This is a genomic window from Streptomyces gobitricini (assembly GCF_039532985.1).
Classification (GTDB): domain Bacteria; phylum Actinomycetota; class Actinomycetes; order Streptomycetales; family Streptomycetaceae; genus Streptomyces; species Streptomyces gobitricini.
This window is the reverse complement of record NZ_BAAASR010000027.1, coordinates 41353-97786: the sequence shown is the minus strand read 5'-3', so window position 1 is coordinate 97786 and position 56434 is coordinate 41353. Positions and strand designations below refer to the sequence as shown.

50 protein-coding genes, 1 pseudogene and 1 riboswitch (1 of these 52 cut by a window edge) are annotated in these 56434 nt (G+C 73.7%); of the genes and pseudogenes, 19 read left to right on the top strand and 32 right to left on the bottom strand.

Annotated features, from left to right (window positions below):
* The 7 genes from ABD347_RS23640 to ABD347_RS23610 all read right to left on the bottom strand — a co-directional run.
* A protein-coding gene (locus ABD347_RS23640; RefSeq protein WP_344365025.1) for a hypothetical protein crosses the window boundary here: on the bottom strand, positions 1-369 show its 5' portion. 21 nt of this gene lie to the left of the window's left edge; only the first 369 of its 390 coding nucleotides appear in the window; its start codon is at positions 367-369; the stop codon falls past the left edge of the window.
* 121 nt (positions 370-490) lie between these two features.
* On the bottom strand, positions 491-1939 hold the full coding sequence (locus ABD347_RS23635) for a peptidoglycan D,D-transpeptidase FtsI family protein (RefSeq protein ID WP_344364707.1): 1449 nt from the start codon (positions 1937-1939) through the stop codon (positions 491-493).
* Between the two features lie 65 nt (positions 1940-2004).
* A complete protein-coding gene (locus tag ABD347_RS23630; RefSeq protein WP_425575748.1) occupies positions 2005-2712 on the bottom strand; it encodes a response regulator transcription factor in 708 nt (235 codons plus the stop codon).
* Entirely contained in the window at positions 2667-3914 is a 1248-nt protein-coding gene (locus tag ABD347_RS23625) for a sensor histidine kinase (RefSeq protein WP_344364703.1), read from the bottom strand. The genes ABD347_RS23630 and ABD347_RS23625 overlap by 46 nt, the downstream gene beginning before the upstream one ends.
* Positions 3911-4867 carry a hypothetical protein gene (locus ABD347_RS23620; protein ID WP_344364701.1) on the bottom strand — a complete coding sequence of 319 codons (957 nt, stop codon included), beginning with the start codon at positions 4865-4867 and terminating at the stop codon, positions 3911-3913. Before ABD347_RS23620 ends, ABD347_RS23625 begins: the two co-directional genes overlap by 4 nt.
* A gap of 79 nt (positions 4868-4946) precedes the next feature.
* A complete protein-coding gene (locus ABD347_RS23615) occupies positions 4947-5417 on the bottom strand; it encodes a GNAT family N-acetyltransferase (RefSeq protein WP_344364699.1) in 471 nt (156 codons plus the stop codon).
* Positions 5417-6187: an IclR family transcriptional regulator gene (locus ABD347_RS23610; RefSeq protein WP_344364697.1), complete on the bottom strand. Its 771-nt coding sequence runs from the start codon at positions 6185-6187 to the stop codon at positions 5417-5419. Before ABD347_RS23610 ends, ABD347_RS23615 begins: the two co-directional genes overlap by 1 nt.
* A gap of 110 nt (positions 6188-6297) precedes the next feature.
* On the opposite strand from ABD347_RS23610, the gene ABD347_RS23605 reads away from it, so the two are divergent.
* On the top strand, positions 6298-7839 hold the full coding sequence (locus tag ABD347_RS23605; protein WP_344364695.1) for an aldehyde dehydrogenase (NADP(+)): 1542 nt from the start codon (positions 6298-6300) through the stop codon (positions 7837-7839).
* A gap of 354 nt (positions 7840-8193) precedes the next feature.
* Here ABD347_RS23605 and ABD347_RS23600 read toward each other — a convergent pair whose 3' ends face one another.
* Positions 8194-9822, bottom strand: coding sequence for an AbfB domain-containing protein (locus tag ABD347_RS23600; protein WP_344364692.1), 1629 nt, complete (start codon positions 9820-9822; stop codon positions 8194-8196).
* A gap of 1118 nt (positions 9823-10940) precedes the next feature.
* The gene (locus ABD347_RS23595; RefSeq protein ID WP_344364690.1) at positions 10941-11486 is read right to left on the bottom strand and encodes a hypothetical protein; all 546 of its coding nucleotides are present in this window, start codon (positions 11484-11486) and stop codon (positions 10941-10943) included.
* 567 nt (positions 11487-12053) lie between these two features.
* Here ABD347_RS23595 and ABD347_RS23590 point away from each other — a divergent pair.
* Positions 12054-13097: an aminotransferase class V-fold PLP-dependent enzyme gene (locus tag ABD347_RS23590; RefSeq protein WP_344364689.1), complete on the top strand. Its 1044-nt coding sequence runs from the start codon at positions 12054-12056 to the stop codon at positions 13095-13097.
* Here ABD347_RS23590 and ABD347_RS23585 read toward each other — a convergent pair.
* The gene (locus ABD347_RS23585; protein ID WP_344365023.1) at positions 13049-13663 is read right to left on the bottom strand and encodes a MarR family winged helix-turn-helix transcriptional regulator; all 615 of its coding nucleotides are present in this window, start codon (positions 13661-13663) and stop codon (positions 13049-13051) included. The genes ABD347_RS23590 and ABD347_RS23585 overlap by 49 nt on opposite strands.
* Before the next feature lie 123 nt (positions 13664-13786).
* On the opposite strand from ABD347_RS23585, the gene ABD347_RS23580 reads away from it, so the two are divergent.
* On the top strand, positions 13787-14866 hold the full coding sequence (locus ABD347_RS23580) for an alkene reductase (RefSeq protein ID WP_344364687.1): 1080 nt from the start codon (positions 13787-13789) through the stop codon (positions 14864-14866).
* Positions 14867-14876: 10 nt separating this feature from the next.
* Here the strand turns inward: ABD347_RS23580 and ABD347_RS23575 are convergent, their stop codons facing one another.
* From ABD347_RS23575 to ABD347_RS23560, 4 genes are read right to left on the bottom strand one after another with little or no spacing between them, the layout of a single operon-like run.
* Entirely contained in the window at positions 14877-15920 is a 1044-nt protein-coding gene (locus tag ABD347_RS23575; RefSeq protein ID WP_344364684.1) for a LacI family DNA-binding transcriptional regulator, read from the bottom strand.
* A gap of 23 nt (positions 15921-15943) precedes the next feature.
* Complete coding sequence (locus tag ABD347_RS23570; protein ID WP_344364682.1) at positions 15944-16873, bottom strand: carbohydrate ABC transporter permease; 930 nt, start codon at positions 16871-16873, stop codon at positions 15944-15946.
* Positions 16870-17844 carry a carbohydrate ABC transporter permease gene (locus tag ABD347_RS23565; RefSeq protein ID WP_344365021.1) on the bottom strand — a complete coding sequence of 325 codons (975 nt, stop codon included), beginning with the start codon at positions 17842-17844 and terminating at the stop codon, positions 16870-16872. Before ABD347_RS23565 ends, ABD347_RS23570 begins: the two co-directional genes overlap by 4 nt.
* Positions 17845-17870: 26 nt before the next feature.
* Positions 17871-19181, bottom strand: a complete 1311-nt coding sequence (locus ABD347_RS23560; RefSeq protein ID WP_344364680.1) for an ABC transporter substrate-binding protein — start codon at positions 19179-19181, stop codon at positions 17871-17873.
* 212 nt (positions 19182-19393) lie between these two features.
* On the opposite strand from ABD347_RS23560, the gene ABD347_RS23555 reads away from it, so the two are divergent.
* Positions 19394-21415 carry a beta-galactosidase gene (locus ABD347_RS23555; RefSeq protein WP_344364678.1) on the top strand — a complete coding sequence of 674 codons (2022 nt, stop codon included), beginning with the start codon at positions 19394-19396 and terminating at the stop codon, positions 21413-21415.
* A gap of 74 nt (positions 21416-21489) precedes the next feature.
* A complete protein-coding gene (locus ABD347_RS23550) occupies positions 21490-23040 on the top strand; it encodes a glycoside hydrolase family 53 protein (protein ID WP_344364676.1) in 1551 nt (516 codons plus the stop codon).
* Between the two features lie 115 nt (positions 23041-23155).
* On the opposite strand, the gene thpD is transcribed toward ABD347_RS23550, so the two are convergent.
* From thpD to ectA, 4 genes are all read right to left on the bottom strand, one after another.
* Positions 23156-24031, bottom strand: coding sequence for an ectoine hydroxylase (thpD, locus tag ABD347_RS23545; protein ID WP_344364673.1), 876 nt, complete (start codon positions 24029-24031; stop codon positions 23156-23158).
* 3 nt (positions 24032-24034) lie between these two features.
* The gene (locus tag ABD347_RS23540; protein WP_344364670.1) at positions 24035-24433 is read right to left on the bottom strand and encodes an ectoine synthase; all 399 of its coding nucleotides are present in this window, start codon (positions 24431-24433) and stop codon (positions 24035-24037) included.
* Positions 24434-24465: 32 nt separating this feature from the next.
* Entirely contained in the window at positions 24466-25734 is a 1269-nt protein-coding gene (ectB, locus tag ABD347_RS23535; protein WP_344364668.1) for a diaminobutyrate--2-oxoglutarate transaminase, read from the bottom strand.
* Positions 25735-25939: 205 nt separating this feature from the next.
* The gene (gene ectA / locus ABD347_RS23530; RefSeq protein ID WP_344364665.1) at positions 25940-26485 is read right to left on the bottom strand and encodes a diaminobutyrate acetyltransferase; all 546 of its coding nucleotides are present in this window, start codon (positions 26483-26485) and stop codon (positions 25940-25942) included.
* A gap of 624 nt (positions 26486-27109) precedes the next feature.
* Between ectA and ABD347_RS23525 the strand changes: the two genes are divergently transcribed.
* Entirely contained in the window at positions 27110-28081 is a 972-nt protein-coding gene (locus tag ABD347_RS23525; protein ID WP_344364663.1) for a LysR family transcriptional regulator, read from the top strand.
* Positions 28082-28085: 4 nt separating this feature from the next.
* Here ABD347_RS23525 and ABD347_RS23520 read toward each other — a convergent pair whose 3' ends face one another.
* Positions 28086-29189, bottom strand: coding sequence for a pyridoxal-phosphate-dependent aminotransferase family protein (locus ABD347_RS23520; RefSeq protein WP_344364660.1), 1104 nt, complete (start codon positions 29187-29189; stop codon positions 28086-28088).
* A 91-nt stretch (positions 29190-29280) separates the two neighbouring features.
* On the opposite strand from ABD347_RS23520, the gene ABD347_RS23515 reads away from it, so the two are divergent.
* Positions 29281-30366: an amidohydrolase family protein gene (locus ABD347_RS23515; RefSeq protein ID WP_344364658.1), complete on the top strand. Its 1086-nt coding sequence runs from the start codon at positions 29281-29283 to the stop codon at positions 30364-30366.
* Here the strand turns inward: ABD347_RS23515 and ABD347_RS23510 are convergent.
* Both ABD347_RS23510 and ABD347_RS23505 read right to left on the bottom strand, forming a co-directional pair.
* A complete protein-coding gene (locus ABD347_RS23510; RefSeq protein ID WP_344364655.1) occupies positions 30356-30922 on the bottom strand; it encodes a GNAT family N-acetyltransferase in 567 nt (188 codons plus the stop codon). The genes ABD347_RS23515 and ABD347_RS23510 overlap by 11 nt on opposite strands.
* Entirely contained in the window at positions 30909-32972 is a 2064-nt protein-coding gene (locus ABD347_RS23505; protein ID WP_344364653.1) for a penicillin acylase family protein, read from the bottom strand. Before ABD347_RS23505 ends, ABD347_RS23510 begins: the two co-directional genes overlap by 14 nt.
* 334 nt (positions 32973-33306) lie before the next feature.
* Between ABD347_RS23505 and ABD347_RS23500 the strand changes: the two genes are divergently transcribed.
* On the top strand, positions 33307-34269 hold the full coding sequence (locus tag ABD347_RS23500; RefSeq protein WP_344364651.1) for an SCO1860 family LAETG-anchored protein: 963 nt from the start codon (positions 33307-33309) through the stop codon (positions 34267-34269).
* Between the two features lie 154 nt (positions 34270-34423).
* On the opposite strand, the gene cobC is transcribed toward ABD347_RS23500, so the two are convergent.
* The 9 genes and pseudogenes from cobC to ABD347_RS23455 all read right to left on the bottom strand — a co-directional run bounded on the left by cobC (position 34424) and on the right by ABD347_RS23455 (position 44425).
* A complete protein-coding gene (cobC, locus tag ABD347_RS23495) occupies positions 34424-35491 on the bottom strand; it encodes an Rv2231c family histidinol phosphate aminotransferase CobC (protein ID WP_344364648.1) in 1068 nt (355 codons plus the stop codon).
* Positions 35492-35599: 108 nt separating this feature from the next.
* Positions 35600-35980: pseudogene (locus ABD347_RS23490) on the bottom strand (cobalamin biosynthesis protein); the annotation flags it as partial.
* A 5-nt stretch (positions 35981-35985) separates the two neighbouring features.
* Positions 35986-37404, bottom strand: a complete 1419-nt coding sequence (locus tag ABD347_RS23485; protein ID WP_344364646.1) for a cobyrinic acid a,c-diamide synthase CobB — start codon at positions 37402-37404, stop codon at positions 35986-35988.
* Positions 37398-38006 (bottom strand): cob(I)yrinic acid a,c-diamide adenosyltransferase, encoded by a 609-nt coding sequence (gene cobO, locus ABD347_RS23480; RefSeq protein ID WP_344364643.1) that lies wholly within the window; start codon positions 38004-38006, stop codon positions 37398-37400. The genes ABD347_RS23485 and cobO overlap by 7 nt, the downstream gene beginning before the upstream one ends.
* Positions 38006-40048 carry a putative cobaltochelatase gene (locus ABD347_RS23475; RefSeq protein WP_344364641.1) on the bottom strand — a complete coding sequence of 681 codons (2043 nt, stop codon included), beginning with the start codon at positions 40046-40048 and terminating at the stop codon, positions 38006-38008. Before ABD347_RS23475 ends, cobO begins: the two co-directional genes overlap by 1 nt.
* Complete coding sequence (locus tag ABD347_RS23470) at positions 40045-41556, bottom strand: cobyric acid synthase (RefSeq protein ID WP_344365019.1); 1512 nt, start codon at positions 41554-41556, stop codon at positions 40045-40047. Before ABD347_RS23470 ends, ABD347_RS23475 begins: the two co-directional genes overlap by 4 nt.
* 25 nt (positions 41557-41581) lie before the next feature.
* Complete coding sequence (locus tag ABD347_RS23465; RefSeq protein ID WP_344364638.1) at positions 41582-42532, bottom strand: cobalamin biosynthesis protein; 951 nt, start codon at positions 42530-42532, stop codon at positions 41582-41584.
* Positions 42533-42661: 129 nt separating this feature from the next.
* Positions 42662-42736, bottom strand: a riboswitch (cobalamin riboswitch).
* A gap of 195 nt (positions 42737-42931) precedes the next feature.
* Positions 42932-43153 carry a hypothetical protein gene (locus ABD347_RS23460; RefSeq protein WP_344364635.1) on the bottom strand — a complete coding sequence of 74 codons (222 nt, stop codon included), beginning with the start codon at positions 43151-43153 and terminating at the stop codon, positions 42932-42934.
* Between the two features lie 9 nt (positions 43154-43162).
* On the bottom strand, positions 43163-44425 hold the full coding sequence (locus ABD347_RS23455) for an inorganic phosphate transporter (protein WP_344364632.1): 1263 nt from the start codon (positions 44423-44425) through the stop codon (positions 43163-43165).
* Between the two features lie 923 nt (positions 44426-45348).
* Here ABD347_RS23455 and ABD347_RS23450 point away from each other — a divergent pair.
* The 3 genes from ABD347_RS23450 to ABD347_RS23440 all read left to right on the top strand — a co-directional run bounded on the left by ABD347_RS23450 (position 45349) and on the right by ABD347_RS23440 (position 48781).
* Entirely contained in the window at positions 45349-45999 is a 651-nt protein-coding gene (locus ABD347_RS23450; protein WP_344364630.1) for a class II aldolase/adducin family protein, read from the top strand.
* Positions 46000-46098: 99 nt separating this feature from the next.
* Positions 46099-47226 (top strand): alpha/beta hydrolase, encoded by a 1128-nt coding sequence (locus ABD347_RS23445; protein ID WP_344364628.1) that lies wholly within the window; start codon positions 46099-46101, stop codon positions 47224-47226.
* Between the two features lie 145 nt (positions 47227-47371).
* Complete coding sequence (locus ABD347_RS23440; protein WP_425575747.1) at positions 47372-48781, top strand: hypothetical protein; 1410 nt, start codon at positions 47372-47374, stop codon at positions 48779-48781.
* Positions 48782-48789: 8 nt separating this feature from the next.
* On the opposite strand, the gene ABD347_RS23435 is transcribed toward ABD347_RS23440, so the two are convergent.
* Complete coding sequence (locus ABD347_RS23435; protein WP_344364626.1) at positions 48790-49191, bottom strand: VOC family protein; 402 nt, start codon at positions 49189-49191, stop codon at positions 48790-48792.
* A 799-nt stretch (positions 49192-49990) separates the two neighbouring features.
* Here ABD347_RS23435 and ABD347_RS23430 point away from each other — a divergent pair.
* The 3 genes from ABD347_RS23430 to ABD347_RS23420 all read left to right on the top strand — a co-directional run bounded on the left by ABD347_RS23430 (position 49991) and on the right by ABD347_RS23420 (position 53180).
* Positions 49991-51589 carry an ABC-F family ATP-binding cassette domain-containing protein gene (locus ABD347_RS23430; RefSeq protein WP_344364623.1) on the top strand — a complete coding sequence of 533 codons (1599 nt, stop codon included), beginning with the start codon at positions 49991-49993 and terminating at the stop codon, positions 51587-51589.
* Between the two features lie 424 nt (positions 51590-52013).
* Positions 52014-52235: a helix-turn-helix domain-containing protein gene (locus ABD347_RS23425; protein ID WP_006123601.1), complete on the top strand. Its 222-nt coding sequence runs from the start codon at positions 52014-52016 to the stop codon at positions 52233-52235.
* Between the two features lie 144 nt (positions 52236-52379).
* Positions 52380-53180, top strand: coding sequence for an enoyl-CoA hydratase/isomerase family protein (locus tag ABD347_RS23420; protein WP_344364620.1), 801 nt, complete (start codon positions 52380-52382; stop codon positions 53178-53180).
* On the opposite strand, the gene ABD347_RS23415 is transcribed toward ABD347_RS23420, so the two are convergent.
* Positions 53177-53854, bottom strand: coding sequence for an Asp23/Gls24 family envelope stress response protein (locus ABD347_RS23415; protein ID WP_344364618.1), 678 nt, complete (start codon positions 53852-53854; stop codon positions 53177-53179). The genes ABD347_RS23420 and ABD347_RS23415 overlap by 4 nt on opposite strands.
* Before the next feature lie 187 nt (positions 53855-54041).
* Here ABD347_RS23415 and ABD347_RS23410 point away from each other — a divergent pair, with 187 nt between their 5' ends.
* From ABD347_RS23410 to amaP, 5 genes are read left to right on the top strand one after another with little or no spacing between them, the layout of a single operon-like run.
* Positions 54042-54458 (top strand): Asp23/Gls24 family envelope stress response protein, encoded by a 417-nt coding sequence (locus tag ABD347_RS23410; RefSeq protein WP_344365014.1) that lies wholly within the window; start codon positions 54042-54044, stop codon positions 54456-54458.
* A 22-nt stretch (positions 54459-54480) separates the two neighbouring features.
* The gene (locus tag ABD347_RS23405; RefSeq protein ID WP_344364615.1) at positions 54481-54672 is read left to right on the top strand and encodes a hypothetical protein; all 192 of its coding nucleotides are present in this window, start codon (positions 54481-54483) and stop codon (positions 54670-54672) included.
* The gene (locus tag ABD347_RS23400; protein WP_344364613.1) at positions 54647-55120 is read left to right on the top strand and encodes a hypothetical protein; all 474 of its coding nucleotides are present in this window, start codon (positions 54647-54649) and stop codon (positions 55118-55120) included. Before ABD347_RS23405 ends, ABD347_RS23400 begins: the two co-directional genes overlap by 26 nt.
* Entirely contained in the window at positions 55117-55731 is a 615-nt protein-coding gene (locus tag ABD347_RS23395; RefSeq protein ID WP_344364611.1) for a DUF6286 domain-containing protein, read from the top strand. Before ABD347_RS23400 ends, ABD347_RS23395 begins: the two co-directional genes overlap by 4 nt.
* A 6-nt stretch (positions 55732-55737) precedes the next feature.
* On the top strand, positions 55738-56301 hold the full coding sequence (gene amaP, locus ABD347_RS23390; RefSeq protein ID WP_344364608.1) for an alkaline shock response membrane anchor protein AmaP: 564 nt from the start codon (positions 55738-55740) through the stop codon (positions 56299-56301).
* The last annotated feature ends 133 nt before the right edge of the window (positions 56302-56434 follow it).

The window sequence follows — 56434 nt, the reverse complement described above, 5'->3', positions numbered from 1 at the left end:
CGACCGGTGCTCGTACCGCAGCGCCACCCCCGTCACCACCGCGCCCATCCCCTCCCACAGGGCCACGCCCAGGAAGCCCGCCGGGGCGCGGCCGGAGGCGACCGCGAGGAGGAACACCGCGCAGGTGAGGAGGCGGAAGGGCACCGTCCAGCGGAAGAAGGCCTTCCAGTCGGCCAGCGCCGCCAGCATGTAGTAGACGCCCATGTTGACCGCCGCCATCGACGAGGCGGTCAGGAACACCAGCGTGTGGTCCCCGTCCGCGCGCCGGGCGTCCGGCACGGGCGTGAAGCCCATGACCGTCAGCAGCGTGTCCGGGGCGATCAGGCCCATCGCGCCCAGTGCGGTGGCGAGCAGCCCGAAGCCCGCCATCGTCCAGCCGGACGGGGAACGGGGGCGGAAACGGAGCGGCGGCCGCACGGCAGGTCCTCCTACGCACAGGGGTACGAAGGTCCTGCATACCGTGCGGCCGTGAACGGCGCTCCACCGGGGGCTACTCCAGCGCCGCCGCCATCATCTTCCGCGCCACCGGCGCCGCCAGCCCGTTGCCGCTGACCTCCGCGCGCTCGGCGTGGGAGTCCTCGACCAGCACCGCGACCGCGACCTCCTCCCCGGTCTCCGCGTCCTTGGCGTACGAGGTGAACCAGGCGTACGGCTTCTCGCTGTTGTCCACACCGCGCTGAGCCGTACCCGTCTTGCCGCCCACCTCCGCGCCGTCGACCTTGGCGTTGGAGCCCGTGCCCTCCTCGACGACCGTGACCATCGCGCTGCGCAACTGCTCGGCGGTGGACGACGACACGACCCGCCGGGCCTTCCCGTCCTCGTACGACTCCAGGGTGTCGCCGTCCGCGTCCACGACCTTGGACACCATGTGCGGCGCCGCGAGCATCCCGTCGTTGGCGAGGGCGGCCGACACCATGGCGATCTGCAGCGGCGTGGCGGTCACGTCGAACTGTCCGATGCCCGACAGCGCCGTCTGCGCGTCGTCCATCTTCGAGGGGTAGACGCTGGCGTACGCACGCACCGGCACGTCCTGCTCCTGGTCGTTGAAGCCGAACTTCTCCGCCATCGCCCGGACCTCGTCCCGGCCCAGGTCGACGGCCATCTTGCCGAAGACGTTGTTGCAGGAGTACTGGAGCGCGACCCGGATCGAGGCGTTCTCGCAGGGCGCGGACGGGTTCTCGTTCGTCAGGTCCGTCACGGTGCCCTTCATCCGGTACGGGTTCGGGCTCCTCGTCGGCTCGTCGACCGAGCCGTACAGCCCGTTCTCCAGCGCCGCCGCCGCGACGACCAGCTTGAACGTGGAGCCCGGGGCCACCGGCTGCCGGATCGCCCGGTTCACCAGCGGCTTGTCCTCGTCCTCGGTCAGCTTCTTCCAGGCGGCGCCGTCCGTCATGCCGGCGATCGTCGAGGGGTCGAACGACGGGGTGCTGACCATGCCCAGGACGCGCCCGGTCCTCGGGTCGAGGGCGACGGCCGCTCCCTTGGTGTCGCCCAGCGCCTCGAAACCGGCCTTCTGCACGGCCGGGTCGATCGTCGTCAGCACGTCACCCGGCTCGGCGCGCTTGCCGGTGAGCGCGTCGAGCGGGTTCTTCAGCCGGGGGTCCGTGCCGTCCAGGACGTCGGAGTAGATGCCCTCCAACTGGTTCGACCCGTAGGCCTGCGAGCCGTAGCCGGTGACGGCCGCGTACAGCTCGCCGTCCGTGTAGGTGCGCTGGTAACGGAGGTCGCCTCTCTTCGTCTCCTTCGAGCCCGTGACCGGTGAACCGGCCACCACGATGTCTCCGAGCGGCTGGGCGTACCGCTCCATGGTGTTCCGCCGGTTGTGCTTGTCGTCGGCGAGCGCCTTCGCTTCGTACGCCTGCACCCAGGTCGCCCGAAGCAACAGGGCGAACACCAGCAGCAGGGAGAAGACGGCGGCTCTTCTGATTGTCTTGTTCATCCCATGAACAAGGACGAACGGGAGGAACGGGCGGGTTCCGGGCCGCGCGGTTTCTCAGGAAACGTTCATCCGCGGTGACCGGCCGGGGCGATGAAGCCCGACTCGTACGCCGCGATCACCGCCTGCGTACGGTCCCGCGTCCCCGTCTTGGCCAGCACCGCCGCGACGTGGGTCTTGGCCGTCGCCGGGCCGACGCCCATCCGCCGGGCGATCTCGGCGTTCGTCAGCCCGGTCGCCATCAGCCGCAGCACCTCCGCCTCCCGCTCGGTCAGCCGCGCCACCCAGGGCGGGGCGGCCGCCGGGCGCCGGCGCGCGTGCTCGGCCGCCAGCCCCCTCAGCGCCGCCGGGTACAGCAGCGAGTCGCTGCGGGCGACCAGCCGGACCGCGGCCACCAGGTCCTCCGCCGCCGCCCGCTTCAGCAGGAACCCGGCCGCCCCGGCGCGCAGCGCGTCGTACACGTAACTGTCGTTCTCGAACGTCGTCACCACCACGATCCGGGGCTCCGGCTCCGCCGCCGAGGCCAGGATCCGCTCGGTGGCGCGGATGCCGTCGACCCCGGGCATCCGCACGTCCATCAGGACGACGTCCGGGCGCAGCTCCCGCACCACGGACACCGCCTCGGCGCCGGTCGAGGCCTCACCGGCCACCTCCAGGTCCGGCTCGGCGTCCAGGATGACCCGCAGTGCGGTACGCACCATCCGCTCGTCGTCCGCGAGCACGATCCGGATCATCGGTCTCCTCCCCCCAGCGGCAGGCGGGCCGCCAGCCGCCATGTGCCGTCCACCGGGCGCGCCTCGGCGGTGCCGCCCAGCAGGCGTGCCCGTTCGCCGATGCCCCGCAGGCCGCGGCCGCCGCCGGGGCGGGTCACGGGGGGCCGGGCGGGCAGGGGGTTCTCCATGGTGATCTCCAATGCGTCCTCGCCCCGTACGACGGTCACCGACACCGGCTCGCCGCTCGCGTGCCGGGCCGCGTTCGCCAGGCCCTCCTGGACGATCCGGTAGGCCTCGCGGGACACCGCATCCGGCACGCCCGCCACGTCACCGCCCCGCACGACCGGCGACACATGCCGCCCGGTCGTGGCGAACAGCGCGTCCAGCGCCTCCAGGCCGGGCCCCGGCAGTTCCCCGTCGTCCTCGCCCTGCCGCAGCAGACCGAGCACGGCGTCCAGTTCGCCCACCGTGCGGCGCGTGGTCTCCTCGATGGCGGCCAGCGCCTCCCGGACGAAGTCCGGGTCCTTGTCCAGCACCTTGCGCGCCGCGCCCGCCTGGAGCGTGACGGCGCTCAGCGCGTGGCCCACCGAGTCGTGCAGCTCGCGGGCGAGCCGGTTGCGCACGGCCAGTTCGGCGGCGCGCCGCTCCGCCGCCGCCAGCCGGTCCGCGGGTGTCGGCCCCAGCAGCAGCGGCGCCTGCCGGGCCAGCAGCGCCCCCGCCCCGGCCGCCGCCACCGCGAGGGCGGCCAGCATCGCGAGCCCCGCCGGCATCCCGCCGTACACCAGCCACCGCTGGTCCAGCGACCAGAACCGCCCGATCTCCGACTCCCGCAGCGCGGCCGAGAAGGGCAGCGCCATCACCGACACCGCGAACGGCGGCAGCGCCAGCGACGCCCCGCTGACGAGCCCGCCCAGCCCCACGTGCAGGGCGACCCACCCGGCCGTGCGCGCCCTGGCCGCCCGCGACTTGGCCGGCCCGTCCGCGAACCGCTCCGGCGGGACCCCGCACAGCGTCCGCGCCACCGCCACCGACATGGGGCGGGCCGGCGGGAACAGCGCGGTCACGGCGGCGAGCGGCAGGGCGACCCCGTACGCCCCGAACTGCACCGCCAGGGAGCCGGTGAACATCCCCGGCCGGCCCACGAGGGGCGCGACGACCAGCGTGCCCAGCAACCAGTACGGCATCAACAGCGCGCCGCCCAGGATCAGATGGACCCACCGCAGCCGTGCGCGCCGCCCGAGCACCGCCGTGAACGGTGCCCTCACGCGGCGCGCCGCGTGAGGAGGACGGCCACGCAGACGCCCATCCCCACTCCCGAGATCATCTCGCCAGCGTAGGCCAGCTCCATCGCCACCGTGGGCTCGTTCGCGGGATCGCTCTGCGGCACCAGGGCGGCCAGCAGCAGCCAGCCGCCCCAGCAGCCCACCCCGGCCGAGCCCACCCAGGCGGCCGCCAGCGGCGCCTTCACGGGCAGCGAACGCCCCACACGGAACACCAGCACCAGTACGCCGACCACCGCGGCGGCCACGAAGAGCAGGCGGACCGCCTCCAGGACGTAGAAGTCGCTGCCGCGTTCCGCGATCCGCCCCGCCGACAGCCCCCACTCGGAGCCGGAGAGCCACAGCACGTGCAGCGCGGACGGCACCAGCAGCAGTACCGAGGCCGCCACGGCGGTCATCCGGACCACGGGCCGGAACAGCGCCGGGGACAGCTCACCGACCCTGCCGCGCCACGCCCGGCCCCAGCGGTCCCGCGCGTAGAGGGCGAACAGCGTGCCGAGCGCGAGCCCCTGGACGATGAAGCCGCCGTAGACGACGGTGAAGACCCACTCTTCGAGGAACGGCTCCGACGGGGCCGAGTGCCCGGCCGCCATCTGGGCCGGGTAGCCCACCATGATCGGCGCCAGCAGGCCGGTCGCCACCCACATGGGGAACGCCGGCAGCCAGGCCTTCACCGCCGTCCCCCAGCGCTGTGTGAAGAGCAGGGCCAGGACGATGACGGCCGCGTCCATCAGCACGGTCACCAGGTTGACGGCGGCCATCAGGTCCGGGTTGTCGAGCAGCGCGCTGCCGTCGGGGATGCCCACGCGACTGCCTGCCACCCAGGCGATCTTGAAGGTGAGGTAGGGGACGCAGGAGGCGATGGCGAGGGCGCGCAGCACCCGGCGCGCGGGGCCGGGCCGGGCCGTCCGGGTGAGGGCGGGCGAGGTCGTTGTCATGCCCCTACGCTCGCCGTCCGCGCGGGGCCCGCGCGTCCTGCCCGACGGTGAACCGCCTCCGCCGTGCGGCGGAGGACACTCAGCCGCCGAGGAGGAGGACCACCTCGTCGGTCTCCTCGCCCCGCGCGTGCGCGAATCCCCGGTCGTGGCCGACGACGGTGAAGCCGCACTTCTCCAGCACCCGGATCGAGCCCTTGTTGTCGGCCGCCACGCGGGCGTGCAGCGGCCGCGCGGTCACCAGGGCGAGCAGCGCGCGGAGGGCCGCGGTGGCGATGCCGCGACCCCAGTGGGTGCGGCCGATGACATACGTCACCTCCCGCCCGTCCGGCGGCCCGTACACGGCGGTGTGCCCGACGACCTCCCCGTCGGCGAGCACCGTGCGGACGACGGCGTCGGAGGCGAGGATCCGGGCCCAGTGCGCTTCGAACCAGGCCCGGTCCGTGGGGTCTTCGCAGGTGAAGGCGGCGACCCGGTTGGACTCGGGGTCGCTCATGTGCGAGAAGAAGACCGGCAGGTCACTCTCGCGCACCTCCCGGAGGGTGACGTCCATCAGAGCCTCCGGGTCGCCAGGGTCAGCCGGTCCCGGGCGTCGAACAGCGTGTCCCTGATCATCTGCTCGTGCGCCGGGGTGAGCCGCGCGACCGGTACCGAGCAGCTGATGGCGTCCCGCGCCGGTGTGCGGTACGGGATCGCGATGCCGAAGCAGCGCAGGCCCAGGGTGTTCTCCTCGCGGTCCACGGCATACCCCTGCTCGCGGACGGCGTGGAGCTCCTCGATGAGCTTCTCGCGGTCGGTGATGGTGTGTTCGGTGAGCGCCGGGAGGGTCTCCGGGAGCAGCTTGCGGACCTGTTCGTCGCTGTGCGTGGCGAGCAGCGCCTTGCCGAGCGAGGTGGAGTGGGCCGGCAGCCGGCGACCGACGCGGGTGAACGGCCGCAGGTAGTGCTGCGACTGGCGGGTGGCGAGGTAGACGACATTGGTGCCGTCCAGCCGGGCCAGGTGGATGGTCTCGGTGGTGTCGTCGGAGAGCCGGTCCAGGGTGGGGCGGGCGGCCGCGACGACCTCGTCGCCGTCGATGTACGACGTGCCCACCAGCAGGGCGCGTACGCCGATGCCGTACCGCGTGCCCGTCGCGTCGGTCTCCACCCAGCCGAGCTCCACCAGGGTGCGGAGCAGCATGTACAGGCTGGACTTGGGGTACCCGACGGCTTCCTGGACGGCGGCCAGGGAGTGCATGCCGGGGCTGCCCGCGAAGTACTCGAGCAGTTCCACCGTGCGGACGGCGGATTTGACCTGCGCTCCGCCGGAATCGGTAGCTGACATTCGACTGGCCCCTCTTGTGGTCACGCCGCGCCCGTTAATAGAGTCCCATTCATCATCTGGAACGCTGTTCAGAATACCGAACAACCATGGTGGGCTGGAAGGACGTAGTGGTGTCAGCAGTACAAGTCTGGAGTGTGGACCCCCGAACCGGGAAGCGGCGTGAACAGGTCGCCGTCGAAGCCACGGCGGAGGACATCGACCGAGCCGTACGCGCGGCGCACTCCGCCCGCGGTGCCCTCGCCGACCGGACGGTGCGCGCCGCGGTCCTGCGCACCGCCGCCGATCTGCTCGAAGAGGCCGAGGACCGGCTGGTGGCGGTGGCCGACGCCGAGACCGCCCTCGGCTCCGCCCGCCTGACCGGTGAACTGGCCCGCACCTGCTTCCAGCTGCGCGCCTTCGCCGGCATCGTCGACGAGGGCGACTTCCTCGGCGTGATCATCGACCACCCCGACGACACCGCCACCCCGCCCATCCCGGACCTGCGCCGCTACAAGGTGCCGCTCGGTGTCGTCGCCGTCTACTCGGCCTCCAACTTCCCCTTCGCCTTCTCCGTGCCCGGCGGCGACACCGCGAGCGCGCTCGCCGCCGGCTGCCCCGTCGTCGTCAAGGCGCACCCCGACCACCCGGCCACCTCCGAGCTGGTCGCCGCCCTCCTCGGCCAGGCCGCCGCCCAGCACGGCGTTCCGCAGGCCGTGGTCGGTCTGGTCCACGGCTTCGACGCGGGCGTCGAGCTGGTCCGGCACCCGCTGATCGCGGCCGCCGGGTTCACCGGCTCGGTACGCGGCGGGCGGGCGCTCTTCGACGCGGCGGCCGCCCGCCCCGTACCCATTCCCTTCCACGGTGAACTCGGCTCCCTCAACCCGGTGGTGGTCACCGAGGCGGCCGCCGCCGAGCGCGCCGAGCAGATCGGGACCGGCCTCGCCGGGTCCATGACGCTCGGAGTGGGCCAGTTCTGCGTCAAGCCCGGACTGGTGCTGGCGCCGGCCGGCGCGGGCGGCGACGAACTGATCGCCTCCCTCGCCGGCGCGGTCAAGGGCGCCGGCGAGGGGGTGCTCCTCGACCACCGGATGCGGGACAACTTCGTCGCGGGCGTCACCGACCGCGCCGCGCTCCCGGACGTCGAGGCCCCCGTCGCCCCCGGCGCCGGTGACGAGCACACCGTCAGCCCCGGCTTCCTGACCGTGCCGGCCGCCAAGCTGGCCGAGGAGGGCGCGCACGACGTGCTGCTGGAGGAGTGCTTCGGCCCCGTGACCGTGGTCGCCCGGTACGACAGCGAGGACGAGGTCACCGCCGTCCTGTCCCGGCTGCCGGGCAACCTCACGGCGACCGTCCACCTCTCCTCGGAGGAGGCGTCCGGCGGGGGCCGCGGCGCCGACATCCTCGCCGAACTCACCCCGCTCGCCGGGCGTGTCCTCGTCAACGGCTGGCCCACCGGTGTCGCCGTCGCCCCCGCCCAGCACCACGGCGGCCCCTACCCGGCCACCACCTCCACCTCCACCTCCGTCGGCGGCACCGCGGTGGAACGCTGGCTCCGCCCCGTCACCTACCAGTCGACCCCCGAGGCGCTGCTCCCGCCGGAGCTGCGCGACGACAACCCGCTGGGCCTCCCGCGCCGCGTCGACGGGCGGATGGAGCACCCGTCCAGCACCTGATCACCCCCGGGCCGCCGGCGGGCCAGCCCCCGCCGGCGGCCCGGACCGGTGAGCCCTCCGCCCCCGTCGGCGGCCCGCTCCACGCCCGGCGCGGTCGCCGCCGCGGGCGCCCCGGCGTGCCGACAGGGGTGGATCCCGAAGCCATGGCGGTGGGGTCCCGCCCCCGTACGGGCCGCACCGGGTTCCCGCCTCCGGACGGGCCGCCCGGTGGACGGCCCGCTCCGGTGACCGTGCCCGGCGGGACCGGCCTGGCGGGGCGCGCCGGGCCGGTCGGGCCGGCCGCCGTCACGCAGGGTGCGCACACCGTCCGCCGTTGTCCCGGGCGGCTCACGTTCGCGTCGCTGCGGTGTCCCGTCAGGGCGCCAGCGGAGTGGAGATACGCCAGCCCGCGACGCGGACCTTCTTGGCCTCGCCCTCGACGCCACCGGGCAGGGGGAACGTGTAGGTGGAGCGGGCGTAGACGTCCTTCGTCGTGGGCGCGAGCCACTTCGTACCCGTCGTGGTCTCCTGCGTGAACGACACGCCGCCCCACCTGTCGGGGGTCAGCGGGGTCTTGCGGCTGCACCACGTGGCACTCTTCCGGAACGCGGAGCTGCGGTCGTCCGCGGCGATCTCCACCCGCAGAGCGTTCTGCTCGACCTTGCCGCTGCGGAGGTAGTAGCCGGGCTTGCGCACGGACTCGAAGGAGTAACAGCCCGGCTGGCCGGCGAGGGAGGGGACGACGACCCAGGTGGCGTCCTCACGGTCGGCCTGGGCGCTGGTGGACTTGATCGAGTCGTCGAGCAGCACCTTCCCGCGGTCGGCGCCGGACTGGCGCGCGTACTCGCCGCCTCCCCACGCCCTCAGGGACTGACGCTTGAGCCGGTACTGGGTGTCCGCCTTGAGGAACCGCGCGACGTCCTCGTCGCTGCCGGCCAGTGCCTTCTTGGCCGCGGTGACGAGGCCGGGGTTGACTCCGCCGTTCTCCGCGGCGGCCTGGATCTGCAGGGCGAGCTTGCGGTCCGCCTCCGCGAGCTTCTTGCGCCGGTTGTCGTCGTCCCGCTTGTACGCGGCTCCGGCGCCGGTGTGGATGTACGCCTTCCACACCGCCGGGTCGGAGCTGAGAGTGGCGCGCTGCCCCTCGGCGTACAGCTCGGTGCCGTGCAGATCGGCGGCGGCCAGGCGCAGCAGCTCGCGGATGAAGTTGTCGTCGGTGAGGGTCAGCATGGCCTCGGAAGGCGTGATGCGGAACAGGGCGGCGGCACCGTTGCGGGCGGCCAGCTCCTTGCGGCGCTCGGCCTCCTTGCGGTCCTTCTCCGCCAGGTCCTCCAACTCCTTGGCCACGTCCCGCTTATGGGCCTCGCGGGCACCGTTGACGATGAACTCCTGCCAGTCCGCCGCCTCCCCGACCAGCGCCTTCATGGCCGCGGCCCGCACCTCCGGACCGGACGCCTCGTGCCTGGCGACGGCCCGGACGAAGTTGTCGTCGCTCAGAGCCAGCAGCTCCGGAGTGCTGGGGATGCCGATGGTGAGCAGGACCTGCGACTTGGCCAGCCGGGCCGCCCGTTCGGCCTCCGCCTTCTCCCGCTCGCGCTGCTGGTCGAGCTTGTACGCCTCGTGGACGCCGGCCACGATGAACCGCACGTGGTCATCGGCGACCGTGCTCGCCATCGCCTGCTCGGCGGAGGTGCGCACCGCGTCCAGCTTCTCGCCCGCGTCGCTGGCCTTCTGCCACAGGGCGTGGATGAAGTCGTAGTCGCTGAGCAGGAGAACGTCGGCGGTCGGGTCGAGGCGGACCACCGCAGCGGCCTCGACGCGCTGGATGTCGGTCGTCCCGATGCCCGCCGTGCCGGCCGCGACTCCCAGGGGCCCGGCCCCGGAGGCGGTGTCGGCGACCGCGCCCGGCGCCACGGCGCCGGTGACGGCCGCGAGGGCGGTGGCGGTCACGAGCCCGCGCGTCGCGATCCGCCGCATCCGTGCGGAAGTGATGTGCTTGGTGTTCATGCTGATGTCAAAACCCCTCTGCCGTCGTGAACCGACGACATGCGTCATGAGAAAGAGCGGGTAACGAGAGCTGGTCGGCAGACGCCACCGCTCTCAGCGCGGCCTGAAACCCCGGCGTCCAGCGCTCGGCCGGAGGGCGTCGCACCGGTCCCGGACGTCTGCGGCGTTCTCCGGCCGGCACGTTGGCGAAGTCGCCGGGTCGCGAGGCACGGACCGATCGCGGTGCGCCGCGCACAACTCCCGGCGGGACTGCCGCCCGGCAGGAACCGGACGGTGCGGGCGGATACCGCTGGGTCGCCGCAGTGATGGCACCTGGTCGTGATGCCTGCGCGGCGCCCGCGGAGCGGCGGCGCACCGGTGAATCCGGATCGAACGCGGGACGCGCGGGACGTGACCGGTCGGTCGAGTGCGGCTAACAGCCGGTGCGGACACCCGCTTGAGCGACGATGCCACCCCGCCGCCCACCGGGCGACTCGGCACAGTGATCGGCCGTCGCGCAGCGCGCGCACACGGACTTACGGCTCATGGTTCCCCCCGAATTGCGAACGTACTGTGGGGCGCGCACGGTCCTGCGAAGTGCGGTCGACACCTCGCTGGTCCCCTCCGGCATGTGCCCCGGTCAAGCTGGTCACCGCACCGTATCCGGCGCCCGCCGGAGTGTGCAATGAGCGATTTTCCGCCATTCCCACGGCCACTGCCCCCGTCGGCGCGGCCAGCCGGTATGCGCGACCGCGCGGCGCACGAGGGGGAGGACCGCGGTCCCCCCGGCCCCCTCCCCGTATGCGGCACGCCGTTCCTCCCCGCACTCCCGTGACCTGGGACCGGTCCGGCGACGGGACCGGTGGCCGTCGTAGTCGCCCCTCCCCGGCCGGCGGCCCCGCTGCCGTCGGCCGGGCCACGGGATCCGGCCGGTCGCTTGCCGCGCGGGACCGCCGCGCCGGCCGCCGAGGTGGCGGTGCGTGTGCATGCGGGGCAGGGGAATGGCCGGTTCTGGCTGATGGGGCAGCCGACCGGGCCCGAGCAGCGAGGAAGCCCTGCTCGGCTTCTGCCCGCGAGGCATCCGCCGGCCGGGTCGACGAGCCCCGGTGAACCTTCCGGGCCCCGCGTGCCCGCCGCGGTCAGGAATCGGTCGCCGGGGCTCCGGGCGCGCCGCCGGCCGTGTGCCGGGGCCGGGCGGCCGCCGTCGCCGTCTCGTCGTCGCCCAACTCGCACAAGGCGAGTGCGGCCGCGTGCTGCTCGAAGGTGAACCCGAAGGGCCTGACGCCCTCCTGCTCGTACCCGAGCCACATACCGCGCTGGCCCTCGGCGTGGCCCCGCAGGATCCGCCGGGCCTCCTGCGGGGTGACATCGAGCGCGAAGGCCACCTGCCGCCAGGTCGCGCCCAGTTCCAAGGCCTCCTGGACGCGGTTCCCGCGCCCGCACTCCACATCCCGGCGGATGGACTCCCGCAGCGCGAGCACGGCCAAGGCGTCGTCGGCGTCGCCGCGCCCGACCTCGTCAGGGCGACGGGCGGGCATCCGACGGGCGGGCATCCGGTTGCGGAACAGCCGGTCCTCGTGGTGGCTCACCTTCTCGATCTGCCAGGACAGCGGCGTGGCGGCGGGCACGTCGTCGGGACAGTGGACCTCCAGGCGTGTCCAGTCGCCGTGCCGGTCGGTCGTCATCGAGGTCCTCCTGGACTTGGGTGGGCGGTCGGGCGGGGCGTGCGGTCGGAACGGCCGGCCGGCCGGCCGGACCGGCACCGGCGTACGACCGCGGCCGGCGTCGGCGCCGGGTTTCCCGTTCCAGCCGTCTACCCACGGGAACGGACGGCGACCTGCTCATGAACGAGCACGACTTCGCCGGCCCCCTCCCGCGTCCCACTGGACGACGCCATACTGGACGAATACCCGCCGTTCGGGCAATTGGCCGGTCTTCTGGACGGGGGTGCGGCGGATGGCCGGCCACGGACCCAGCCGACGTCGACTCCGTGGCCCGGCGACGATCGCTCCGGTCGCCATGACAAGTGTTCCCAATGCGGCAGTGGGCAGTGCGGCAGTGGACTGCCCGCGTTCCACGCGTACATCTCCTCTCCCGACGCGGTGTTCCCAGTCCCGGCAAGCAGGGTTTCCCGTCGTGATGAGGGGCGTTCCTCCACCCGCGGGCCCAGTCCCGCCCAGGCCTGCGGGGTGTGAGCCACGCGTCGGGGGAACGTGATTGACCCGGCGCCGCGCCCGGCGCAGGGTAGGGGGATGGAAACCCCTCTCGGTGGCGATGAGTTCGCGCCCGCGCAGACGTACCTCGACACCTCTCGCTGCGGGCTGCTGCCCCGCAGGACCGTAGCGGCTGTGACCGCGCTGGCGGAGGCGCTGGCCGCCGGGACGGCGGGCGGGTCCGGGAGTTTCGAGGCCGTGGACGGCGCGCGGCGCGGGTTCGCGCGGGTGGCGGGAGTGGGCGCCGACCGGGTCGCCGTGGGCAGCTCGGTCGCCGTCCATGTGGGCCTGATAGCGAGCTCCCTGCCGCCCGGGGCGGAAGTCCTCTTCGTGGAGGGGGACTTCGGTTCGCTGATCACGCCGTTCACGGCGCGGGGCGACCTCAAGGCGCGGTTCGTGCCGCTGGAGGACCTGGCGGACGCGGTACGCCCCGGGACGGCGCTGGTCGCCTTCTCGTCCGTCCAGTCGGCGGACGGGCGCGTGGCCGACATGGCCGCGGTACGCGAGGCGGCGGCCGCGCACGGGGCCCGTACGCTCGTCGACGCGACCCAGTCGGCGGGGTGGCTGCCGCTGGAGGCGGGGGCGTACGACTACACGGTGACGGGCGGGTTCAAGTTCCTGATGTGCCCGCGGGGCGCGTCGTTCCTCACCGTGACCGAGGAGGCGCAGGAGTCGCTGGTGCCCATCCACGCGGGCTGGTTCGCGGCGGCGGACCTGGACGACCCCTATGGCCCGGCCGCCCGGCTCGCGGCCACGGCCCGCCGGTTCGACGAGCCGCCCGCCTTCCTCTCGTACCACGGCGCCGAGCAGTCTCTGGCGCTGCTCGGCGAGATCGGGGTGGACGCCGTGCACGCCCATGCCACCGGCCTCGCCGCCCGGTTCCGGGAAGGCCTGACCGGCCTCGGCCACCGTCCGGTGCCCGGGGCTTCGGCCGTCGTCGCGGTCCCCGGCCTGGGGGCGCGGCGGCAGGAGCTGGCGGAGGCGGGCGTCGTCGTCTCCGCCCGCGCCGGCAACCTCCGGGCCGCCTTCCACCTCTACAACTCGGCCGCCGACGTGGACCGGGCGCTGGACGCGCTGTCCTGAGCCGCATCCGCCGCGCTGTCCTGAGCCGTACCCGCCGCGCCGTCCTGAGCGGCCGGCGCCCCGGGGCAGTCCTGCGCCTCCTTGCACAGGTTCGCCTCGACCTTCCCCAGGAGCCGCGCCAGCTCGGCGCGCTCGTGCGCGTCGAGCCCGGCGAGGGTCTGCTCCTCCAGCCTGCTCCAGGCTCCGGTCACCTGTGTGTGCAGTGAGCAGCTGGCGGTGGTCGCCTCCACCAGGACGGCCCGCCGGTCGGCGGGGTCGGGGGAGCGGCGTACGTGACCGGTCTGTTCCAGGCGCTGGAGCATCTTGGTGACCGTGGACGGGTCGAGGTCCAGAACCTTGATCAGCTCGGACTGCCGCACCGGGCCCGCGTCCCAGAGGTGCATCATCACGAACTCCTGGCCGGGGTAGATTCCGGCTTCCTTGAGGAACCTGCCCGCGGCGATGCGGTGCAGCCGGGCCACCCGTGACAGCGCGTGGCTGAGGGGGCCGCAGCGCGCGGCGGAGGGCGGCGCTTCGGTGCGGGCGGCGCGCTCGGCGCTTTCCTCGGGGTGGTGCGGCCCGGGCATCGGGGTCTCCTCGCGGAACTGTCGGTCGGCTGCCACCGATTTTACCTTGGTCGGCCAATGAATGCGCTACAGTGGCGTCGGACCATATACTTGGCCGACCACATATTCGTCTGGGAGACCCCGATGACCGTTGCCTTCGACCCCGTCGACCTGTCCGGCACCCGGCTCGCCAACCGCATCGCCATGGCCCCGATGACCCGGAGCCGCGCCGGAGCGGGACGGGTACCGACCGGCCTCACCGCCGAGTACTACGCCCAGCGCGCCTCGGCCGGACTGATCATCACCGAGGGCATCCAGCCCTCACCGGTCGGCCAGGGCTACCCCGACACCCCGGGGCTGCACAGCGAGGAGCAGACCGCCGCCTGGCGCGAGGTCACCGACGCCGTGCACGCCGCCGGCGGCCGGATCTTCGCCCAGCTCATGCACTCCGGCCGCATCGGCCATCCGGACCTGCTCGCCGACCAGCCCGGCGGCCTCCACCCCGTCGCCCCGTCCGCCGTGGCGGCCAGGGGACAGGTCTACACCGCCGAGGGCCCCAAGGACTTCGTCACCCCGCGCGAGCTCACCGACGCCGAGGTACGGGAGACGATCGCGGACTTCGTGACCGCCGCCCGCAACGCCGTGACCGCCGGTTTCGACGGCGTCGAACTGCACGGCGCCAACGGCTACCTCATCCACCAGTTCCTGGCCCCCGGCACCAACCGCCGCACCGACGCCTGGGGCGGCTCGGTCGAAGGCCGCGTCCGCTTCGCCGCCGAGGTCGTCAGGGCGGTCGCCGCCGAGATCGGGCCGGAGCGCACCGGTCTGCGGATCTCGCCCGGGAACCCGTTCAACGACATCGAGGAGCCCGAGCCCGAGGAGACGTACACCGCGCTCGTCACGGCCCTCGAACCGCTCGGGATCGCCTACCTCCACGTCCTGGAGAGCGGCCCGGCCTCCCGCGGGATCACCCTGGGCCTGCGCAAGCGGTTCTCCGGCACCCTCGTGCTCAACCCCGCCACCGAGGGCCCGACCGGCGCCGAGGCCCTGGCGCTGATCGAGGACGGCACGGCCGACCTCGTGGCGTTCGGCGCCCTGTTCCTCGCCAACCCCGACCTGCCGGCCCGGCTGAAGGCCAACGGCCCGTACAACACCCCCGACACCGCCACGTTCTACGGTGGTGACCACCGCGGGTACACGGACTACCCCGCTCTGGCCGTCTGAGCCCCGTGGGTCACGCCGACTCCCGGCGTACCAGCTCGGTGGGGAGGATGACCCCGGCGGCCTCCTCCCCACCGATGCGGGCCAGCAGCATCCGCACCATCTCGGCGCTGATCCGGTCCCACGGCTGGCGGATCGTGGTGAGCGGCGGCCGGGACGCCACCGCGGCCGGCGAGTCGTCGAAGCCGCCCACCGCCACGTCCTCCGGCACCCGCCGCCCGGCCCGCGCCAGCGTGTCGAGCACGCCCTGCGCCATCAGGTCCGACGCCACGAACACCGCGTCCACGTCCGGCGCCCGCTCCAGCAGCAGCCCCGCCGCCGCCTCTCCGCTCGCCCGGCTGTAGTCGCCCGGCACGATCAGCGACTCGTCGGCCGGCAGCCCGCACTCGGCCAGCGTCTCCCGGTACCCCGCCAGGCGCTCGACCCCGCCCGGGGTGTCCGGCGGGCCGGTCACCGTGGCGATACGGCGGCGTCCCGACGCGTACAGGTACCGCACCATCTCCCGCGCGCCGTCCCGGTCGTCGGCCGCGACGTAACCGACCTTCGCCGTCTGGCCCAGCGGTTTGCCGCACGCAACCAGCGGGACGCCCGCCCGGCGCAGCTGCGTCACCACCGGGTCGCCGGAGTGGCTGGACACCAGCAGCACCCCGTCCACATGGCCCGCCTCGATGTAGCGCAGGTTGCGCCGCCGTTCGTCGGCCGTACCGGCGATCATCAGCAGCAGCGGGATGTCCCGGTCGGCCAGCGCCTGGGTGCAGCCCCGCAGCAGCACGTTGAAGTTGGGGTCCTCGAAGAACCGCTCCTGCGGCTCGGTGAGCAGGAACGCCACCGAGTCCGACCTGCCGGTGATCAGCGAGCGGGCGTGCCGGTTCACGACGTAACCCGTCTTGCGGATCGCCGCGTTGACGGCGTCCTGGGCGGCGGGGCTGACGTAGTGCCCGCCGTTGAGGACCCGGGAGACGGTGCCGCGGGAGACCCCGGCCTCGCGGGCCACGTCGTGGATGGTCGGCGGCCGGCGACGGCCTTCCGCGCTGCGGCTCGTGCTGCTGCGGCTCATGGCTGGTGTTCCCCTCGGTGTCATCAGGACTTTACGGCCCCGGACAACAGGTCCAGGCTCCAGAAGCGCTGGATGACCAGGAAGAGGGCGATGAGCGGGACGACCGCCAGCAGGGCGCCGGTGATCACCAGCGTGTAGAGCGCCGGGGTCGCGGAGCCCTGCGCGAGCAGGGTGTAGAGCCCCACCGTCATCGGGAACTTCTCGTCGTCGCCGAGCATGATGTAGGGCAGCAGGAAGTTGTTCCAGATCGCCACGAACTGGAAGAGGAAGATGGTGACGAGTCCCGGCGACATCATCGGGACCGCGACTCGCAGGAAGATCCGCCATTCGCCCGCTCCGTCCACGCGGCCCGCCTCCACCAGTTCCATGGGGATGGCGGCCTGAGCGTAGATCCGGCCGAGGTACACGCCGTACGGGGAGAGGACCAGCGGCAGGAGCACGGACAGGTACGTGTCCGCCATGCCGGCCTCCGCCAGCAGCAGGTACTGCGGGATGGCGAGGATGACCGGCGGCATCAGCACACCCGCGAGCAGGACGTTGAAGACGGCTTCGCGCCCCCGGAAGCGGTAGACCGCCAGCGCGTAGCCGGAGACCGCCGACACGGCCGTGGACAGGAGGGCGCCGAAGCCCGCGTAGAAAGCGGAGTTGGCCATCCACCGCCAGTAGATCCCGTCGCGGTACGCGCCCAGGTCGGCCAGGTTGTCGGTGAAGCCGCTGCCCGGCAGGAACGTGAAGGTGGAGAACAGCTCCGTGCCGGACTTGGTGGACGCCACCAGCACCCAGGCGACCGGCAGCAGGCAGTACACCGCGCCGAGCAGCAGGGCCGCCGTGGGCAGCAGGGCGGTCCGGCCGGGGCGGCGGGCCCGGACGGGCGGCGGGCCCTGGGAGGTGCCCGGGGCGGTGCCGGCGGCCGGTGCGGCCTTGCGCCTCGGGGGAGCGGTGAGGTCGGTCATCGAATCCGTCCCTGCTTCCTTCCGGAGCCGGAGGCCCCGGAGTCGGAGGCCCCGGAATTGGAGGCCCTCAGAAGGCCGAACGACAGCACGAAGGTCGCGGCGGCGAGGACGACGGCGGTCGCCGACGCCGCGTACACGTTCCCGCCCACGAAGGCGTCGTTGTAGACCTTCATCAGCGGGCTCCACGTGGTGGGGATCCCGTTGGTCAGCGGCCGCAGGGTGGTCGGCTCGCTGAAGACCTGGAGCGTCGCGATGATCGAGAAGAAGAAGGTCAGAACGAGCGACGGCGCCACCATCGGGATCTTGATCCGCAGCGCGATCTGGAGCGGGGTCGCGCCGTCCAGCTTCGCCGCCTCGTACACCTCCGCCGGGATGGATCGCAGCGAGGTGTAGATCACGATCATGTTGAAGCCGGTGCCGCCCCACACGGCGATGTTCGACAGCGCCAGGAACAACGGCCCGCCGTCCAGCAGGTCCGGCCGGGGCAGCCCCAGTTCCCCCAGTACGTAGTGGAACGGGCTGACGTCCGGCAGGTACAGGAACCCCCACAGCATCGCCGCGACCACGCCGGGGATGGCGTACGGAAGGAAGATCGCGAGCCGCGAGAAGGACCGCGCCCGCACCCGCTCGGTGTCCAGCAGCAGTGCGAACAGCAACGCGAGCCCCAGCATCACGGGGACGACGATCGCGCCGTACCCGAGGATGCGCAGCGCTCCGCGGCCGAGCTCGGAGTCGGTGAGCGCGGCGGTGTAGTTGGCCAGGCCCGCCCACACCTCCTGGCGGGCGCCGCTGCCCAGGCCGAGGCCCTTGACCTCGATCCTGTGCAGGCTCAGCCAGATCGCGTAGCCGATGGGCAGCGCGAAGAAGACGGCGAAGAGCAGCCCGGCGGGAAGGAGGAACAGGTAGGGCGCGCTCCGTACGCGCCCGCGGGTGGCGCCGGGGGAGGGGTGGGCGCGCGGGGCGCCCGCCACCCCGCGTGCCGTGCGGCGGGTACCGGTCACGGGGCGACCTCGAAGCCCTGCTGCCGCAGGTCCGCGACCGTGGCGTTCCGCATCGCCGTGAGGGCCGCGCCGAAGTCGGACTTGGCCTTGGCGGCCCTGCCGAACTCGTCCTTGAAGGCGGTGTACGCGACGTTGACGTTCGGGCCCCAGGCGGCGGGCGCGGTGGTCTCGGCTATCGCGGCGGCACGGGTGTAGAAGTCCGGCTGGTTGGCGAAGAACGCGGGCGGGGCGGCGAGCGCGCCACCGGACTGGGCGGCGGTGGCGGCCGGGTAGACGCCGCTCTCCCGCACCAGCGCGGCCAGTGCCTCGGGGTCGGTGTTCAGCCAGGTGGCGAACTCCGCCGCGGCCGCCTTGTGCCGGGAGTCGGTGGTGACGGCCGTGGTGGAGCCGCCCCAGCTGCCGGTGGCGTTCGCGCCCCTGGTCCACTGCGGGAGGGGAGCCATGGCCCACTTGCCCTTGGTGTCGGGCGCGGCGGTGGTGAGGGTGCCGGGCGCCCACACCGCGCTCACCCAGGCGATCTGCTCGCCCGTGTTGAGCGCCTTGTTCCAGGCCGGGGTGTACATCGGCTGGTTGTCGATGGCGCCCTCCTTGACGAGGCCGCCCCAGAAGCCGGCGACCTTCCTGGTGGCCGCGTCGTCGATGCCGACCTTCCACTTCTCGCCCTCGGTCGTCCACCACTTGGCGCCCGCCTGCTGGGCGAGCCCGGCGAACAGGCCGGAGTCGTTGGCGGAGAAGGTCGTCAGCGCCTTGTCCGGGGCCTTCTTCTTCAGCGCGCGGGCGGTGGCGGCGAACTCCTCCCAGGTGGTGGGGACCTTCAGCCCGTACTGCTCGAAGAGGTCGGCCCGGTAGTAGAACATCATCGGCCCGGAGTCCTGGGGCAGCGCGTACACCGCGTCGGTGCCGAGGGTGACCTGCTGCCAGACGCCCGGGGCGAACGCCTTCTCGGCGTCGCCGGCCTCCCCCGAGATGTCGGCGAGGGCGTCATTGCTGACCAGGGTCGGCAGCGCCTGGTACTCGGCCTGGACGAGGTCGGGGGCCTGGTGCGCCTTGGCCGCCGTGATGATCTTCGTGACCAGGTCGTCGCCGGAGGCCTGCTTCTTCACCGTGACGGTGACGTCCGGATGCTTCTTGTTCCACAGCGCGGCGACCTTGTCCATGCCGGGCGCCCAGGCCCAGTACGTCAGCGAGACGGGGCCGGACGCGGTGTCCCCGCCGTCGTCGGACGACCCGCAGCCGGTGAGGGCGGTCGCGCCGAGGACGACGGCGGTGGCGATGGCGGAAAGGCGGCGGCGCAGCGCGTGCGGCATGGGGGCTTCTCCCTGACCGAGGGGGCGGCCTCCGCCATGGTGGGAGGCCTGCCATGCTTCTGTGAGCGTTCACAGTAGAGAAACATCCCGGACACTTGTCAATGGTTGATGCTGTGCGGTTATGTTGCGTTCCGGCGGCGCTGGTGTGTGTGTACGTTCCCACTTGCTTGGTACGCCGTCGGAAGTTTTCCCGAGGAATCAGGAGAAACCACATGCCGGAGACCACTCCCAGCGGCTTGCACGGGCTCGCCTACGGTGGGGACTACAACCCCGAACAGTGGCCGGAAAGCGTCTGGCAGGAAGATGTCAGGCTGATGCGCGAGGCCGGTGTCACCATGGTCAGCGTCGGCATCTTCTCCTGGGCGAGACTCGAACCCGAGCCCGGCACCTACGACTTCGGCTGGCTCGACCGGATCCTCGACCTGCTCCACGACCACGGCATCCGCGCCGACCTCGGCACGCCCACCGTCGTCCCGCCCGCCTGGTTCTACCGCGCCCACCCCGACGCGCTGCCCGTCACCCGCGAGGGCACCCGGTACGCCTTCGGCTCCCGCGGCGCCATCTGCCACAACTCACCGGCGTACCGGGCCGCCGCCGCCGGCATCACCGAGCAGCTCGCCCGCCGCTACGGCGCCCACCCGGCCCTCGCCCTCTGGCACGTCCACAACGAGTACGGCGTCCCCGTCAGCGCCTGCTACTGCGACACCTGCGCCGACCGGTTCCGCCACTGGCTCGACGCCCGCCACGGCTCCGTCGAGGCCGTCAACGAGGCCTGGGGCACCGCGTTCTGGGGCCAGCACTACACCTCGTACGACCAGATCGACCCGCCCCGCGCCACGCCCACCGTCGGCAACCCCGCACAGGCCCTCGACTACCGGCGCTTCGCCGACGCCACCATGCGCGAGAACTTCCGCAGGGAACGGGACATCCTGCACCGCCTGGCGCCCGGCGTCCCCGTCACCACCAACTTCATGACCGCGCTCAGCCAGTGCGACAGCGTCGACTACTGGGCCTGGGGCCGCGAGGTCGACCTCGTCACCAACGACCACTACCTGATCACCGACGGCCGCCGCACCCACGTCAACCTCGCCATGGCCGCCGACCTCACCCGGTCCGTCGCCGGCGGCGCCCCCTGGCTGCTGCTGGAGCACTCCACCAGCGGCGTCAACTGGCAGCCCCGCAACCCCGCCAAGCGCCCCGGCGAGATGGCGCGCAACTCCCTCGCCCACGTCGCGCGCGGCTCCGAGGGCGCCATGTTCTTCCAGTGGCGCCAGTCCCGGCGCGGCGCCGAGAAGTTCCACTCCGCGATGGTGCCGCAGGCCGGAACCGACTCCCGCGTCTGGCGCGAAGCCGTCCGGCTCGGCGCCGACCTCGGCGCACTCGCCGGACTGCGCGGCACCCGGACCGTCGCCGACGCCGCCATGGTGTGGGACTGGCACTCCTGGTGGGCGCAGAACCTGGAGTGGCGCCCCAGCGAGGACCACGACGCCCGCGAGCGCGCCGACAGCTTCTACGAGACCCTCTACGACCGGCACCTGACCGTCGACTTCGCCCACCCCGAGGCCGACCTGTCCGCCCACCCGCTGGTCGTCGTCCCGGCCCTGTACCTCGCCACCGAGGCGGCAGGCCGCAACCTGCGCTCCTACGTCGAGAACGGCGGCACTCTCCTCGTGTCGTACTTCTCCGGCATCGTCGACGAGCACGACGCCGTCCACCCCGGCCCGTACCCCGGCGCGCTGCGGGACGTGCTCGGCCTCACCGTCGAGGAGTGGTCGCCGCTGGGCGAGGGCGAGACGGTACGGATCGCCGAGCAGGCCGGGGACAGGACGCTGACCGGCGACGTCTGGACGGAGTTCGTCGTCCCGCGCGGCGCCGAGACCGTGTGGACGTACGCCGACGGGCCCGCCGCCGGCCGCCCCGCCGTCACCCGCCACCGCCTGGGCAAGGGCACCGCCTGGTACGTCTCCACCCGCCTCGCCCCGTCCGCCCTGGACGTCATCACCGGCGCGGCCTGCGAGGACGCCGGCATCGCACCGCGCACCGGCCTGCCCCACGACGTCGAGGTGGTGCGCCGCACCGGCGACGCCGGCACCTACCTGTTCGCCCTCAACCACACCACCGCCGACGCCGAGGTGCCGCTGGACGGCCCCGGCACCGAGCTCCTCGGCGGCGAGCCCGTCACCGGGCGCCTCGCCGTCCCGGCGGGCGCGGTCCGCGTCGTCCGGCTCGCCTGACCCGCCCCCTCACGCACGCACCGCCCCCCCCACGCACCGCCCCACCGTCCGACACATCGTCGAAGGGACACGACATGTACGGCACCACCAGAGCGGCAGCGGCCGCCGTCACCGCCGCCGCGGGCCTGGTCCTCGCCGGATTGCCGGCGACCACGGCCACCGCCGCCGCCACACTCACCAACCCGGGCTTCGAAAGCGGGTCCACCGGCTGGTCGGCCTACTCGCCCACCGGCCGGAACAGCGCCTCGTTCACCGAGGCCGGCGGGGCGAGCGGCAGCACCCGGCTCTCGCACTGGGCGTCCACCGCCTACAAGGTGGAGACCTACCAGTACCTGTCCGGTCTCACGGACGGCGCGTACACGCTGAGCGCCCGCGTCCGTTCGAGCGGCGGACAGAACTCCGCGTACATCGCGCTGCGCAACTGCGGCAGCCCCGAGCAGCGCACCGACCTGCCGCCCACCCCGAACGGCGCCTGGATCCGGATCGTCACCTCGGTCAGGGTCACCGGCGGCCAGTGCACGGTCAGCCTCAACTCGGACGCGCACGCGGGACAGTGGGCCAACTTCGACGACGTCACCTTCACCCGCGGGACGACCGGCCTCGCGGTCAAGGGCGGCGACCTGTCGACGCTCCCGAAGAACGAGGCGTTCGGAGCGTCCTACCGGTACGCGAACGGCACCAGCGGCGACGCGATGACCGTCCTGAAGTCCGCCGGCATGAATCACGTACGCCTGAAGGTGTGGGTGAACCCCGCCGACGGCTACAACAACAAGGCCAAGGTCCTCGCCATGGCCAAGCGCGCCAAGGCCCAGGGCATGAAGCTCCTCGTGGACTTCCACTACTCGGACACCTGGGCCGACCCGGGCAAGCAGTACAAGCCCGCGGCCTGGTCCTCGCACACGTACGAGCAGCTGAGGAAGGACGTGTACGACCACACGTACGACGTCCTCGGCGCGCTCGAGGCGCAGGGGACCACCGCAGACATGGTGCAGATCGGCAACGAGCTGAACGCCGGCATGCTGTGGGAGGAGGGCCGCACCTCGAACTGGGCGCAGCTCGCCGGGCTGCTGACGTCCGGCGCGAACGCCGCCAAGGCCGTGTCACCGGCCACCCAGGTGGCCCTGCACCTCGCGAAGGGCGGCGACAACGCGGGCACCCGCTGGTGGTTCGACCAGGCCGTCGCGTACAAGGTGCCCTTCGACGTCATCGCCCTGTCGTACTACGGCTACTGGCACGGGCCGCTCTCCGGCCTCCAGGCCAACCTCGACGACGTCGCCGCCCGGTACGGCAGGCCGGTGCTGGTCGCGGAGACGGCGTACGCGCACACGCTGGCCAACGACGACTCCCTGGAGAACAACGTCGCCACCGCGGACACCCTGGCGCCGGGCTACCCGGCCACCCCGGCCGGCCAGGCCGCGAACCTGCGGGACGTGATGAACGTCGTGGAGGCGGTGCCCCACGGCCGGGGCCTCGGCGTCGTGTACTGGGAGCCCGCCTGGACGGCCGTCACGGGCAGCGGATGGGACCCGGCCGACCCGGCGTCGGGCAACGCCTGGGAGAACCAGGCCCTGTTCGGCTACGACGGCAGGCTGCTGCCGGCGGCGAACTGGTTCCGCCACCGCTGACGGCGGCCGCCGAAACGCGGCCCGGCCTCACGTCCGCGCCCGCCGAAACGCGGCCCGGCGCCGCGAGGGGCGGGACCCCACCCGGGTCCCGCCCCTCGCGTAGCTGCCCGTCGTGTCACCGCACGGGGGTGAAGTCCCGTGCGCCGATGAACTCGGGCCGCCGGATGGGGGCCGCGAACGGCTCCACCGCCGTGTTCTCCACGCTGTTGAAGACGATGAAGACGTTGCTCCGCGGGAACGGGGTGATGTTGTCGCCCGAGCCGTGCATGGCGTTGCAGTCGAACCAGGTCGCCGAGCCCGCCTTACCGGTGAACAACCGGATGCCGTGCGCGTCCGCGAACTTGGTCAGCGCCTCGTCCGACGGCGTGCCCGCGTCCTGCATCTGCAGCGACTTCTTGTAGTTGTCCTTCGGCGTCTCGCCCGCGCAGCCCAGGAACGTCCGGTGCGACCCCGGCATGATCATCAGGCCGCCGTTGGTGTCGAGGTTCTCGGTCAGCGCGATCGACACGGACACGGTCCGCATCCGCGGCAGGCCGTCCTCCGCGTGCCAGGTCTCGAAGTCGGAGTGCCAGTAGAAGCCCGAGGCGCCGAAGCCCGGCTTCACGTTGATCCGCGACTGGTGGACGTACACGTCCGAGCCGAGGATCTCGCGCGCCCGGCCCACCACGCGCTCGTCGCGCACCAGGCGTGCGAAGACGTCGCTGATCCGGTGGACCTCGAAGACCGACCGCACGTCCTGGGACTTCGGCTCGATGATCGAGCGCTCGTCGGCACGGATCGCCGGGTCGGTGACGAGCCGGTCGAGCTCGGCGCGGTAGACGGCGACCTCGTCCTCGGTGATCAGCTGGTCGACGGCGAGGAAGCCGTCACGCTCGAACGACTCCAGCTCCGGGGTGAGCGGTCCCCAGACCACCGGGTCCTGCCGGGGCGTGACGACCTCGGACGTGCCTCGGGTGGGGTACAGGTCCTGCAGTGTCGTGGTCGTCGTCATGGTTCAGCCCTCCTCGGTGAGCAGTGGGTAGACGCCGTTCTCGTCGTGGTCCTCCCGCCCGGTGACGGGAGGGTTGAACACGCATACGCACCGGAAGTCGGTCTTCGGGCGCATGGTGTGGCGCTCATGGCCGTCCAGCAGGTACATCGTGCCGGGCTCGATCCAGTGGGTCTCGCCCGTCTCGTCGTTGGTCAGCTCGGCCTCGCCCTCGACGCACAGCACGGCCTCGATGTGGTTGGCGTACCACATCGAGGTCTCCGTCCCGGCGTACAGGACGGTCTCGTGCAGCGAGAAGCCGACCTTCTCCTTGGCGAGCACGATGCGCTTGGACTCCCAGGTGCCGGAAGCCGCCTTGACATGGCGCTCGGTGTTCTCGATGTCCTTCAACGATCGGACGATCACGGTGGTGCAACTTCCTTTCGTACGGGGAGGATTCAGGCGGTCTCGCGGACCGCGCGGGCCAGCGTCCGCAGCCCTTCGTCCAGCTCGTCGGGTGTGATGGTCAGCGGGGGCAGCAGCTTGACGACCTCGCTCCGCGGGCCCGAGGTCTCCAGCAGCAGACCGAGCTCGAAGGCGCGGGCGCAGACGGCGGAGGCACGGGACTTGTCGGTGAACTCCATGCCCCAGACCAGGCCCCGGCCCCGGTAGTGGGCGCCGTAGGCGGAGTTCTCGTCGCAGATGGCGAGCAGCGCCTGCTCGACCTGCTCGCCCCGGGCGATGGTCTGCTTCTCCATCTGGCCGTCGGCCCAGTAGCTGTCCAGCGCGGCGGTGGCGGTCACGAAGGCCGGGTTGTTGCCGCGGAAGGTGCCGTTGTGCTCACCGGGACCCCACACGTCCAGCTCGGGCATGAACAGGCAGAGCGACATCGGCAGGCCGTAGCCGCTGATGGACTTCGACAGGGTGACGATGTCGGGGGTGATGCCCGCCTCCTCGAAGGAGAAGAAGGCCCCCGTGCGACCGCAGCCCATCTGGATGTCGTCGACGATCAGCAGCATGTCCTGCCGGTCGCACAGCTCCCGCAGCGCGCGCAGCCACTCGGGCCGCGCGACGTTGATGCCGCCCTCGCCCTGCACCGTCTCGACGATCACCGCGGCCGGCTTGTTCAGCCCGGAGCCCTGGTCCTCCAGGAGACGCTCGAACCAGAGGAAGTCCGGCACCCGGCCGTCGAGGTAGTTGTCGAAGGGCATCGGCGTGCCGTGCACCAGCGGGATGCCCGCCCCGGCGCGCTTGAAGGCGTTGCCGGTCACCGCGAGCGAACCCAGCGACATGCCGTGGAAGGCGTTGGTGAACGACACGATCGACTCGCGCCCCTTCACCTTGCGCGCCAGCTTCAGCGCGGCCTCCACCGCGTTGGTGCCCGTCGGGCCGGGGAACATCACCTTGTACGGCAGGTCGCGCGGCCGGAGGACCACGTTCTGGAAGGACTCCAGGAACGCGCGCTTGGCGGTCGTGGCCATGTCGAGGCCGTGGGTGATGCCGTCACGCTCGATGTAGTCGAGCAGCGCGCGTTTCAGCACGGGGTTGTTGTGCCCGTAGTTGAGTGAGCCGGCGCCGGCGAAGAAGTCGAGGTAGGAGTGTCCGTCCTCGTCCGTGAGGCGTGCGCCCTGGGCGCGGTCGAACACCGCGGGCCAACCGCGGCAGTAGCTGCGCACCTCCGACTCAAGGGTCTCGAAGACACTCAGGGCGGGCGGGGTGATGGTCACAGCGGTTCGTCTCCTCGGTGGGGAAGTCTGGGGTGTACGTGTCAGGCGGCGTGCGGGCGGTGGGACGCTCGGGCGGGCCGGACGCTGCTCGGGCGCGTCCGGCGCCCCGGTGCCGTACGGCGTTCCGGTCTCCGACGCTCCGACCCTCCGGCCACCGGCGCGCGCGCATGAGGCGCTCAGGCTCCGGGGCGCGGGCCGTGGGGCGTCAGGCGATCGGGCCTATGCGGTAGAGCACCTCGGGCTCGTGCGTCCCCTCGGGGAACAGCCCGCCGTCGAAGAGCACCTCACGCTCCAGGGACGCGCCCCGGCGCTCGGCGTACGACGTGAAGAGCCGGTCGGACGCGGTGTTGTCCGGCGTGATGGTCGTCTCCACGGTGTGGACGCCCTGCCCGGCGACGCGGGTGGTCAGCGCGTCCAGCAGCACACCGGCCAGTCCCCGGCCGCGGTGCGCGTGATCCACGGCGACCTGCCAGACGACGAGGGTCTGCGGGCGCTGTGGCCTGATGTACCCCGTGACGAAGGCGATCGGCTCCCCGTCGGCGCCGCGCGCCACCAGGGACGTGGCGGCGAAGTCGCGGCACCACAGCAGATAGCTGTACGAGGAGTTGAGGTCGAGCACCTCGGAGTCGCGGGCGATACGCCATATCGCGGCTCCGTCCTCCACTCGTGGCGTGTCGATACCGATGGCCGGTGCGGCCGGTCGGTGGAATTCGTTTCGGGCACCTGCAAGGTCTGCTTGTGCGGCGGTCATGCGGATTGAATTTACCCAGCAATTTCTTAAATTGCATCGGCGCGAGGGGTTGGGTGAGCGCCTGGCATGTGTTATCGCGCGGGCGCGAGTTCAGCCGAGGGGTGCCCGTCGAACGCCGCCTTTTGCCCGGATATATCCGGGCAAAACGGCCGCCATGTGGATTCGATCACAGTCTTACAACGGGCTTGACGCGTGTCCGGATTGCCGGTTGGGCCGTTATCAAATCTCTGTGTTTAACCTCGTTGAAACGGGGCAGGAGAAGGCGGGGAGCTACTCCCTATAAAGCACTCGCCGATATTCCATTATCAATGCCGATTCTTTATTTTCGTGACGTGGGCGTCATGTCGCGCCGGGGGAACCGCCTCCGCCGCGAGGCGGCCCGCCGGAAAAGGCCGCCGCCTTCGTACCGGCAGCCCCCGCCCGCCCCCTTCCGGCGGCCCGCCGTCACCGCCGGATGAGTCGTTCCTCCCTCCTGGCCCGTACCTGTGTTTCGACGCCGGGTCCGTGCCGGAATCACGTACCTGTCGGGAACACGTGCCGGTGGTGACCGGGAAGAAGACGCGACCCGGAAGCGGTTGACCGGGGCAGCGATCGTCAACGGTGACGGATGGGGGGGACCAGGCAGTGGAACTGCGTCAGCTGGAGTGCTTCGTCGCGGTCGCCGAGGATTTCGGCTTCGACCGGGCCGCCGAGCGGTTGCACACGGCCCCGGCCTCGGTGACCCGGCGGATCGCCCGCCTGGAGAGGCGGCTGGGGCTGCGGCTGTTCGACCGCGCCTCCCGGCACGTTCGGCTCACCGCCGCGGGTGAGCGGCTGCTGCCCGAGGCCCGCGCCGCGCTCGCCGCGGCGGCCCGGGTCCGGGACACCGCGGCGGGGATCACCGCCGGGACGGACGGGCTCGTACGGCTCGGCACCCCCCGGGCCTTCGCCGACCGCGTCTACCGCGCCGTCGACACGCTGGCCGCCCGCCGGCCCGGACTGCGTGTCCGGCTGGAGCGGGCGCCCCAGGAGGCCCGCCTCGCGGCCGTACGCACCGGGACGTTCGACGCCGCCCTCGTACGCACCGTGCGGCACGCCGAAGGGGTGGTCCTGCACCCGCTCTGGACGGACCCGCTGATCGCCGCGCTGCCCACGTCCCACGCGGCGGTGCTCGGCCTCACCGACGACGAGCCCCCGAACCTCGACCGGCTGGCGCGGCTGCCCCTGCGGCTCGCCCCGCGCGCCGCCGACCCCGCCTTCCACGACCTGGTGACGGCCCTGCTCCCGCACTGGACGCCCGGACCGCCGTTCACCACCCTCCAGGACACGCTCACCGAGCTGGCCGCGAACCCCGACCCGTCCTGGACGCTGTTCCACCCGGTGGGGCCGCTGCCGCCGGCCGGCCGGATCACCTTCCGCGCCCTGCCCGGCCTCGCGGTCCCCGTCTCGCTGGCCGTCCCGGCCGGGCGCCCGCTCGCCCCGCCGGTGAAGGCCCTGCTCGACGCGCTGGCCGCCACCGGCGCCGCCCCGCGCGGCCCCTGGGCCACGGTTCCGAGCACGACCACGCCGGTACGCGTGGCCCCTCGCACCGGGGCGGTCACCCCGGTGCCCCGGTGACGGGTCACGCCCAGGCTTCGGCGACCGCCCGCCGCGCGGCCCCGACGTCCACCGCCGCGCCGGTCAGCCGGCCCAGGGCGGCGCCGAGCGCCACCACCGAGGCCTCCACTACGGCGCGGTCCGCGGCCGCCCCGTAGTGGTTCACCCGCACCATCCCCCCGGCCAGCGCCCCGCCGCCCGCGGCGAGCGGCAGCGACGGGTTGGCGGCCAGGGCGGCGGCCACCAGCCCGGAGGCGTCCACCCCGGCGGGCGTGCGCAGCGTCGTGGCCACCGGGGCGGCGTCCCTCGCCTCGTGCACGTATGGCTCCAGCCCGCCGCCGAGCGCGAGCGCACCCGCGCGGGTGGCCGCCGCGGCCGACGCGTGGCGGGCCATCACCGTGTCCAGCCCCTCCGCCTCGATCCGCTCCAGGCACGCCTCCAGCGCCAGCATCTCCAGCTGCGCGGGGGCGTGCGGCAGCGCCTTGCGGCCGCCGTCGATCCATCGCTCCTTCCAGTCCAGGAGGGAGAGGTACGAGCGGCGCGGGGCCGCCGGGTTCGCCGCGAACCGCTCCCACGCGCGCGTGCTGACCGATACGGCCGAGACACCGGCCGGGCCGCCCATCGCCTTCTGCGCGCCGACGACGCACAGGTCCACGCCCCAGGCGTCCGGCAGCACCGGCTCGGCGCCGATCGAGGCCACCGCGTCCAGGTGGAACAGCGCGCCGTGTGCCCGCACCACCTCACCGATCTCCGCGACCGGGTTGGTGTTGCCGGTCGCCGCCTCGGCGTGCACCAGCGACACGAAGTCGATCTCCGGGTTCCGCTCCAGCGCCCCGGCGACCCGCTCGGCGGTCACCGCCGTGTGGAACGGCACGTCGAGGTCGACCACCGTCGCGCCGCAGTCGCGCAGCCAGTCGCCGAAGGTCTGCCCGTACGGTCCGGTCACCACGTTCAGCGCCGTCGAGCCGGGCCGCGCGCCGCTCCGGATACAGCCCTCCAGCGGCAGCAGCGCCTCGCCCTGCGTGATCACCACGTCCTGCTCGGTGGCCAGCAGGGCGGCCACGCGCCGCTCGATCGCCGCGAAACGGTCGGCGGTCAGCGGGGCCAGGTCGAGAAAAGGGTGCGTCACGGGGCTCGTCACGGGGCGTGTCACGGGGCTCTCTTTCTTCACGTACGGACTGCTTGGCCGAGGGTACTTCCGCCCTCGTAGAGTGCTCGGCATGAGCGCGGTGCTGCATGTGACGGGGCGGGTGCTGGTGGGCCCGGAGGACGTACGGGACGAGCTGTGGGTGGTCGACGGGCGGGTCACCCACGACCGGCCGTCACGCGCCGACGACGTCCGGACGGTGCGGGGGTGGGCGCTGCCCGGGCTGGTCGACGCGCACTGCCACGTCGGCCTCGACGCCCACGGCGCCGTGGACGCGGCCACCAGCGAGCGGCAGGCGCTCACCGACCGGGACGCGGGCACCCTGCTGATCCGGGACGCCGGGTCCCCGGCGGACACCCGCTGGATCGACGACCGCGACGACCTGCCGAAGATTATCCGCGCCGGCCGGCACATCGCCCGCACCCGCCGCTACATCCGCAACTACGCCCATGAGATCGAGCCCGCCGACCTCGTCGCGTACGTCGGCCGGGAGGCCCGGCGGGGCGACGGCTGGGTCAAGCTGGTCGGCGACTGGCTGGACCGCGAGACGGGCGACCTGGGCGCCTGCTGGCCGCGCGCCGAGGTCGAGGCGGCCATCGCCGAGGCGCACCGGCTGGGCGCGCGGGTCACCGCCCACTGCTTCGCCGAGGACTCGCTGCGGGACCTCGTCGAGGCCGGCATCGACTGCGTCGAGCACGCCACGGGCCTGACCGAAGACACCATCCCGCTGTTCGCCGAGCGCGGTGTGGCGATCGTGCCGACGCTGGTCAACATCGCCACCTTCCCGAAGCTCGCCGACGGCGGAGCGGCCAAGTTCCCCCGCTGGGCCGACCACATGCGGCGGCTGCACGAGCGCCGGTACGACACCGTGCGCTCCGCGTACGACGCGGGCGTCCCCGTCTTCGTCGGCACCGACGCCGGGGGCTCCCTGGCGCACGGCCTGGTCGCCGCGGAGGTCGCCGAACTCGTCAGGGCCGGCATCCCGCCGCTGGAGGCCCTGTCGGCGACGTCCTGGGGGGCCAGGGCATGGCTGGGGCGGCCCGCCCTGGAGGAGGGCGCCCCGGCCGACCTGGTGGTCTACGACGAGGATCCGCGCGCGGACGTCCGCGTGCTCGCGGCGCCGCGGCGGGTGATCCTCGACGGCCGCGTCATCGGGTGAAGAACAGCAGCCGGGCGCGCTTCTCGGCGATGTGGACCTCGGGGAGATCGACCTCCGGCAGCACCACCTCCGGGCCGGGCTCGAAGCCGCCGCGGACCAGCAGCGCGATCGCCTTCTCGTTCGCGGCGTCCGGCTCGGCGACGATCCGCTCGCGGCCGGACAGCGCGTACGAGACGAGCACGGACATCAGGTGCGTGGAGAAGCCCCGCTCGGGCGCGTCCGCCGGCGCGATCAGCAGATGGACGCCGATGTCGCCCGGACGGACGTCGTAGCACTCGCCGACCCGGTCGGCCTCCGGCTCGTACGTCTGGAAGAGCGCGACCGGCACGCCGTCGCGGTACGCCAGGAACGCGTGGTGCGTGGTGAGCGAGTCGAGGTGCGTGTAGATCTCCCGTACGTCGTCGACGGTCGCCTCCCGCATGCCCCAGAACCGGGCGCGCTCCTCGCCGACCCAGCCGTGCACCAGTTCCGCGTCACGCGCCGGGTCCAGGCGGGCGAGACGGACCGTCCCGAAGCCGTCGACGGTCTGTTCGTGCACGTACTCAGTCGTGGTCATGGTGTTCCTCGTGCTCCTCGGTGAGCTGGTTCCAGTCGGTGACGACGGGGACGAGTCCGCCCCGCAGCCACAGGGGCAGTTGGTCACGCCGGTGCGGGTCGCCGGGGACGCCCGAGGCGCCGAACGGCACCACCCACAGGCTGTCCTCGCGGCGGGCCAGGTCCCAGACGTAGCGGGCGGCGGGGCCGCGGGCGCTGAGGTCCGTGACGCCCGGGACGCTGGAGGTGGACAGCACGCAGTCGTGGTCGCCGTCCAGGCCCGGCCACGACTCGGCGGGGTCGGGCAGCGCGGCCCAGGGCGCGAGGCGGTGCGTGGCGCCCCAAGGCTCCGCCGGAGGGGCCGCGGCCACCTCCTCGACGGCGGCGCGGACCGCCGCCAGCCGGTCGGCCTCCGGGACCGGCCCGCCGGTGAGCAGGGTCTCCAGGGCGTAGGCGACGCGCGGGACCAGGGCCAGCCAGGGCTGGAAGAGCGCCGGGTACGCGGGGGGTTCGGCCAGCACGGCGAGCGCGGGGTGCGCGGCGAGACGGCGCACGACCGCGCCGCGCACGGCCGCGAAGACGGCCGCGTCCGTGCTGCCGGCCGCCATACGGCGGTTCCAGCACAGCAGCCGGTCGCGCAGCTCGCGGGCCTCCAGGCTCAGGTCGGCGAGTCCGGCCACGAGGGACAACAGGGGCCGCGCCGAGGCCAGATGGGTGTCCGTGTGGACCGCCGCCATCTCGGGCCCGGTCCAGTCCTTCCGCTCGTTCAGCAGGTGGGCGATCCGGTCGGCCCGGTGCGGTGGCGCGAATTCGACGCCCAGCGGGCTCGCCAGCCCTCGCGCGTTGGCCATCACCGCCACGTCGCCGACCGGTTCCCGGGGCATCGGCTGATGGGCGCCGCGCCACTCGTGGCCGGGCTCCCAGGCCGGGACGGTCCGCAGCCGGTTGTCGGGGTGGCGCAGCGGGACGTGCCCGGCGGCGCGGTGGAGGGTGCCGCCCGCGGTGTCGGCCGCCTGGACGACGTTGACCGGCTCCACCCAGGGGTCGAACGCCCGGTCGACGTCGTCGACGGTGCGGGCGGCGAGCAGCGCGGGCAGGGTGGCGAAGCCCAGCCGGCGCGTGACCCGGGGCGGGTGGCGCAGGCTGATCGTGCCGTCCGGCCCGTCGATGATCACGGGCCCGCGCTCGGTCTCGATCACCTCGACCTCGACCGGCTCGGCGCCCTTCACCTCGATGGTCTCGGTGTGGGCGCGGGCGGCCGCCCAGCCGTCCGGGCCCAGCGCCTCGACGCCGCGGCCGTCGTCGCCGGTGCGTCGCAGCCGCTCCCGGTACAGGTCCTGGTAGTCGGCCATGGCGTTGGTGATGGCCCAGGCGACCGTGCCGGTGTGCCCGAAGTGGGCCATGCCCGGCACGCCGGGGACGGCGAGCCCGACGACGTCGAACTCCGGGCAGGCGAGGCGGATCTGCTGGTACACGCCGGGCGCCTCGATGAAGCGGTGCGGATCGCCCGCGATGAGCGCGGCCCCGGTGGCGGTGCGGTCGCCGGTCACCAGCCAGCCGTTGCTGCCGGCGGTGCCGGGGGCGTCGGTGGCGAACAGCCCGGCGTACTCCTCGCCGAGCCGGCGGGCGACGTGGTCGCGCCACAGCTTGGTGGGGAAGCCGGCGAAGAGGATGTGCGTCGAGAGCCACACGGCGAGCGGTGTCCACGGCTCCCACCGGCCGGGGGCCAGTGCGGTGGCGGCGAATTCGGGGGAGCGGCGGGCGCCGGCCGCGAGCCCGGCGTTGACCCCGTCCACATAGGCGCACACCCAGGTACGGGTCGGTTCGTCGAGCGCCTCGAAGCAGCGGCGGGCGGTGTCGGCCAGGCGGGCGCGGCGGGCGAAGACGTCCCACTCGACGGCGTCCGCCCCCAGGAAGGCGGCCGTCGTGCCCTGCGCGCGGTGCCGCTCGACCTCCAGCTGCCAGGCCCGGTCCAGGGCGGTGGTGCGGCCCTGGGCGTGGCTGAGTTCGAGCGCGTCGGCCGCGCGGAGATGCGGGATGCCCCAGGTGTCCCGGTAGACCTCGATACTCACTCTTGTCCCGATCTCTTTAGGTTAGGCTTCCCTAACTTAAGTCACGGTCGCGCGAGAAGCAATCCGGGTGGTGTGTTGACGCGCCGTGACGATCGCGCGCCGCCTGTCGTTGACACCTTTCGCCGATGTCGTGCGACGGGAGGGGATGCGGCGAACGTCTGTGCCGGAAGAATCGAATATGGGAACGGAAACCCCCCTTTGGGGTGAACTCGCGTCAGGTGCACGCCAGTTCACTCTCCGTGCGTAAGGATTCCCGTGTCCCGCGTCGCACCGCTCATGCGTTCCCCATGGGCCGGGCCGGCGACGCCATGTCTTCTGTGGGGGTTCCACCACCGTGAACAGCAACACCTTGCGCCTGCCCACCCGCCGCCGCGCCCTCGCCGCGGCCGTCGTCGCGGCGCTCACCGCCGGGCCCGTGCTCCTCGTCGTGCCCGCGGCGCAGGCCACCGGGGGAGAGGGGCGCGCGAGCGCGGTCGTCCTCCGTACCGACCTGGACATCGCCCTGCTGAACAAGGCCGTGCACGTGCCGCTCACCGCCACGCTCAACGAGGTCCAGGCGCCCGCGAGCGCCCGCAGGACGGCGCTCACCGTCACCCTCGACGGCGTCGAGCAGGGCAGGCCGGTCAGCGTCCTCAAGGCCGACGTCGCCACCGCGCAGGCCACCGCGGACGGGCGCGCCGCGGAAGGGCGCACCGAACTCGCGCACGCCAAGGTCCACCTCCCCGGGCTGCCGCTGCTGTCCCTGATCGAGGTCGAGAAGGTCACCTCCCGCGCGTTCTGCGAGGCCGGCGAGCAGCCGGTCGCCGAGGCGAACCTCCTCGGCAGCGTCACCGTCCTCGGCAAGCGCGTCACGCTCACGACCGGCGGGCCGACGAACGTCGACGTCCCCGGCGTCGGCGAGGTGACGCTCGACCTGTCGCGGACCCGCACCACCTCCCGTACCGCCGCCGCCACCGCCCTGGCCCTCAAGGTGTCGGTGAACCCGCTGAAGGCGAACGTCGCCGACGTCACCGGCACGGTCACGCTCGCCGAGGCCACCTGCGAGGCCCCGAAGGCGCCGCCGAAGACCGCGGCCACCCCCGCCGCAGAGGAGCCCGTGGGCGAGGAGCCCGCGGCCCGGAAGCCCGCCGACGTGCGCGCCCAGTCGGCCGCAGAGCCGTCGGAGGCCAACCTCGCCGAGACCGGCGGGAGTTCGCTGACGCCCTACCTCGCGGGCGGCGCCCTCGCCCTGCTCGCCGCGGGCGCGGGAGCCCTGACCCTCACCCGCCGCGCCCGCGCGGCCCGGGAGCGCGGCTGACCCCCCGGTGCACGGTGTTCCCCGGGAACGCCGTGCACCGAGCACCGCTCGGCGCCTCCGCGGCACCGCCGGCGAACGCACAACACCCAGCGCAGGGCGCGCCGTCGTCGCCACCGTCGCCGCCGTGACCGTCGTCGGGGTGGGCCGACGCGTTTCAGCGTCCTCCCGCGTTCCCCGCCATCACCAGCGCCTGGTCCAGGGCCTGGAGGAACCGGTTCGTCGTCACCCGGTCCCGGACCGCGAGCCGCAGCCACTGCGGGCCCAGCCCCGGGAACGTGTCGCCGCGCCGCGCCGCGAACCCCAGCGACCGCAGCCGCTCCCGCACCACGTCCGCCCCCTCCATGCGGACCAGCACGAACGGACCCTCCGCCGCCGTCACCGTCCGCACCTCCTCGAACTCCGCCAGCCCCGCCAGCAGATGGGCCCGCTCCACCGCGATCCGGTGCGCCGCGTGCTCCGCCTCCGCCAGCGCCGCCCGTGACATGCACGCCTCGGCGGCCGCGAGCGCCGGCGACGACACCGGCCACAACGGCTGCGCCCGCTCCAGCGCCGCCACCGTCGCGGGCTCGGCCAGCACGTAACCGACGCGCAGCCCGGCCAGGCCCCACGTCTTGGTGAGGCTGCGCAGCACCACCAGCCCCGGCACGTCCGACCGCCCCGCCAGCGCCTCCCGCTCACCGGGCACGGCGTCCATGAACGCCTCGTCCACCACCAGCGTCCGCCCCGGCCGCGCGAGCCGCGCCAGCAGGGCCGCCGGGTGGAGCACCGACGTCGGGTTCGTCGGATTGCCGACCACCACCAGGTCGGCGTCCTCCGGGACCGCCTCCGGGTCCAGCCGGAAACCGTCCTCCTCCCGCAGCAGCACGCGCCGCACCTGGTGCCCCGCGTCCCGCAGCGCCGCCTCCGGCTCCGTGAACTGCGGGTGCACCACCACCGGTCGCCGCGCCGGCAGCGCCCGCGCCAGCAGCACGAACGCCTCCGCGGCCCCGGCCGTCAGCAGAACCCGTTCGGTGGGCAGATCGTGCCGCGCCGCCACGGCGACCCGCGCCGCCCGCCCGTCCGGGTAGGCCGCGAGCCCGGTCAGTGAGGCCGCGATCCGTTCCCGCAGCCAGTCGGGCGGGGTGTTGGCCCGGACGTTGACCGCGAGATCGGTCAGCTTCTCGTCCCGGACCTCCGCGTCACCGTGGTGCCGCAGATCGTGAGTGTCGGTGTGCGTATACATGGCCGCCAGCGTGTGGGTGAAGTGGGGGGTGGGGGACGGGAGACGCGAGGTCTCCCGGTAGCGCTCCATGAACAGGGTCTAACACTCCGGTGTCTCCCCACCGGTGTACCCGTGACCCACATTCAACAATCGCCTGCGCGCCACCGCACATGTCACCCGCTCCTTCGCCCACGTCCGCTTCGGTACGAGCAGTTCGCCGCCGCCCGCCAGCGCCGCCGCCTCCGCCACCGACGGCGTCCCGGCGGCGGCCAGCACCGCGTCCGACGGATGCGGTACGGCGACCTGCGCCAACTCCCGTGCGGGGTAGGTGCGCAGCGGGATCCCCAGCCGCGCGGCCGCCGCGACGATCCCCGGCTCACCCGCCTTGGAGTCGACGGTCGCCAACTCGCCCGCCGCGGACGCGGGCAGCCCCGCCTCCCGCAGCGTCGCCCCGATCAGCGCGAGCACCGCGGGGGCGGACACCCCCCGCCCGGCCCCCACACCGACCACCACCGTCACGGCGCGCCGGACCCCGCCCCGGACGCGGCCCCGGACCCCACGCCGGACCCAGCGCCGACGGCCCCGGACCCCGCGCCGGACTCCGCGCAGTGCCGCACGAACCGCCGCGCCGTCTCCGGCACCGCCGCCCAGTGCGTGTGCACGTAACTCGCGTGCACACCGCCCTGGACGAAGCCCTCCAGCCGCCTCACCGGCTGCCGCAGCCCCCACGCGGGCGCCACGCCCGCGCCCGGCTCGATCACCGTGCGGTGGAACTCGTGCCCCCGCATCCGCGTCCCGGCCGCCGCCAGCGGACTGTCGCCTACCGCCACCGCGTCCCGGTACCCCAGCGTCAGCCGCTGCGACATCCGCGCCTCCGCGTCCAGGACACCGCACATCGGCTGTCCGTCCAGCGACCGCGCCAGATACAGCAGCCCCGCGCACTCGGCGGCGATCGGCGCCCCGGCCGCCGCCAGTCCGGCGACCGCCTTCCGCAGCCGCTCGTTGGCCGACAGCTCGGCCCCGTACATCTCCGGGAACCCGCCGCCGATCACCAGACCACGCGTCCCCTCGGGCAGTTCCTCGTCCCGGAGCGGATCGAACGGCACGACCTCCGCCCCGGCGGCGGTCAGCAGCTCGGCGTGCTCCGCGTACGAGAACGTGAACGCCGCGCCCCCGGCGACGGCGACGACCGGCCGCCCGCCGACCGGTTCCAAGGACGGCTCCCAGGGCGCGTCCGGCAGCACGGGCGCCGACCGGGCCAACGCCAGCAGCCCTTCCAGGTCGCACCCCGCCCGCACCTGCTCGGCCTGCGCCGCGACCGCCTCCACGGCCGCCGCCTGCCGCTCGGCGACCGGCACCAGGCCCAGGTGCCGTGACGGCGTCGACACGCCCGGCGCCCGCCGCAGCACTCCCAGCACCGGCACGCCCGACCCGCCCAGCGCCTCCCGCAGCAGGTGCTCGTGCCGGTCGGTGGCCACCTTGTTGAGGATCACCCCGCCGATCCGCACCTCCGGGTCCCAGGACGCGAACCCGTGGACCAGCGCGGCCACCGACCGGGACTGCGACGAGGCGTCCACCACCAGCACCACCGGCGCCTTCAGCAGCTTCGCCACCTGTGCCGTGGACGCCAGCTCGCCCTGGTCGGCGGCACCGTCGTACAGGCCCATCACGCCCTCCACGACGGCCAGGTCGCAGCCGCGCGAGCCGTGCGCGAAGAGCGGCGCGATCAGGTCCGTACCGCACATGTAGGCGTCGAGGTTGCGGCCCGGGCGGCCGGTGGCGAGCGCGTGGTAGCCCGGGTCGATGTAGTCGGGGCCGACCTTGTGCGGGGACACGGCGAGACCACGGTCGGCGAACGCGGCCATCAGGCCGGTCGCGACCGTGGTCTTGCCCGCGCCCGAAGACGGCGCGGCGATGACGAGACGTGCTACCACTCGATGCCCCGCTGGCCCTTCTGACCCGCGTCCATCGGGTGCTTGACCTTCGACATGTCGGTGACGAGGTCGGCGAACTCGCACAGCTCGGCGGGCGCGTTGCGGCCGGTGATCACCACGTGCTGCTGACCGGGCCGGTTCCGCAGCACCTCGACGACCTCGGCGGTGTCGATCCACCCCCAGTGGAGCAGGTACGCGAACTCGTCGAGGACGTAGAACTTGTACTTCTCCCCGGCGAGGTCCCGCTTGACCTGCTCCCAGCCCTCACGCGCCTTGTCCTCGTGCGACTGCTCGCCCTCGGCGACCTCGCGCTGGATCCAGGACCAGCCCTCGCCCATCTTGTTCCAGGTGACGGTCCCGCCCTTGCCGGTCTCGCCGAGCGCCTTGAGGGCGTTCTCCTCGCCGACCTTCCACTTGGCGGACTTGACGAACTGGAAGACCCCGATCGGCCAGCCCTGGTTCCAGGCGCGCAGCGCCATGCCGAAGGCGGCGGTCGACTTCCCCTTGCCGACGCCCGTGTGCACCATCACCAGCGCGCGGTTGCGCCGCTGGCGGGTGGTGAGTCCGTCGTCCGGTACGACGGTCGGCTGTCCCTGCGGCATTAAGCGGCCCTCCCGGTAGTTGCTCTGACATCCCTGACGAGACCCGCGATGGCGTCCGCCCGCAGTTCGTCGAGTGTGACGGCGGTGCCGCCGAGGTTACCGGCCAGTTCGGCGGCCATCCCCAGCCGTACCAACCCGGTCTCGCAGTCCACGACCACGGACGCGGTGCCCTCCGCCGCGTGCAGCCCGGCCGCCCGCGCGGCGAGCGCCACGGGCTCCGGCCCGCCGGTCGCCCGGCCGTCCGTGACGACGACCAGCAGCGGGCGGCGCGCGGGGTCGCGCAGCCGCTCCACCCGCAGTACGTCGTGCGCTTTGAGCAGCCCGGCCGCGAGCGGGGTGCGCCCACCGGTCGGCAGCTGCTCCAGGCGGGCGGCGGCCGCGTCGACCGACGACGTGGGCGGCAGGGCGAGATCGGCCGACGAGCCCCGGAAGGTCACCAGCCCGACCTTGTCGCGCCGCTGGTAGGCGTCGAGCAGCAGTGACAGCACGGCACCCTTCACCGCGCCCATCCGCTGCCGCGCCGCCATCGAACCGGACGCGTCCACCACGAACAGCACCAGGTTCCCCTCGCGCCCCTCGCGCGTCGCCTGCCGCAGATCGTCACGCCGTACGACCAGCCCGGGCCCCGACCGGCCGCGCGCCCGCTGGTGCGGTGCGGCGGCCTGCACGGTCGCCGCCAGGTGCAGCTTGGTCAGCGCGCCCCGAGGGCGCCGCGCCCCGGTCGTCCTGCCGTGCTCGGTACGCGCGCGGGAACGCCGCCCCGCCGCGCCCTCGCCCAGGCCCGGCACGCTCAGCACCTTCGTGCGGAACGGCTCGGCGGCCTTGACGGGCGCCTGCTCGCCCCCGCCGGGGCCGGGCGCGGGAGCCGGGGCGGGCGACTCCTCCGGCGCGGCGGACTCGCCGTCCTGCCCGCCGTCCTGCTCACGGTCCGGTCCACCGTCCTGCTCGCCGCCCTGCGGGGGCACGCCGCCACCGCCGGGACCGCCACCAGGGCCGTCCGGGCCCGGGTCCGGGTCGTCGTCCCCGCCCCCGAACTCCTCCAGCGTCTCGTCCAGCTTGTCCTCGTCGAGCCCCGGCGCGTCGAAGGGGTTGCGCCTGCGCCGGTGCGGCAGCGCCAGCAGCGCCGCCTGCCGCACGTCGTCGGACGTGACGTCCGTACGCCCCGCCCAGGCGGCCAGCGCCGTCGCCGTACGCGCCATCACGATGTCGGCGCGCATGCCGTCCACCTCGAACGCCGCGCAGGTCGCCGCGATCTGCCGCAGCGCCGCGTCCCCCAGGGCCACTCCGGGCAGCAGCGCCCGCGCCGCCACGATCCGCTCGCGCAGCGCGGCCTCCTCGCCGGCCCACCGCGCCGCGAAGCCGGCCGGGTCGTCGTCGAACGCCAGCCTGCGCCGCACGACCTCCACCCGCTGCTCGGGCTCCCGCGAGGCGGCCACCTCCACGGTCAGCCCGAACCGGTCGAGCAACTGCGGCCGCAGCTCGCCCTCCTCCGGGTTCATCGTCCCCACCAGCAGGAAACGCGCCGCGTGCCGTACGGAGACGCCCTCACGCTCCACGTACGAGGCGCCCATGGCGGCCGCGTCCAGCAGCAGGTCCACCAGGTGGTCGTGGAGGAGGTTCACCTCGTCGACGTAGAGCACGCCCCGGTGGGCGTCCGCCAGCAGACCGGGCTCGAACGCCTTCACGCCGTCCGCGAGCGCCCGCTCGATGTCCAGCGCGCCCACCAGCCGGTCCTCGGAGGCGCCCACGGGCAGTTCGACCATACGGGCGGGCCGGCGCACCGCCTCGGCGACGGTGTGCGGCCCGTCCGGGCAGCCGGGGTCGGGGGATCCGGGCGCGCAGGAGAAGCGGCAGCCCGCGACGGTGTCCACGTCCGGCATCAGGGCGGCGAGGGCGCGGACGGCCGTCGACTTGGCGGTGCCCTTCTCACCGCGTACCAGGACGCCGCCGACGGCCGGGGACACCGCGTTGAGCAGCAGCCCGAGCCGCAGGTCCTCCTGCCCGACGATCGCGGTGAAGGGGTAGTGGGGTGCGTTGCTCATGAAGGCGCTCCGGGTGCGATGAAGGGAAGTCCTGTGGGCGGGCCCTGCTCGATGAGCTTCCATAGCGCGTCCGTGTCCGCGTGTTCCTCGATCAGGTCGCCGAGCCGGTCCAGCTGCTCCTCGCGCAGCGCGCCGAAAGACGTGTCCGGCGCCGGGACGAAACGTCTCCCGGCGGCCCGGGCCACCTCGCGCAGGAACGCCCGGCGGAAGCCGTCGCTCTCCAGCGAGCCGTGCCAGTGGGTGCCCCACACGGCCCCGACGCGGCAGCCGTCCAGGAACGGTTCGCCCCCCTGCACGTCCGCGACGCCGTGGTGGATCTCGTACCCCTCGACCCGCTCGCCGAGAGCCTCGCCGACCGGCCGGGCGAGCGTCTTCTCCGGCGCGAACCGGACGCGCACCGGCAGCAGGCCGAGCCCGGTGACCTCGCCCGCCCGCGACTCGACCTCGTCCTCGATGTGGTCGCCCAGCACCTGGAACCCGCCACAGACGCCGAGCACCGGACGGCCCTCGGCGGCCCGCCGGGTGATCGCGTCCGCGAGGCCCCGCTCGCGCAGCCACGCCAGCGCCTTCACCGTCCCGCGGGTGCCGGGCACGACGACCAGGTCGGCGTCGACGAGCTCCTCGGGCCGGTCCACGAAACGCACGACCACGCCCGGCTCGGCGGCCAGCGCGTCGACGTCCGTGAAGTTGGACATCAGCGGTACGGCGCAGACGGCGACCCGCAGCACGTCCTCGCCGACCGGCGGCGCCACCACCGACTCGCGGACGGCGCCGCGCATCGAGACCCGCAGCCCGTCCTCCTCGTCGATGCCGAGGCCGTGCGCGTACGGCAGGACACCGAACGTCCGGCGCCCCGTCAGGCCCAGCAGCATGTCGAGGCCCGGCTCCAGCAGCGTCACGTCGCCCCGGAACTTGTTCACCAGGTAGCCCGCGACCAGCTCCTGGTCCTCGGGCGCCAGCAGCGCCGTCGTCCCGAAGAACTGCGCGAAGACCCCGCCCCGGTCGATGTCGCCGACCACGACCACCGGGAAGCGCGCGGCCCGCGCGATGCCCATGTTGACGATGTCGTTGCGCCGCAGATTGATCTCCGCCGGGCTGCCCGCACCCTCGCAGATGACCGCGTCGTACGTGTTCCGCAGCTCCTCCAGGCACTCCACCACCGTGCCGAGCAGCGCCTGCTGCCGTCCGCCGTGGTAGCCGCGCGCACTCAGCTCACCGACCGGCCTGCCCATCAGCACGACCTGGCTGGAGCGGTCACTGCCCGGCTTGAGCAGCACCGGGTTCATCAGCGCGGTCGGCTCGACGCGCGCCGCCTGCGCCTGCATGGCCTGCGCGCGCCCGATCTCCGCGCCCTCGCGCGTGACGAACGAGTTCAGGGACATGTTCTGCCCCTTGAACGGCGCGACCTTCACGCCCTGCCGTACCAGCCAGCGGCAGATGCCGGCCGTGACGACGCTCTTGCCCGCGTCGGACGTGGTGCCCGCGACGAGCAGCCCCCCGCCGTTCATGCTCCCGCCCTTCATGCCCCGCCCCTCATGTACGCCTCCGCTTGATCGCCCCGTACGCCAGCCGCCCGCCCACGCATACCGCGAGGGTCAGGGCGCTCACCCGGCGCGACAACCGCACCGCCCGCTCGATGTCCGGCACCTCCACGGCCCGGCCCTCCCCGTTGAGCACGGGCCGGTGCTCGACGCGGCCACCGTACGAGAGCGTCCCGCCGAGCCGTACGCCCAGCGCGCCCGCGAACGACGCCTCGACCGGGCCCGCGTTGGGGCTCGGGTGCTTCGCCGCGTCGGCCCGCCAGGCCCGTACCGCGCCGCGCGGGCTCCCGCCCGCGACCGCCGCGAGGACGGCCGTCAGACGGGCGCCGGGCCACCCGACCACGTCATCGAGGCGGGCGGAGGCCCAGCCGAAGCGGCGGTACCTCGGGGACTTGTGCCCGACCATCGCGTCCAGGGTGTTCACCGCCCGGAACGCCACCAGGCCCGGTACGCCGCCGATGGCGCCCCACACGAGGGCGCCGGTCACGGCGTCGGAGGTGTTCTCGGCGACCGACTCGACGACCGCGCGGGCGATGCCTGGGCCGTCCAGGGCCTGCGGATCCCGCCCGCACAGGTGCGGCAGCCGCTCCCGGGCGACCTCGAGGTCACCCGCGGCCAGCGCGCCGCCGATGGCGCGGGCCTCGCGGCCCAGCGACGTACCGCCGACGACGGCCCACACGGAAGCGGCGGTCAGCGCGACGGGAAGGGCGCCCCGGTTCGCCACCGCGCGGGTGACGAGCACCGCCGCCCCGGCAGCGCCCCCGGCGCACACCACGGCGTGCAGCACGCCCCACGCGCGGTGATCGCGCCACAGCACGCCCTCCACCGCGCCGGCGGCGCGCCCGAAGGCCGCTACGGGGTGACCGCGGCGGGGATCGGCGAGGAACAGGTCGGCGGCGAGCCCGGCGGCGGCGCCGTACGCGAAGACATGGTCACTGCGCATCGGGTCAGTCCGCCGATACGCCTCGCCGACCTCTGGGGCACGAGCGTTTCCGTACAGCTGACAGGCAGCCGGGCATGGGCGATGTCCTCACTCAGGGTCCGCGCCCTGGCTCGACGTGACCGGCGACGAGAGTTCCTGACTCATCCGCCCCGCGGGGCCGGACTCACAGTGGCGGGACCGCGCCGGATTCGCACCGGCTTCCTCTCCTGCCGCCGTTATGGCCCCGGCAGTCCACCACGCCCCGCGAACGCCCGTCAACTCGCCGTTGACCTGCGGCGGGAGGTTGTGCCGAGGCACACACCGGGCCACCCGGGCGCCCGCACCCGGCGCGCATGACGGCAGGCATGACGGCGCCCCCGGAACGGAGATCCGTTTCCGGGGGCGCCGTGAGCTGTCGGCTCAGGTGATGATCAGGAAAATCCCGTACGCCACGGCCGCCGCGCACAGCCCGAAGCAGGCGTACGCGCCCGTCCGGGCGAGGGCGGCCGAGCCGCCGTTCGCTGAGGCCGTCTCCTGCTTGGAGAGGCCCACGATGCCGAGGGTGAACAGGCCCACCAGTGCGACGGTGGCCAGGAGGCTGACCCCGAAGACGGAGCCGAGAGCTGCCCAGTCGATCTTCATGTTCTTTCCTTACACCGTGGCGGCGGGAGCCGAGGTGGTCTCGCCGGCCGGAGCCGGGATGGTGGCCTTGAGGTCGTCGGAGGTGCCGGCCGCGACGGCACCGGTCGGCGGCGGGGTGACGGCCGCGATGGCGGTGGTCACGACGCCCGCGGGCTCGTCCTCGCCCTCGGGGTCCACGTCGTTGACGTTGGTGTGGTCGACGACCTGGCGGCGGGAGATGAACCAGATCGCGGCGCAGGAGGTGACGAGGAAGACCGCGACGACGGCGACGCCCCAGTCGCCCTGCTGGGTGACGAACTCCGAGGCGGCGGCGACCAGGCCGGCGGCCGGCAGGGTCAGGCCCCAGGCGACGAACATGCGGGTGGCCGTGGACCAGCGGACCACGCCGCCCTTGCGGCCGAGGCCCGCGCCCATCACGGCGCCCGAGCAGGAGTGCGTCGTGGAGAGCGAGAAGCCCAGGTTGGACGAGGCCAGGATGACGGCCGCCGCGCTGGTCTGGGCGGCGAAGCCCTGCTGCGGCTGGAGGTCGGTGAGGCCCTTGCCCATGGTGCGGATGATGCGCCAGCCGCCCAGGTAGGTGCCGAGCGCGATGGCCACACCGGCGGAGACGATCACCCAGACCGGCGGGTTGGAGCCGGGGGCGAGGACACCGGCGGCGACCAGGGCGAGGGTGATGATGCCCATGGTCTTCTGCGCGTCGTTGGTGCCGTGGGCCAGGGAGACCAGACCGGCGGAGGTGATCTGACCGGCGCGGTAGCCCTTGCGGCCGGTCTTCTCGTCGATGTTCGCGCCGGCCTTGTAGGTCAGGCGGGCGGCCAGCATCGCGGCGAGGCCGGCGACCAGCGGCGCGGCGATGGCCGGGATCAGGACCTTGGTGACGACGACGCCGCCGTTGACGCCGCTCAGGCCGACCGAGGCGACGGTGGCGCCGATGAGGCCACCCATGAGGGCGTGGGAGGAACTGGAAGGCAGGCCGACCAGCCAGGTGAGCAGGTTCCACAGGATCGCGCCGACGAGCGCCGCGAAGATCACTTCCGGTTGGATGCCCTCTTCGTTGACGAGGCCGCTGGAGATCGTCTTGGCGACCTCGACGGACAGGAAGGCGCCGACCAGGTTGAGCACGGCGGACATGGCCACCGCCGTCTTGGGCTTCATCGCGCCGGTCGAGATGGTGGTCGCCATCGCGTTGGCGGTGTCATGGAAACCGTTCGTGAAATCGAACACTAGAGCTGTCACGACCACAATGGCGAGCAGCAGCGTGATGTGTTCCATTTACCCAGGCAATCGTTCGACGTCAGTGGCTCGCCGAACGTAAGCAACCTGAGTGAACGGAAGGTGAACTGGGTCGGGCGCCATGGTGACTCGGGCCGGATCCGAACCATTCCGCTTCCGGCTCTCTTTACGGGCCGGAGGGGCGGGAACCCGGTGATTCGGGCGTTTCGGGCCCTCCTGTGAAGATCCTTCAGTCGGCGCACCGGCCGACAGAAGAGATTCTGGTCACTTCCCGCCTCCATGCCCCTTCCTCCCCCGTACCGGACCCCAAGCCCCGGTCCGCCTTTCCCCCGCCCCGCGATGCCTCCGGCCTCCGGTGCCACCGCCCCGCGGCTCTCCCGGCGCCGTGACGCCTGCTCCCCGCCGCCCTGCCGCTTCCCCGCCGCCTCCGCCCCGCGGTGCCTCCCTTCCGCGGCTCCCCGTCGCCCGCGCTCCCGCCGCCCGGGCTGCCGGCGTTCGCGTACCCGCCGCACAGGAGATGCCGTCGGGCCCGCCATGCGTGGACTTCGCGGCTGCTCGCCGCCCTCGCGCAGCCCCCGCCGCGACCCAGCCCCACTGGCCAGGGGAGCGCCCCCGAGGACGCCGGACGCCGGACCGCCGGTCCGACGGGCAGGCCGTACGCGCCGTGCGAGCTCCCGGGGCGGCACACGGGGCTCCACCGGCCACGCCCGCCCTCGGGGCCGCGCTCACGCCCTGCGCCCGGCGACGCAGGGCCGCGAGGGCCCGTCCAGGTGGCACGCCCCCGGGTCGCCGCCCGGACGGCCGCCGCGCCGCCCGCAGACCATGACGCGCCGCTCGGCCCCGCCCCGCGCCGCACCCGGGGGCGCCCGGGGCGCGCGTGCCCCGCTGTGCGTGGCGCAGCTCCGGGCCCCGCGGGCGGGGCCGCCCGGACGGGGCGGGGAGCGGCTGACAGGATCGGACGCATGACACAGGACGCGATCGAGCGGGCGTGGGACTCGGTGGTCGGGACCGCCCGCAGGACAGTGACGGACGGGCTGGTCGTCGGAACCTCGGGAAACGTCTCCGCGAGGGTGGGCGAGCTCGTCCTCGTGACGCCCAGCGGTGTGCCCTACGACCGCCTCACCCCCGGCGACGTCGTGGCCGTCGACCTGGACGGGACCCAGGTACGGGGCCGGCTCGCCCCCACCAGCGAGCTGCCCATGCACCTGGAGATCTACCGCCGCACCACGGCCCGCGCCGTCGTGCACACCCACGCCGTGCACGCCACCGCCGTCTCGACGCTGGTCACCGAACTCCCACTGATCCACTACATGGCCGCGGCCCTCGGCGGCCCCGTCCGCGTCGCCCCGTACGCCCTCTACGGAACGGGGGAGCTGGCCGCTCACATGCTGGGCGCCCTCGACGGCCGCACGGGCTGCCTGCTGCGGAACCACGGAACCGTCACCTACGGCGACTCCCTGGACCAGGCCTACGACCGAACGTCCCAGCTGGAGTGGATGTGCCGCGTCTGGCTCACCGCGAGCTCCGTACCCGGGCTCACCCCCAGCCTCCTGTCGGCCGCCGAACTGGACGAGGCCGCCGAGAAGCTCCGCGGCTACGGCCGGCCCCGCTGACCGCGCGGCCCGCCACCGCGTGGTGGCCACCCTGCCGGGCGCCACGCCGGTGAACGCCGCCCACTGGCATCCGGGCCCGCTCGTGCCGACACTGGAGCGGTGCGCCCGGCTACAGCGACGGCAGCGGCCGTCACCACCCTGATCGGTGCCGGCGCGGCCGCGGTCGCGGCCGGCCGGTACGCCTGCGGCGCCGCGCTCAAGGTGCCGCCCGGCCGCCCCCTGCCCGGCGAGCCCAGGCTCACCGTGCACGCCACGGCCCCGGGGCGGGTTTCCCTGACGCGCTGCCTCGTCTCCCGGCGCCCCGGCGTCTACGGTCTGGCAGGCCCCGGCGTCCACGCCGTGGTCGGCCCCGTACTGGACGACGTGCCGCACACCGCCGACACCGTCGTACGACGCCTGGAACGTGTCGTCAGCGGCCGGCTGGAGGCCGGCGACCACGTCAGGCTCACACCACAGCTCCACACCGGCACCCCCTCCGACGCCCTCGGCCTCGAATACCAGGACGTCGAGATCCCCGGCGAACTCGGGGTCCTGCCCGCCTGGTTCGTGCCCGCCGCCCGCTCCACCTGGGTCATCGCCGTGCACGGCATCGGCACCACCCGCGAGCACCCCATGAACGTCATGGGGTTCCTCCACCGGATGCGCCTCCCGGTGCTCGGCCTCGCCTACCGCGGTGACCCGGGAGCGCCCCGCCCCGCCGGCGGACTCGGTCACCTCGGCGACTCCGAGTGGCGCGACCTGGACGCCGCGATCCGCCACGCCGTCCGGCACGGAGCCGAACGCGTCGTCCTCCACGGCTGGTCCACCGGAGCCTCCATGGCGCTGCACGCCGCCGCCAACTGCGGACTCCGCGACCGGATCAGCGGCCTCGTCCTCGACTCCCCGGTACTGGACTGGGAGGTCACGCTGCGGGCTCTCGCCACCGCCCGCGGTGTCCCCGCCCCGCTGCTCCCGCTGGCCGTCCGCGCCGCCCAGGGCAGCACCGGCGTGCACGGCGACCGGCTCGCCGAAGCGGCCGACCCGCGAGGGCTCCGCGTCCCGACCCTCGTCTTCCACGGCCCCGACGACCGCCTCGCCCCCTGGCGGACCTCCCAGGAGCTCGCCGCCCGCCGGGCCGACCTGGTCACCCTCCACACCGTCCGCGACGCCCCCCACGCCGCCATGTGGAACGCCGACCCGCACCGCTACGAGGAAACGATGCGCCGATTCCTCACCTCCCTGATCTGACCCCCGGCCGCGCCCCTGCCCGCTCCCGCGCCCGGATTCCGCACATCACCGGCGAACGGCCCGCGAACGGGCCCTGCCCGGGGCACGAACCCGGCGAATCGGATTCCGTTTGGGCTTTCGGGGCGTCAGCGGGAAGACTGCCCCTGTGACGTCTCGAAAGCCTGATGAGCAACTGGCGCGCAATTCCAGACTCCGACTCGTCCGTCCGCGGCCCCTGACCACGGCCCGACGGGCCGTGACGACCCGGCGTACCCGGCCGGTGCCACGGCCGCCGGAGGGGACCCCGCCGCCCGCCGAGCTGGCCCGACAGGCGAGGGCGGTGCTCGCCGACGCCGTGCGCATCGCGCGCTGGGCGGCCGTCGAACGCGACCGCGCTCACGACCCGGACGCCATGTCGGCCACGGAACGGGCAGCCGCCGCCCTCGGCCTGACACCCGCTCAGGTCCGCGCCGGCTGGGACCGCGCCAGGCTCGCCGGCCTCGTCGAACTGCACGGCGACACCGCCCGCCCCGGCTGGCGCCTGCGCGCCTGGGACCGGGACGATTCCGCCGTCCTGCGCGGCTGGGTCGCCCTCTTCGACGCCTGGTCGCTCGTCCACCCGGCGCCCGCCGACGTCACCCCCGCCTCCGTCGCCGAGGTCGTCGAAGCCGTCCCACAGGTCCTCTCCCTCCTTCAGCTCTCCGCGGGTCCCGTGCTCGTCCCGGCCCTGCTCGACCTGCTCCGCCAGCGCGTCGCCGAACTCCGCGAGGAACGCTGCGAGGTCCCGGCAGCCCCGCGGCCGGAGGTCACCGGGCGGCCCCGGGAGCCGTACGGGGAACCCCGGCCGGGCCCCGAATCCCTGCCCCGCCTGCTCGACTGGGCGCTGGAAGGCCTCGCCGCCGTCGGCGCGCTGACCCTCGGCGACGGCCACGCCACCCTCACCGCGCTCGGGAACTGGGCCGTGTGGGTGAAGCTGGAGCAGATCTGCGTGGCCGCCCAGAGCCCCGCCGGCCACATCGAGCAGTCCGCCGAGGACATGCTGCGCGGCTGCGCCCGCCTCACTCCCGGCCCGGCCCGTGTCGAGTACCGCGCCTGGCTCGCCGCGCGCCCCGTCGGCAGTGCCGTCACCGAACTGCTCGCCGTCGCCCGCGGCGAGGACGCCCTGCTGCGCGGGCTCGCCTTCGAAGCCCTCCGGGTCGTCGGCGCCCCCGCGGAGGCCGAGGTCCGGGCCGCCGCCGAAGAGGTCTGCCTGCGCCCCTACGCGCTGCTCTGGCTCGCCGAGTACGAAGGCGCCGACCCCGACGACGCGCCCGACGTCCTGACCCGCGAGGAGGCCACCTGGCTCTGGGTGGACACCGCGGCCGCCGTCGCCGACCACGGCGAGAGCACCCTCCTGGTCCGCCACCTCGAGTCCGCCGTCCAGGGCACGGTCCCCGCCCTGCTCGACGAGGTCCGGGCCGTGGGTCACCCCCGCACCGTCCAGGTCCTGGTCGCCCTGGCCGCGGCGCACCCCGACCCCGCCCTCGCCAAGGCGGTGCGCCGCGCGGCCTTCCAGGTCCACACCGGCGGAGCGTGACCCCGGCCCTACCCGGCGGCGCCGGGGGCGTACGTCCCGAAGCTCCAGACGTTGCCCTCGGCGTCCCGCGCCATGTAGTCCCGCGAGCCGTACTCCTGGTCGGTGGGTGGCATGAGGATCTCCACCCCGTGCTCCACGGCCCGGGCATGGTGCGCGTCGGGGTCCTCCACCACCACGTACACCCCCACCGGACCGGCGCCCGACATCGCCTCGGCGAAGACCCCGTCCCCTCCCTTGGTGCCCAGCATCACCATGCCGTTCCCAAGAGCCAGCTCGGAGTGGACGACGGAGCCGTCCTCGCCCTCGTACACACTCACCTCGGTGAAACCGAAGGCTTCCTTCAGCGTTCTGATGGCCGCCTTCGCGTCCTCGTACAGGATCGACGGATAGATGCTCGGTACGTGCGTCATGCTGACCACTCTCCGATTCGGCGCTCGACTTCGACCTTGCGACCTCGCGGCCCCCGACCTTTCGGCGTTGCGACTGTGACCCGGATCTCAGCTGTTCCTCAGTCTGGCACCCACCACTGACAACGCGGCCGGAGCAGCCCCCGGGTCACCGGAAGGTGTTGCTCCGGGACAGTCGGCCCCGCCAGGCAGCCCCGGTGGAGCCGTCAACTCTGGTGGAACCCTGCTCCGCCGAGCCGGGCGTCCGGGCCTCCGACGTCACCCGCCGCGGCCGGCCCCCGCGCCGGCAGTCCGGCCTGCCGCTCACCGCCGCCACCGCGATCCGGCAGCCCTCCCGTGCCCTCGCGTCCGGCTCCTCGCGGCACTCCTCGGCGCCGCACCCCTCCGGCGAGGCGCCCACGGCCGGATCGGCGCGTCCTCCGTCGGCGCGGCCCCCGTCCCCCGGCCGGGGAAGCGCCGGGGGAGCCGTCCGGCGATTCAGCCGCGCGACCTACCCGCCACCGGCACCACGGCCCCGCGCACGCCCTGGACCCGCGCACGTCCCGGCCCCGCGCACGTCCCGGCCCCGCGCGGATGCCGAGGCCCGCGTCGTCGTCCGCCCGCCCGGGGCACCGGCCCGCCCGGGCCCTGAACTCCCACACCCCGGCGCAGGGTCGCGCCGGGCTCCGGCATGGCCGAAAAGCAGTTGCACACGCCCGTTAGACTGGGCCGTATGGCCATTCTCCCTGTGCATTAGACCGGCGTCGAAGCCACCGCACCCGCCGTCCTTCCGCCGTCTTCCACACCGCCCTGGAGTCTGTCCGTGATCACCGCTTCCGGCATCGAGCTGCGCGCCGGCGCCCGCGTTCTCATCGAGTCCGCCACCTTCCGCATCGCCAAGGGCGACCGCGTCGGCCTGGTCGGCCGCAACGGCGCCGGCAAGACCACCCTCACCAAGTGCCTCGCCGGCGAGGGTGTCCCGGCCGGCGGCACGATCACCCGCTCCGGCGAGGTCGGTTACCTCCCGCAGGACCCCCGCACCGGTGACCTCGACGTCATGGCCCGCGACCGCATCCTCTCGGCCCGCGGCCTCGACACCCTGCTGCGCAAGATGCGGCAGAACGAGGAGCGCATCGCGAACGGACAGGGCGGCACCCGGGAGAAGGCGCTGCGCCAGTACGAGCGCCAGGAGACCGAGTTCCTCACCAAGGGCGGGTACGCCGCCGAGGCCGAGGCCGCCACCATCGCCGCCGCGCTCGGGCTCCCCGACCGTGTCCTCGGCCAGCCCCTGCACACCCTCTCCGGTGGCCAGCGCCGCCGCGTCGAGCTCGCCCGCATCCTCTTCTCGGACGCCGACACCCTGCTCCTCGACGAGCCGACCAACCACCTCGACGCCGACTCGATCGTCTGGCTGCGCGACTACCTCAAGACGTACCGGGGCGGCTTCATCGTCATCTCCCACGACGTCGACCTCGTCGAGACCGTCGTCAACAAGGTCTTCTACCTGGACGCCAACCGGTCGACGATCGACATCTACAACATGGGCTGGAAGCTCTACCAGCAGCAGCGCGAGGCCGACGAGAAGCGCCGCAAGCGGGAGCGCGCCAACGCCGAGAAGAAGGCCGCGGCCCTGAACTCGCAGGCCGACAAGATGCGGGCCAAGGCCACCAAGACCGTCGCCGCGCAGAACATGGCCCGCCGTGCCGAGCGCCTGCTGTCCGGACTCGAAGCGGTCCGCGCCTCCGACAAGGTCGCCAAGCTCCGCTTCCCCGAGCCCGCGCCCTGCGGCAAGACCCCGCTCACCGCGGAGGGGCTCTCGAAGTCGTACGGGTCGCTGGAGATCTTCACCGACGTGGACCTCGCCATCGACAAGGGATCGAGGGTCGTCATCCTCGGCCTCAACGGCGCGGGCAAGACGACGCTGCTGCGGCTGCTGGCCGGGGTGGAGAAGCCCGACACCGGCCAGGTCACCCCGGGGCACGGCCTCAAGCTGGGCTATTACGCCCAGGAGCACGAGACCCTCGACCCCGACCGCACCGTGCTGGAGAACATGCGGTCGGCCGCGCCCGACCTCGACCTCGTCGAGGTGCGCAAGACGCTCGGCTCCTTCCTCTTCTCCGGCGACGACGTCGACAAGCCGGCGGGCGTCCTCTCCGGTGGTGAGAAGACCCGGCTGGCGCTGGCCACCCTGGTCGTCTCCTCGGCCAACGTGCTGCTCCTCGACGAGCCGACGAACAACCTCGACCCGGCCAGCCGTGAGGAGATCCTCGGCGCCCTGCGCACCTACAAGGGCGCCGTCGTCCTCGTCACGCACGACGAGGGCGCCGTCGACGCCCTCCAGCCGGAGCGGATCATCCTGCTGCCGGACGGCATCGAGGACCTGTGGGGCGCGGACTACGCGGACCTCGTGGCCCTGGCATGACCCCGGCGCCCGAGCGCGGCACGCGTCGCGCCCGGGCCAGGGCCACGGCCAGGGGCGGGGGCACGGGCGCGGCTCCGGACGAGAGGCCGGGGCGCGGCCGGCTCGGCACCGGGCCGCGGCCCTGATCGTCCCCGTATGGATCATTCGGCTTACGCGTGATCCATCATCTGAGTGAGTCCGTCTCATACTGCGGCGTGGCGACGGGCGGACTTACCGTCCCGGCCACACGCTGCGTTTCCTTCACCTCCGCCCCGCTGACCTGGCCATTCGCCCACAGGGGACCGACCGGTGCCGGCGCGTGGCCCGGCCGGCGACCCGGGGACGGCGAAACCTTGCGGCACAGACCTTGTCGAATGGCTGGCCAGGAGGCGCCCGAGGGGTGATCATGAGAAGACCAGAGCGCACTTCCCATGAGGAGGCACGGGTGGCCGAGACTCTGAAGAAGGGCAGCCGGGTGACCGGCGCCGCGCGCGACAAGCTCGCGGCAGACCTGAAGAAGAAGTACGACTCCGGTGCGAGCATCCGGGCATTGGCCGAGGAGACGGGCCGATCCTATGGATTCGTCCACCGGATGCTGAGCGAATCCGGAGTCACGCTGCGTGGACGCGGCGGAGCGACGCGAGGCAAGAAGGCCGCTTCGGCCTGACGGCCCCAGCGACCCGACATCCGAGCGCGGCTCGTCCGGCCCCACCGGTTCCGGCAGGGCCACCCGGTCGATCGCAGTGTCGGCCGGGTGGTTACTGTTCAGTCACTTGATGGCTGCACGCTCCACCGGACCCGGAGGCGCCCCATGACCTCGCTCGACCCAGTCCTCGAAGTGCTCGACAAGGACGGTGTACGGCTCACCGTCGAGGACGCCGTTGCCACGGTGACCCTGACGAACCCGGCCAAGCGCAACGCCCAGTCCCCCGCTCTGTGGCGGGCGTTGACGGAGGCCGGACGGTCGCTGCCGGGCAGCGTGCGGGTCGTGGTGCTGCGCGGTGAGGGCAAGTCCTTCTCCGCCGGACTCGACCGGCAGGCGTTCACGCCGGAGGGCTTCGACGGTGAGCCGTCGTTCCTCGATCTGGCACGCGGCTCCGACGCCGGACTCGACGCCGTCATCACCGAGTACCAGGAGGCGTTCACCTGGTGGCGCCGTAACGACATCGTGTCGATCGCGGCCGTGCAGGGGCACGCGATCGGCGCGGGCTTCCAGCTCGCCCTGGCGTGCGACCTCCGGGTCGTGGCCCAGGACGTGCAGTTCGCGATGCGCGAGACCAGCCTGGGCCTCGTCCCGGACCTGACCGGTACGCACCCGCTCGTCGCGGCGGTCGGCTACGCCCGCGCGCTGGAGATCTGCGCCACGGGCCGGTTCGTCCACGCCGACGAGGCCGAGCGCATCGGGCTGGCCAACGTCGTCGTGCCCGCCGACGAGCTCGACGCCACGGTACGGGACCTGGCGGGCGCGCTGCTGGCGGCGCCGCGCGACGCGGTCATCGAGACCAAGGCGCTGCTGCGCGGCGCCCAGGAGCGCACGTACGAGGAGCAGCGGACGGCCGAGCGCGCGTCGCAGGCGCGCCGTCTGCGTGACCTGGCCGGCCTCGCCGACTAGCCCGGCCCCTCGAGGACGACGTCGGTGACCACCACGGTCACCGGCAGCTCGCCGCCGACGGCCCCGCGTACCGCCCGTGCCACATCGAGGGCCCGGTGGCCCGGGGCCGTCGCCAGTTCGACACGCACATGATCGGGCGCCCGGTGCACGGGAGGGCCCAGCACCGCCGTCAGCCGTGCCACCCCCGCGACGGCGGCCGCCGCGCCGGCCGCGGGGTCGTCCTGCGGGACGGGCTCCCCCCCGGGTGGGGGAGTGGCGGCCGGGGGATCCGGCGGGGTGTCCAGGAGGGCCGTCACGCGCAGGTCCACCTCCGACACGGCCATCCCCAGCCGCTGCTCCGACGCCGCCGCCAGGGCCGTGCGCAGCCGCTCGGCGATGTCCGGCAGCGGTACGCCGTACCGCGCGGCGAAATCCGCCTCGATCCGCAGTGGCCCCGGTGGCAGAGAGGCCGGCGGGGCCGGGAAGGAGGGCGCGGGCGCGGACCCGGCGTCCACGAGGCCGATCCGGAGCCGGCCCGGATACACCCCCGGCACCTGCCGTGCGGTGTGGCGCAACACCGCGTCCGCGGCGCGCTCCGCGATCCACGCCCCGTCCGCCGGGTCCCCCAGCGCAAGCAGCCGGCCCAGACCGATCCGGCTCCGTACGGTCGTCACCCATCCGTCAGACGTCGTCATGTCCCCAGCCTGCCGTATCCCCGGCGCGAGATCCGGCAACCACCCCTAATGTGAGCAAAGGAGAGCAAAACCTCCTGAAGGGATAACGGTGATGACCGACGACGCGTCGCAGTCCGCCCAGGCCGACCAGGCCGCCAGGGCGGCCCGGGTCAGGGAACCGGCGGCCGAGGAGACCAGGAAGACCTCCATGGCCAAGCGGGACGGCAGCACCGGCGATCCGGCGTCCCGGGGGCGCACCACCGTCGCCGACGGGGTCGTCGAGAAGATCGCCGGGCTGGCGGCGCGGGATGTCGTCGGCGTCCACGCGATGGGCAGCGGTATCTCCCGCACCTTCGGCGCGGTGCGCGACCGCGTGCCCGGCGGCAAGCCGGACGTCACGCGGGGTGTGAAGGCCGAGGTCGGAGAGGTGCAGACGGCACTCGACCTGGAGATCGTCGTCGAGTACGGCGTCCCGATCCGTGACGTCGCCCGCGCGGTGCGGGAGAACGTCATCTCGGCGGTCGAGCGGATGGCCGGCCTGGAGGTCGTCGAGGTCAACGTCGCGGTCAGCGACGTGAAGCTGCCGGAGGACGAGGAAGAAGAGCCGGAGAGCCGGCTCCAGTAGCCGGCCGCATGAGGAGCGCACGATGAGCATGGCGATGATCGGCCTGTTGGCCGGAATGGCGCTCGGATTCGCCGGGTACTTCGGCGGTTTCGGAGCGTTTCTGCTGGTGGCCGCCCTGGGGGCGGTCGGTTTCGTGGCGGGACGGTTCCTGGACGGGGACCTGGAACCCGGTGATCTCCTCCGGGGCCGTGACCGCGACGACCGGCGGCGGTGACACGGTGACGGGGGTCCTCGCGGCGGAACGAGGCGCGACCACGATCGCCGACCGCGTGGTGGCCAAGATCGCCGCATACGCGGCGCGGGAAGCGCTCAAGGGCGTACCGGCGGACGAAGGCGGTACGGGCGCAGGCGGTACGGGTGAAGGCGCCACGCGCCAGGACGGTACGGGCCGGGGCGGTACGCACGGCATGGGAGGCGGCGTCCACGGCCGGCCGCCGCACGCGGCGGTCGTCGTGCACCGGGACACCGCGCGCGTCCGCGTCAACCTGGAACTCGGCTACCCCTCCGACATCGGCGCCCAGTGCGCCGCCGTACGCCGCCACGTGGCCCGGCGCGTGCGGACACTGGCGGGCATGGAGGTACCGGAGGTGGCGGTGCAGGTGGAACGGCTGCACTCCCCGTACACACGGGAGCGCGACAAGAGCGGCGGGAGGGTCCGATGAGCCAGGCCGCCCCCGCCGAACCGGCACCCGCCGAGCGTGTCCCGGTGCTGGAGGAGCCGGTGCGCGGCGGCGCACACCGCTTCTGGTCCACGCGCCGCGTCCCCGCAGCCCTGCTCGCGCTGCTGCTGCTGGCCGGAGCGGGGCTGCTGCTGTACGACGTCGCCTCGGTACGCGCCGGACGGCCCGGCATGCGCTGGCGCCGCGTCCTCGCCGACGACCTGGCCACCCGCCAGCTCGACGACGTGGTGGTGGTCGTCGGAGCCGGGCTCGCGATCGCGCTGGGTCTCTGGCTCCTCGTACTGGCCTGCACGCCCGGGCTGCGCTCCGTCCTGCCCATGCGGCCCGACGCCGAACCGCTGCGCGCCGGGCTCCGGCGGGAAGCGGTCGAGGTCGTGCTGCGCGACCGGGCGATGGCGGTGGCGGGCGTGCAGTCGGTGCGGGTACGGGCGAGGCGCCACAAGGCGGCGGTACGGGCGGTGGCCCACTTCCGCGAACTCGATTATGTAGGTGCCGACCTGGACGCCGCGCTGCGGGCCGCGGTCGAGGAGCTCGGCCTGGCACGGCCGCCGCGCCTCTCCGTGCATGTCGTGCGACCGGCCCGGAAGGGGTGAACGGACATGCTGAGGACCGTCAACCGGGTCCTGCTGGGCCTCGCCGGAGCGGTACTGGTGTGCACCGGCGGGGCGGTGCTCGCGGCCGCCCTGGACCTGGGCGTGCCGTCCTGGTGGCCATGGCGGGGCTCGGACACCGTGCTGCTCGGCGAGTCGGCGCGCACCCGGTGGGGCTGGCCGGTCGTGGTCGCCGTGCTGGCGGTGCTGGTGCTCCTGGCGCTGTGGTGGCTGGTGGCACAGCTGCGGCGGCACCGGCTCGCGGAGGTGCTGGTCGACAGCCGGGACGGGGAGAGCGCGGCGCTGCGGGGCCGGGCGCTGGAGGGCGCCGCGGAGGCGGAGGCGGAGGCGCTGGACGGCGTGTCGCGCGCCCGCGTCCGGCTCACCGGCCGGCCGACGGCACCCTCGGCGCGCGTGTCGCTGCTGCTGGAGCCCCATGTGTCGCCGGACGAGGCACTGTCGGGCCTCCGGGACGGGGCGCTGCGGCACGTCCGCGAGTCGGCGGCCCTTCCGGAACTCCCCGCGGAGGCTCACCTGCGCGCCGCGAAACACCCCGCGCGCCGCGTCACCTGACACCCCGCGAACCAGCCCGGCGCGCCCACGCCCCGGCACCCGTCGGCCCACGCCGGGCGACCCGGCGGTCCTGCGCCCGCGCCCGACGGCGCGCGCCCGGTGCCCCCACGCCGGCGCCCCCCGCGCCGGCGCC

Coding starts and splice junctions, on each gene's coding strand:
- ABD347_RS23435 (WP_344364626.1), bottom strand. CDS start 49,191: ATGACGCACGTACCGAGCATCTATCCGTCGATCCTGTACGAGGACGCG.
- ABD347_RS23575 (WP_344364684.1), bottom strand. CDS start 15,920: ATGAGCCGCAGCAGCACGAGCCGCAGCGCGGAAGGCCGTCGCCGGCCG.
- ABD347_RS23620 (WP_344364701.1), bottom strand. CDS start 4,867: ATGACAACGACCTCGCCCGCCCTCACCCGGACGGCCCGGCCCGGCCCC.
- ectA (WP_344364665.1), bottom strand. CDS start 26,485: ATGACCGCCGCACAAGCAGACCTTGCAGGTGCCCGAAACGAATTCCAC.
- ABD347_RS23410 (WP_344365014.1), top strand. CDS start 54,042: ATGGCCAAGCGGGACGGCAGCACCGGCGATCCGGCGTCCCGGGGGCGC.
- amaP (WP_344364608.1), top strand. CDS start 55,738: ATGCTGAGGACCGTCAACCGGGTCCTGCTGGGCCTCGCCGGAGCGGTA.
- ABD347_RS23570 (WP_344364682.1), bottom strand. CDS start 16,873: ATGACCGACCTCACCGCTCCCCCGAGGCGCAAGGCCGCACCGGCCGCC.
- ABD347_RS23595 (WP_344364690.1), bottom strand. CDS start 11,486: ATGACGACCGACCGGCACGGCGACTGGACACGCCTGGAGGTCCACTGT.
- cobC (WP_344364648.1), bottom strand. CDS start 35,491: ATGTATACGCACACCGACACTCACGATCTGCGGCACCACGGTGACGCG.
- ABD347_RS23470 (WP_344365019.1), bottom strand. CDS start 41,556: ATGAACGGCGGGGGGCTGCTCGTCGCGGGCACCACGTCCGACGCGGGC.
- ABD347_RS23420 (WP_344364620.1), top strand. CDS start 52,380: ATGACCTCGCTCGACCCAGTCCTCGAAGTGCTCGACAAGGACGGTGTA.
- ABD347_RS23590 (WP_344364689.1), top strand. CDS start 12,054: ATGGAAACCCCTCTCGGTGGCGATGAGTTCGCGCCCGCGCAGACGTAC.
- thpD (WP_344364673.1), bottom strand. CDS start 24,031: ATGACGACGACCACGACACTGCAGGACCTGTACCCCACCCGAGGCACG.
- ABD347_RS23585 (WP_344365023.1), bottom strand. CDS start 13,663: ATGCCCGGGCCGCACCACCCCGAGGAAAGCGCCGAGCGCGCCGCCCGC.
- ABD347_RS23515 (WP_344364658.1), top strand. CDS start 29,281: ATGAGCGCGGTGCTGCATGTGACGGGGCGGGTGCTGGTGGGCCCGGAG.
- ABD347_RS23635 (WP_344364707.1), bottom strand. CDS start 1,939: ATGAACAAGACAATCAGAAGAGCCGCCGTCTTCTCCCTGCTGCTGGTG.
- ABD347_RS23450 (WP_344364630.1), top strand. CDS start 45,349: ATGACACAGGACGCGATCGAGCGGGCGTGGGACTCGGTGGTCGGGACC.
- ABD347_RS23465 (WP_344364638.1), bottom strand. CDS start 42,532: ATGCGCAGTGACCATGTCTTCGCGTACGGCGCCGCCGCCGGGCTCGCC.
- ABD347_RS23550 (WP_344364676.1), top strand. CDS start 21,490: ATGTACGGCACCACCAGAGCGGCAGCGGCCGCCGTCACCGCCGCCGCG.
- ABD347_RS23600 (WP_344364692.1), bottom strand. CDS start 9,822: ATGAACACCAAGCACATCACTTCCGCACGGATGCGGCGGATCGCGACG.
- ABD347_RS23460 (WP_344364635.1), bottom strand. CDS start 43,153: ATGAAGATCGACTGGGCAGCTCTCGGCTCCGTCTTCGGGGTCAGCCTC.
- cobO (WP_344364643.1), bottom strand. CDS start 38,006: ATGCCGCAGGGACAGCCGACCGTCGTACCGGACGACGGACTCACCACC.
- ABD347_RS23560 (WP_344364680.1), bottom strand. CDS start 19,181: ATGCCGCACGCGCTGCGCCGCCGCCTTTCCGCCATCGCCACCGCCGTC.
- ABD347_RS23510 (WP_344364655.1), bottom strand. CDS start 30,922: ATGACCACGACTGAGTACGTGCACGAACAGACCGTCGACGGCTTCGGG.
- ABD347_RS23580 (WP_344364687.1), top strand. CDS start 13,787: ATGACCGTTGCCTTCGACCCCGTCGACCTGTCCGGCACCCGGCTCGCC.
- ABD347_RS23405 (WP_344364615.1), top strand. CDS start 54,481: ATGAGCATGGCGATGATCGGCCTGTTGGCCGGAATGGCGCTCGGATTC.
- ABD347_RS23630 (WP_425575748.1), bottom strand. CDS start 2,712: ATGGCGGCTGGCGGCCCGCCTGCCGCTGGGGGGAGGAGACCGATGATC.
- ABD347_RS23415 (WP_344364618.1), bottom strand. CDS start 53,854: ATGACGACGTCTGACGGATGGGTGACGACCGTACGGAGCCGGATCGGT.
- ABD347_RS23395 (WP_344364611.1), top strand. CDS start 55,117: ATGAGCCAGGCCGCCCCCGCCGAACCGGCACCCGCCGAGCGTGTCCCG.
- ABD347_RS23615 (WP_344364699.1), bottom strand. CDS start 5,417: ATGGACGTCACCCTCCGGGAGGTGCGCGAGAGTGACCTGCCGGTCTTC.
- ABD347_RS23610 (WP_344364697.1), bottom strand. CDS start 6,187: ATGTCAGCTACCGATTCCGGCGGAGCGCAGGTCAAATCCGCCGTCCGC.
- ABD347_RS23555 (WP_344364678.1), top strand. CDS start 19,394: ATGCCGGAGACCACTCCCAGCGGCTTGCACGGGCTCGCCTACGGTGGG.
- ABD347_RS23455 (WP_344364632.1), bottom strand. CDS start 44,425: ATGGAACACATCACGCTGCTGCTCGCCATTGTGGTCGTGACAGCTCTA.
- ABD347_RS23475 (WP_344364641.1), bottom strand. CDS start 40,048: ATGAGCAACGCACCCCACTACCCCTTCACCGCGATCGTCGGGCAGGAG.